Genomic DNA, 57046 nt, shown 5'->3' with positions numbered 1-57046 from the left:
GGTTTAACCTCCGTTCTGATATGCAAATAAAATCTTTAGGGATTCACGAAATGTTGATAGAACGAACTTCTTATGGCGTAACGCCGATGCTAAACTGAACTCAAGGTTTGATTTGTATGTGTATGTTCAGGGGAAAATAGATGGCTAACGGTAAGGTTCTCAGACAGCTTATAAAAGCTGGAGCGACAGGTGATGTCGCGGCCTTCCGTCGTGTTTCGGAAGTGATCATTGAAGAAGAACGACAAAAACAACATCATCTTCTTGCCAATGACCTTGAACATATTCTTTATGGTGATCACGCGATACAAACCTCTCGAGTGCCCGCTGCACCTCCAGTGCCAGTGGACAAAGAACGAGGCTTGCCCTTGCTAGATATTAGACAGCCAAGTCGTTCTTTAGATGAAATCGTACTACCTGAATCAAGTTCAGATGCTGTCGAAGAGATACTTGAAGAAAATCGTAGGGCTGATGTGTTACGCACTTACGGAATGAAAGCTATCAGCAAAGTTATTTTTTTTGGTCCTCCTGGGTGCGGTAAAACTCTTGCTGCAGAAGTAGTGGCTTGTGAATTGGATATGCCGTTGGCTATCGTCAGGCTTGATACTTTGGTTTCTTCATATCTTGGTGAAACTGCTGCTAACCTACGCCAAATATTTGATTTTATCTCTCAATACCCAATGGTTGTACTCTTCGATGAGTTTGATGCTATAGGTAAAGAACGTGGGGATAGTGGGGATCATGGTGAGTTAAGACGAGTTGTGAATGCTGTTTTACAAATGATGGATGCATACCAAGGAAAAAGCTTAATTCTTGCAGCAACAAACCATGAACATATCCTGGATAGTGCTATTTGGAGGCGTTTTGACGATGCTATCGAGTTTCCACTACCCGATAAACATCAGTTGTCAGAATTGATGAAACTCAAACTTCGTGGTATTCGCCGCCAGTTTGAGCTTGAAGACGATGAGGTTCTCTCACTATTCATTGGAAAAAGTGGTGCTGATTTAGAACGGATTGTAAGACGTGCAATCAAGAGAATGATTTTACGTAGCCAAGAGTTTTTGACTCTCAAAGATCTTAAGAATGCACTTTTACGGGAAAATATAAACAAAACTCGTCAGGGATAATAAATGACGGAACAATATCAACATCTTAGTATTGCTAAAGAATCTCTTCAGAACCCTAGACGCACACGCCAGTTCAAAATTCCGAGAACACAGCGTGCTGACTTGCGCTTACATGGACGCATTTTGTCTGAGCAATTACGAAGCATTACACAATTAGCTAATCCACAAATTCCAGGAAAGGATAATGATGGTCGGTATATGCTGAAGTTACAGTATACCGGGATGTTAGATATTGCTCATATGGATAGGCATGGAATAGAGTTCGTCAGTCAAGAAGATAAAACAATATGTATTGCCTTTGCTGATGAACGAGGAATCGCTCTTTTTGAGGAACACCTTTCACAGCTTGGTCACGCTCATATAACCTACCAGCAAATTTTAACCGCATTGGATAGCGTTGATGTTTGGACTAATGAGGATCGCAAAAGCTGGTCAGTGAAACAGTATGGGTTTCCTGATTCAGATTCCTTTGGTCTAGATGTTGAGCTGTGGCCGGTAGAAACGACACAACATCCTTCTCGAGCTCGGATCTGCGGAGAATTTGAAAACTGGCTCCGTGAAAATATGATTCATCGCTTGGATAGAATTAATCTTGATAGTTTGCTGATGTACCGGGTAAGAGTAAATTTAGAGCAAGCTGAAAAACTGCTTGAGCACCGTGATGTTCGAATGGTGGACCGTCTTCCTGTCAGTGGAATCTCGTATGAGAAACTGAACAAAGATATCAATTTTATCCCCGAATATATCCCATCTCCATTACCTAATGCCGTAAAAGTTTGCATCCTTGATAGTGGAATTAATACCGCACATCCATTATTGCGTAGTGCAATAGCTGAGAGTGCCTGCTTCGTGGATAATGAAGATGAATCTGACCATTTTGGACATGGTACTGCTGTTGCAGGTATTGCCCTATATGGTGATGTTGAGGCTTGCGATGCTAGTAATTTCTGGCAACCGTCAATGTGGTTATATAATGGCAAAATTCTTAATGCCCAAGGGGAATTTGATACTGCTACGATTGAAACAACTTTGACCGAAGCAGTAGAATATTTCGTTGGTCTAGGATGTCGTATTTTTAACTTATCACTTGGCAATGCAAATGCGCCTTACGATGGAAAGCACATCCGAGGTATTGCTTATGTGCTTGATGTGCTGGCGAGGCGTCACAATATTCTTTTCGTAGTTTCCGCAGGTAATTTTAATGGTAGCATTGACCCTGATGTTCCAGTAGAAAGTTGGCGGGCAGAGTATCCCAGCTATTTAATCCACGATAGCTCAGTTATTATTGATCCAGCGCCCGCACTCAATGCTCTAACGGCAGGAAGCTATGCAAGGCATAATGCAACATTTGACGCTCAACGTCGTGCTGATGAAATTAGCCATTTAAGCCCTGCAGGTGAATGTCAACCTTCGCCATTCACGCGGCATGGACCTTCTGTGAAAGGTGCATTTAAACCAGAAATAGTTGCGCACGGTGGAAACTTTGCGGCACCTATGCGTAATGCTGGAGGTCAATGGCGACAACATGCCAGAGGACTTGGTGTGCTAAGCTGCCACCATCAATTCCAAGGAAGTACACTTTTCTCTGAACAAAGTGGAACTAGTTTTTCTGCTCCTTATATCACGCACCTCGCTGCACGTTTACTCAATGAATATCCAGATATGTCTGCTAATATGTTGCGAGCTATGCTTGTCAATCACGCAGCGCTGACACCGCAGATGGAGAATACGTTCTCAGAAGAGGTTACAGAACATTATAAATCTGAACCTTCAACCCGAAATCGTAGTGTTATTCGAGATGTCGTTGGATATGGAATTGTTGAGGAAGATGGTTTATATCGCTCGTCCGAGGAAGTAGTTGTTATGATGTGTGAAGAGCAAATCTCTGATGACACTCATCAATTCTTTGAGCTTCCATTACCTACATCTTTTTTAAGAACTCAGCGAGCAGTAAGAGAACTGCACATTACTTTAGCGTATTCACCAGCAGTCAGGACAACGCGATTAGATTATACAGCAACACAAATATCTTACAGGCTTGTTAAAGGTTCTTCGTTGCAAGATGTTCAGCAATACTTTAATCATGATATACAAGATGGTACTGATTCTAGGAATGACGATGCGGTAAGCAATCGTTCTATTACTGCACAACAACGTGATCATGGTACAGTACAATCCTCTAGTTGGACTTTTAAGCAAAGGTCTCCAGATGAAAAGTGGTTTGTGGTTGTAACTAGAAATGATCGTGAGTGGGGCACCCCACTTAATAGCCAACATGAACCTTATGCATTAGTTGTTACTGCAACGGACAGAGAAAACGCTGAAGCTAATCTTTATGCCGAAATTGAGGCACGAATTCGTGAGCAGGAGCGTTCCAGGGCTCGGGTAAGTTAAATATAAAGTATTTAGCTTTTAAGATAGGTGGAAAAAAAGATTCTCAATCTCTATTATAAGAATGCTAATAGGGGTTGAGAATCTTTATACTGCTGAATTTTCACACACCTCGAGAGGCTAATCTTTCTACATAATCTGCATACTTCTGCATCATTTCTCTCCGCCCCTCCAAATACTGTGCATGGTTGTAAGTCCCACGTATCGCGTTCTTATCCACATGTGCTAGCTGCGTTTCTATCCACGCTGAGTTAAAACCTTCTTCATGGAGGATGGTACTCATCGTGTGGCGGAAACCATGTCCTGTCAGCCTTCCTTTATATCCCAATAACTCAATAACCTGATTAACGCTTTCCTTTGAGATCGGCTTCGTTCGATCGTTGCGTCCGACGAATACCAGTGGGTATAGCCCGGTAATAGGTTTAAGTGACTCAAAGAGCTCGACAACCTGACCCGACATCGGAACGATGTGTGGTCGTTTCATCTTCATCACTTCAGCAGGGATCTCCCAAAGCCGCTTTTCAAAATTGATATCCTCCCAGCGGGCAAAACGTAATTCCTGAGTTCGTACCCCTGTAAGCATGATGATTTGAGTCGCAGTCTTGGTAATAACGCTACCGGTGTAACCGGCAAGATCCCTAAGAAAGTGAGGGAGTTCTTCGGCTGTCAGGAATGGAAAATGTGTTTTCTTTGGTGTTGCGAGGGCTGTGGCGAGATCGGGTGCTGGATTGTATTCAGCGCGTCCGGTCACAATCGCATGACGGAATACTTCACCGCAGCGCTGTCTGACTTTGCGCATCTTTTCTAATGCACCACGCTTTTCCATACGACGAAGGGTTTCCAGCAATTCCATGGGCTTAATTTCAGCTATAGGGCGCTTACCGATGTAGGGGAAAATATCCTTTTCAAAGGTATCAATAATTTCATCTCGATAGCGTAATGACCAACGATCCGCTCTCAACTGATGCCATTCACGGGCAATAGCTTCGAAGGTATTTTCATAGTTAAGCTTTTGGGCAATTTTCTCTGCTTTCTTTACTTCACCGGGATCGCTTCCAGCAGACAGCAGCTTTTTCGCAGCATCACGCTTTTCGCGTGCTTGAGCGAGAGAAACCTCGGGATAAACGCCGAAAGCAAGACGCTTTTCTTTACCTGCGTAGCGATACTTTAAACGCCAGTAACGTGAGCCGTTGGTAGTTACTTCAAGGTAGAGGCCTCCACCATCAGATAGCTTATACGGCTTCTCTTTAGGCTTGGCTGTGTCGATTTGTCTGACTGTTAGCTTCATTGGGGGCATCTCAAAATGGGGCTATAAATCATGCCCCCCATTATGCCCCCAGAATGCACTTGATTCTGGTAGAGACAGTAGACCTCGGGAGAACATAATCAGCTTTAATTGCGGGTATTATAGGGGATTTACTTGAGACAGTGGAGTTCAGTAGAGGCTAATTGGCGGAAGATCACAGGAGTCGAACCTGCCCGGGACCGCTGGCGGCCCCAACTGGATTTGAAGTCCAGCCACCTCACCGGAGATGACGATCTTCCGCGCCTCGATTGCTACATGGAGGCGGGGCGCATTATAGCTACTTTCAGGCATTTACCACATCTTTTAATGCACCTTTTTTGGATTCATTTGGTACATATCACGCGTGTGAATGTCCCTCTCAGAACAAAACCCCATAAAATCCGCAAGTTACACTTCGACACACTCTCCAGTCCTACCGCGATCACAGAAATTAAGAAACGTAATTTGATAACGAGATATCGGAATTCATCTTAGCGGTCGGATGGTTTACAAAAACCGTAACCGGTACCAGCGTGGCGTCGGCTCAAGAAGGGATTTCGACATGAAGAGCGAAGTTTTATCCGTCAAAGAGAAGATTGGCTATGGTATGGGCGACGCCGCCAGCCATATCATTTTTGATAACGTCATGTTGTACATGATGTTTTTTTACACCGATATTTTCGGTATTCCTGCCGGTTTTGTCGGCACCATGTTCCTGCTGGCGCGCGCGCTGGATGCCATTTCTGACCCCTGCATGGGCCTGCTGGCTGACCGTACCCGCAGTCGCTGGGGGAAGTTCCGCCCTTGGGTGCTGTTTGGCGCGCTGCCGTTTGGTGTGGTGTGTGTGCTGGCTTACAGCACGCCAGATCTCAGCCTTAACGGCAAAATGATTTACGCCGCAGTAACTTACACGCTGCTGACCCTGCTCTATACCGTGGTGAATATTCCTTACTGTGCGCTGGGCGGCGTAATCACTAACGACCCAACGCAGCGTATCTCGCTGCAATCCTGGCGCTTCGTGCTGGCGACGGCGGGCGGCATGCTCTCTACCGTACTGATGATGCCGCTGGTGAATTTAATCGGCGGCGAGGATAAAGCGTTCGGCTTCCAGGGCGGGATTGCTGTGCTGTCGGTAGTTGCGTTCCTGATGCTGGCGTTCTGTTTCTTCACCACCAAAGAACGTATTCAGGTGCCGCCAAGCACCACCGGTATGCGTGAAGATCTGCGCGATATCTGGCAGAACGATCAGTGGCGAATTGTCGGCTTGCTCACCATTCTGAATATTCTTGCCGTCTGCGTGCGCGGTGGCGCGATGATGTATTACGTCACCTGGATTATGGGCTCCCCGGCGCTGTTTACCGTATTCCTGACCACCTATTGCGTCGGCAACCTGATTGGCTCCGCGATGGCCAAACCGCTCACCGACTGGAAATGCAAAGTAAGTGTCTTCTGGTGGACCAATGCCATTCTGGCGGTGTTGAGCCTGGCGATGTTCTTTGTACCGATGAATGCCAACGTGCTGATGTTCGGCTTTATTTTCGTGATTGGTGTGCTGCACCAACTGGTGACGCCGATTCAGTGGGTAATGATGTCCGACACCGTCGATTACGGCGAGTGGTGTAACGGTAAACGTCTTACCGGCATCAGTTTCGCAGGCACGCTGTTCGTGCTGAAGCTGGGCCTGGCGCTGGGCGGGGCGATGATTGGCTGGATGCTGGCGGGCGGGGGCTACGATGCGGCCGCGAAAGCGCAGAACAGCACGACCATCAGCATCATTATCGCTCTTTTCACTATCGTACCCGCCGTTTGTTATCTGCTGAGCGCCATCATTGCGAAGCGCTACTACACCCTGAAAACGCCGTTCTTGCTGAAAATTATGGGCGAACTGGCGCAGGGCGCACGTCGCAATCAACAAGAATTTGAACACGTATCCGAATCCAAATCATTACAGAGTTAAGAGGACGAACTATGAAAATCAGTGATGGAAACTGGCTGATCCAACCGGGTCTCAATCTTATCCACCCCATCCAGGTGTTCGATGTCGAGCAACAGGGTAATGAGATGGTGGTTTATGCCGCGCCGCGCGATGTGCGTGAGCGTACCTGGCAGTTGGATACGCCAATGTTTACGCTGCGTTTTTTCGCCCCGCAGGAAGGGGTGGTCGGCGTACGTATCGAACACTTCCAGGGCGCGTTAAATAAAGGCCCGCACTATCCGCTGAATGTCCTGAAAGACGTAAAAGTTGAAATGCAGAGCACCGCTGAATTTGCCGAGCTGAAAAGCGGCAACCTGAGCGTGCGGGTTACTAAAGGTGAATTCTGGTCGCTCGATTTCCTGCGCAACGGCGTGCGTATTACCGGTTCTCAGGTGAAAAACAACGGCTACGTGCAGGACGGCAACACCGGTAAAAACTACCTGTTTGAGCGCCTGGATCTCGGCGTGGGTGAAACGGTTTACGGCCTGGGCGAGCGCTTTACCGCGCTGGTGCGTAACGGCCAGACGGTTGAAACCTGGAACCGTGACGGCGGCACCAGCACTGAACAGTCCTACAAAAACATTCCGTTCTACATTACCAACCGCGGTTACGGTGTGCTGGTAAATCACCCGGAAAACGTCTCGTTTGAGATTGGTTCTGAGAAAGTCTCGAAAGTGCAGTTCAGCGTGGAAGGTGAATATCTGGAATATTTCGTCATCGACGGCCCGACACCAAAAGAGGTGCTCAACCGCTACACGCAATTTACCGGCCGCCCGGCACTGCCGCCAGCGTGGTCCTTCGGCCTGTGGCTTACCACCTCGTTCACTACCAACTACGATGAAGCGACCGTAAATAGCTTTATCGACGGTATGGCAGAGCGCAACCTGCCGCTGCACGTTTTCCACTTCGACTGCTTCTGGATGAAAGCCTTCCAGTGGTGTGATTTCGAGTGGGACCCGGTGACCTTCCCTGACCCGAAAGGCATGATTCAGCGCCTGAAAGAGAAAGGGCTAAAAGTATGCGTATGGATCAACCCGTACATCGGCCAAAAATCACCGATCTTCCAGGAACTGAAAGAGAAGGGCTATCTGCTTAAACGCCCGGACGGTTCTCTCTGGCAGTGGGATAAATGGCAGCCAGGACTAGCGATTTACGACTTCACCAACCCGGATGCATGCCAGTGGTACGCCGACAAGCTGAAAGGCCTGGTGGATATCGGCGTCGATTGCTTCAAAACCGACTTCGGCGAACGTATTCCGACGGACGTTCAGTGGTTCGACGGTTCCGATCCGCAGAAAATGCACAACCACTATGCCTTTATCTACAACGAGCTGGTGTGGAATGTGCTGAAAGAAACGGTGGGTGAGGAAGAGGCGGTGCTGTTTGCCCGTTCCGCGTCTGTCGGTGCGCAACAGTTCCCGGTTCACTGGGGCGGTGACTGCTATGCCAACTACGAATCAATGGCGGAAAGCCTGCGCGGCGGCCTGTCGATTGGACTCTCCGGCTTCGGCTTCTGGAGTCACGATATTGGCGGCTTCGAAAACACGGCCCCGGCGGATGTCTACAAACGCTGGTGCGCATTCGGCCTCTTCTCCAGCCATAGCCGCCTGCACGGCAGCAAATCCTACCGTGTGCCATGGGCGTACGACGAAGAGTCCTGCGACGTGGTGCGCTTCTTCACGGAAATGAAGTGCCGCATGATGCCGTACCTCTATCGCCAGGCTGCGCTGGCGCATGAGGAGGGCACACCGATGCTGCGCGCGATGATGCTGGAGTTCCCGAACGACCCGGCATGCGACTACCTCGATCGCCAGTATATGTTGGGCGATTCCGTGATGGTGGCGCCGGTGTTCTCGGAAGTGGGCGATGTGCAGTTCTACCTGCCGGAAGGCCGCTGGACACACCTCTGGCACAACGATGAAGTACAGGGCAGCCGCTGGCATAAACAGCAGCACGACTCCCTGAGCCTGCCGGTGTATGTCCGCGACAACACCCTGCTGGCACTGGGCAACAACAATCAGAAGCCGAACTATGCGTGGCATGAAGGCACCGAATTCCAGCTTTTCTGTCTGGATGATGGCCGCGAAGCTCTCTGCACCGTTCCGGCGACGGATGGTTCAGCTGCGTTTACGTTGAAAGCGGTACGCGCGGGCAACACGATTACGGTGACCGGCGAAGGCAACGCGCGCGACTGGACACTGTGCCTGCGTAATGTGCAGCAGATTAGCGGCATTAAGGGCGGCGCACATGCGGGAAGTGAGCTGGGCGTGGTGGTGAAAGCGCAGAGTAATACGCTGACGATCACACTTTAATTCACGCCTTATGCGTTAATCTGGCCCTCTTTGCTTTGCAAAGGGGGCTTTTTTTTATGTGTTCTCAACTCAGGGAGGAGTCATGGATCCGCAAATCATTTTCCGTGATGCAAAGCTAAGCAAAATCGATATCACCGTATTGCGCTGTATTCAGGACGATCCCGAACGTTGTTTGCGAGAGGGAATTCGTTCCGTGGCAACGCGCTGCTATAGCAACCCTTCGTCGCTGGTGCGTCTGGCAAAAAAGCTTAACTTTAGCGGCTGGCTGGAGCTGGTCTATTTTATAAAATTCAATATCACGATGCCGAAGCTGGATGTGACGAATGATATTGATTTTATGAACATTCAGCCTGCGGAAGGCCTGTCATCTCTGCTAGAGCGGCTGAGGCATGAGCGCGTGTTAATCCACGGCAGCGGGTTTTCGCAGCTTATTGCGCAATATATTTATAATAAATTTCTGGTGACCGGCGTGAATGCCAGCCTCGCGCTTTGGCCGGACTACGAAATCCTTGAACAGAAATCGGCGTTGAAATTTGACTCTATCTGGATTGTGTCAAAATCCGGGCGCAGCAGTTCTGCACTGAATTGGGTCAATGCCATTAAGGGAAAGGGAATGAATCTGGTTTGCTTTACCGGCGATTATCAGAGCCCGCTTGCTCAGGCTGCGGATACGGCGTTTATCATTCATGACCCGCAAAAATTTGATGATGATATTTACTGGAGCAACCCGTTTTTTGGCTACTGTATTCTCGGCTTTGAACATGTGCTCAAGCTGTGGTTTATGCAAAATAACGGGGCGCGATGAGCGCCCCCTGGGAATGTTATTTCCAGTCAGAAAAATGCGCGTCGCTGAGATACTCGCTCGCCAGTTTCGTGGCCAGAGAAAAAGAACCCACTAACGGATGCGCCATCATGGCGCGGATAGCGAGCGCGCGATCTTTCTTGATAATGGCTTCTACCGCCAGCCTTTCATACTCTTTCACGCAGGAAATCATATTCTTTTGCGCGTCCGGAACATGTATCGGCGTAATCGGTTTTAAGCCGTCCTTGCTGAGATCGCAGCTGATCTCAATTACATCATCCGGGCGCAGAAAATCGAGTGTTTGGTTGTTCTGCAAGGAAACCACAATGCGCTTGGTTGTGGTGCTGTTTACCGCTTCGAGAATATCCAGCGCAACGCCTGCGTAACCACCGGTATCGGGTTCTTCAATAAACTGACGTAGCGTGATTGCCGTACGAGGATTGAATTTCTCCTGCTGGGATTCACTCTGCATATAGCTGTTTTCGCGACGCAGATAATGTTTCATCCAGACATCGAATGCGACTTCAGGGTGCGCTTTTACATCAATGTGCTGGAGCTCATCACGCATCTCCTTGTTGATTCGCGCAATTTGCTCCCCGCGGGTCTCCGGAGCCTCGAGAATCGCATTTAACGCTTCGTCACGATAGTAGTAGTAATAGAGATATTCGTTCAGCAGTTGTTTATCGCAAAGCTGCACCAGCTCTGGCGAGAAGTATTGCATCGCGGTTTTGCTGTACAGGTCCGGATGGGTGACTAATTTGTCGGTAACATCTTCACCGCGCACGGTGAAATGGGTAAACCACGAGAAATGGTTGAGCCCATAACATTCGACGCTCAGATCGTCGCTGGTGCATTTCAGGATTGCGGGTAATTCGCGAATGAGCTCCGACGGCGCGTCGCAAATACCGTAAACCCGGCGTTTAAAGCCTGACTTGATAATGGCCTCGGTAACGAGCCCCGATGGGTTCGTAAAGTTGAACAGAATGGCGTCTTCTGCGGCATGTTTTTCAATTAACTGGCAATACTCCAGAATAGCCGGAATCGAGCGCATGGCCATGGCAAAGCCGCCAACCCCGGTAGTTTCCTGCCCAAGCGTATGGTGGTTAAGCGCAATGCGTTCGTCACGTACGCGGCTTTCGTCACCGCCCACACGTAGCGTGGTAATGACGTAATTGGTTTTTTCCAGTGCCGCAACCGGGTCGGTTGTCAGTGTAAATGTAATATCCGGGCGAATGGTATTGAAAATATAGCGCGCGATTTCGCCAAATAGAGACAGATTTTTCTCTGAGCTGTCCTGGAAGACAACTTCCTGTAAATTAATGCGGTGGGCATTATAGGCCAGTGATTTTGCCAGGAATGCAGAGCGAACGCCGCCCCCGCCTAATACGGTTAATTTCATGTTTGTTACTCCCGTTAATGAGTGGTCAGCCAGCTATCCACTTTTGAGCGAATTTGCCCGACTTTGACACCATAAATGACCTGAACTTCATGTTGATTCCTGACGATACCGTTAGCCCCCGTACTTTTTAAAAGGGCATCGTTCACTTTTTCCATATCGTGAACCGCTACGCGTAAACGGGTGAAACAGTTGTCGACGGAAATAATGTTTTCTCGTCCACCGAGCCCGGTAATAATGTCGTCAGTGATATCCTGTTTTTTATCGGTTTTCTGCCGATAGTCTTCTTTGCTATACAAACGAACGCCTTCGTCATCTTCCCGACCTGGCGTTTTAAGATTAAGTTTCACAACCAGCGTGCGGAATATTAAGTAATACGCGGCAAACTGACCGATACCAATAAGCACATAGCCCGGCCAGCGCGTCAGTGAAGCGGGAAGGGGCAGGTTGTAAATCAGAAATTCAATCAAGCCTGACGCTCCCCACGGACGGACGGTGAAGATATCGCAAAGCGCCTGTGAAGCAGCCGTCAGGGTCGCATGAATGAACCACAGCAGCGGTGAAATAAATAAAAAGGTAAATTCAATAGGCTCGGTGATCCCGGTCAGAATAGAGGTGATAATCGCGGGAAGCAGAATCGCTTTTGCCAGCGTTTTCTTTTCGGGCGTAGCCGTGTGATAGAACGCCAGCGCCGCGCCTGACAAGCCGAACATGGTTGTCATCCCTTGCTGCGCGAATCTTAGCGCCTCGTTCATCACGGGGGTGAGATCAGGGTGACGCATATAAGCCAGGAAAATAGCCTGTGTACCAGACACGACCTGACCATCGACGCTGATGGTGCCGCCAATTTGTGTCAACTGGAACGGAGACCAGACGAAATGATGCAAACCGGTTGGGATCAGGAATTTTTCAAAGAAACCATAAACAAAGACGCCTGCGATACCGGCATTTTTCATAAACCCGGTTAACGCTGAGATGCCATGGGTCATGAACGGCCAAATCCAGGTGAAAGCGATAGCGTATAAAATGATAACCGGCGTCATGGCGATAAGCGTAAGCTTCGCGCCGCCATACATAGATAACGCACCCGGTAATTCGATTTCTGAAACTTTATTATGCCCCCAGGCAATGGTACAGCCCAGAATAATACCCAGGAATACACCCATATCGACGACGACAAAACCTAATATCTGCGTCTGACCGGTACCATAGTATTCACCGTTAATTTTCTCGGCGATGGTGTTGGTATATTCAAGCCAGGAATGGTTGGCACCCAGGAACATAATAAAACACATTACGGAAACCAGCGCGACTTCCGTTTTTTTATCGCGGGCTAAACCGTAGCTTATCCCCACGCAAAATAACAGGCCGAGATTACCAAATAGCGGCCAAAAGGTATCGCCGAGAAGTTGCCCCAGTTGATGTAAGAAACCTGTTTCAGAAACAATATTCGGATTGGTAAGGACAGAGCTTAGAGCAAGGATTAAGCCGATGACAGGCAAGAACAATACTGCGCCAATCATCGCTCTGGAGAACTTTTGCATATTCTCCAGCATACGTTGACGTATTGCAGACATAAATATTCCTTGAAGTTCTATTCACTAATTAGAAGGTGAGTTTTTATTATAAAAATAACTTCCAGCGAAATAGTTATATCAGTCTTATTAATTGTGTGAAACCTGTTGCAGGAAATAGGTACAAAGCATCACAAAATGCACACAGGTTTCAGAATGGAAACGCCCCGAACAATAGCGTTCGGGGCGGAATTTTATTGGGCTATCTCACCATTGCGCAGGGTCTGTGTCACCTGCTCCTTCGCCATATTCACCGCGCTCAGTTGCCCATTTACCGTTGGCTTGAGCGGCGTGTCAGCCTGCACCGAGCCAGTGGCGGTGAGCTGAAGGTTACCGTCGCCACTGATGGGGAGCGCAGGCCATCCCCAGGCCTGCAACGTGTTCAGCGGCACGCCGCGTGCGTCGAGGCTGACGTTCACCTGCCGTTGCGGCAACTGAGATACCGTGGCGGTGGCTTTGAGCATGCCTTTCTCTGTGTACGCCGCAAGTTCGCTGATATTGACCGTCGAGGCGTTTGCTGACAGCGCGAGGCTCGGTCGATTAACGTCTACGCGATTAAACGTCGCCGCCGCCGCATTGAGTTGCGCATTTCCGCCCCATACGCCCCACAGGCGATTCTTCACCAGTTGCAGATTGGTGGCGCTGCCTTCCAGCGCAGTGATCTGCCACGGGAAAGCCGGGTCGATATCGATAACCAGATTGCGGCTGGCGGTAAATTTCTTCAGGGTGACGCTGTTGAGCCACTCCGGCAACGCGTCCATCCACAACTGTTTCCAGTTATTGGGTAACGTGTATTCAAGGCCCACAATCGACGCATCATCCAGCGTCAGCGCCTGTCCGTTGCGCAACCAGAAACCGGACGTTCTAACCGTGCTGCCTTCCCAACGGGTAGTAAACTGGCGCAGGGCGATGCCCTGGTCTGAGAGCTCGCCGTTGAAAATGGGGTCCAGCAGATGTAACGAGCCGTAGATAAACTCACTGGCGTTCAGAGTGATTTTGCCGTCCGTACTTTGCCATCCGCCCTGTGTTAGGGTCAGGTTGCGCACATTCATATCGAGATCGGTTACCGCCCAGTCCGGGCCCTGTAAACGGGCATCCACGACCTCAAGGCGGCCAATTTGCAGCGACGGAACGGTGCTGAGTGGGGCGAAGAAATCGATCAACGTTTTGTCGCTTTGCAGACGTATATCGTTCAGGCGCAGATTATCCACCACCCAACTTCCGTCGGCGTTGCGGCGGGCATTTCCGGCCAGCGAGCCGCGCGCGACCTCCGCGCCAAGTCTGGTGAGCGTCACAATACCGTTATCAATATCCCCTTCAATCACCGCGTTGCTGGTGGGTACGCCATTGAGCGTCAGGGAACCGGCATTCACCTGCAAATGCGTTTTCTTCCCCAGCACGTTACCTGCTTGCGGGGTCCATGGCGCAATGCTGCCGTTAACCCGTTGCGCACTCAATTCCCAGCCGGTTTCCGGGCTGTTGAAAGCCATATTGCTGAGCTGCAGCCGATCGGCGGCAAAGGGAAGCGGCGCGTTAGACGGCGAGAGATTTAACGTACCGTCTTGCAGCAGGATAGTGTCAACGTGCAGCGGGTCGGTCACCTGGCGGGTGCTCAGGCCGATGTCGACAGCTTTAGCGACCAGCGTCGCGGGTTTACCATCGCGCCCGAAGGTCACATTCCTGAACAAGATATGGGAAGGTGATGAGAAACGGTGATCCATCGCATCGAACGTCACCTGATAATCGGTGTTTTCCGTTAGCCACTGACTGACTTCGCGCGCCCCCCAGCGGGTTTGCAGCAGGAAGTAGAAGGCGAGAATAACCAGCAGCAGTGCGACGAGGAGCCAGAGAATCAGCTTTCCAATAAATTTCATGATCTTCCATCCTGAGAAGGGCACATAAGGCAGTTATGCACGAATTATGCGCAATGCTCAAGGCGAGAAGGGTGAAATTCGGTGTCAGCGTGCGGGGATGATGCCGGATGACGTCGCCGCCATCCGGCAAGGCGGATTACTCTTTCTCTGGCGGGAAGACCAGATTCAGAACAATCGCGGTGATACCGCCAGCAGCGATACCGGATGAGAGCAGGTTTTTCAGCCAGTCCGGCGCGAACTGGAGGATCTGCGGCTGCTGGGAAACACCGAGGCCGATAGCCAGTGAAAGGGCGATAATCAGGATTGCGCGGCGGTTCAGCGGTTCCCGGGAGACAATACGCACGCCGGACGCGGCGATGGTGCCGAACATCACCAGCGTTGCGCCACCCAGAACCGGCTCAGGGATGTGTTGTACAAAACCACTTACCGCCGGGAACAGACCAAGGACGATCAGCATCAATGCCACCACAAAACCAACGTAACGGCTGGCAACGCCGGTGAGCTGAATTACACCGTTGTTCTGGCCGAAGCAGGAGTTCGGGAAGGTGTTGAATACCGCAGAGACAAACGAGTTCAGGCCGTTGGCCAGCACGCCGCCTTTCAAACGTTTCATGTAAACCGGGCCGGAAACCGGTTGTTCAGAGACGTCAGATGTTGCCGTAATATCACCAATCGTTTCCAGTGAGGTGATCATAAACACCAGCATCAGCGGCAGCAGCAGGTTCCAGTCGATGCCCAGACCATAGTACAGCGGGGTTGGGATCATCAGCAGGTCGGTGTTGGTTGGCGCGGTGTTTTCCGGCAGCATACCGAGGAACCAGGCCATCAGATATCCCGCCGCCATGGCGATCACCAACGATGCAATGCGCAGGTACGGGTTGCGCTGGCGGTTAAGCAGGATAATCAGGACCAGCACGATCCCCGCCAGCAGCAGATTTTTCGGCGCGCCGAAGGTGTTGTTGCTCATTGCCGCATAACCACCGCCAATAGATGTCAGGCCAACCTGAATCAACGACAACCCGATTATCATCACCACCACACCGGAAACCAGCGGGGTGATAATGCGCCGCGCCAGGTGCAACACGCGCGACAGGACCATCTCTGTACAACTCGCCAGCATCAGCGTGCCAAACAGCGCCGCCATCATCGTCGGCACATCGGCACCACCGGTTTTCAGCGCGGTGCCGCCCATAATCAGCGGTGCCACAAAGTTGAAGCTGGTGCCCTGAATCGACAGCAATCCGGAACCCACCGGGCCCCAGGCTTTAATCTGGATAATGGACGCCACACCGGATGCGAACAGCGACATGCTGATAATGTGCTGAGTATCGGCCGCCGGCAGACCCAGTGCCTGACAAATCAGCAGGGCTGGGGTGATCACGGCGACAAACATAGCCAGCAGGTGTTGCAGGGCGGCAAAAAGCGTTTGTGGCAGCGGCGGACGGTCTTCTAAGCGGTAAATCAATTCGCTGTTTTGAGTATGCGCAACCGGTTGCGCATTGTCTGACTCAAGGGTGTTGGCGGACATCAGAGGCAATCTCATGGTGGAAAAGTGGCGATTTTATCGGACTGGCGAGCAAAAGCAAACGGTTGCTTTGTGATGGCGTTAAAAATTTCCCGGACTTTAATTTTTATCAATTATTAAGCATATAAATGGTTTGTCACAGTGATTACGCTTTTACTGTTATTTTTGCGCATTTATTGATTACAATCTGTTCCCTGATCTTACGATGAGATCTCAACGACACAGGAAATACGTCGCGTATGAATGAATCATGCGTCTGGTAAGGAGCTTTAAATATGTTTCATCTCGATACGTTATCTACGCTGGTCGCGGCGACAATGGTGCTGCTGTTGGGGCGCAAACTGGTTCACTCTGTTCCCTTCTTTAAAAAATATACCATTCCCGAACCGGTCGCCGGTGGGCTGCTGGTGGCGCTGGCATTGTTGGTGCTGAAAAAAAGCATGGGTTGGGAAATTGACTTCGATATGAGTCTGAAAGACCCGCTGATGCTGGCCTTCTTCGCCACGATTGGTTTGAACGCCAACCTCGCCAGTCTGCGCGCGGGCGGCAAAGTATTAGGTACCTTTCTGATTGTCGTCGTGGGGTTGTTGCTGGTGCAGAACGCCATTGGCATTGGCATGGCAAAAATGCTGGGGCTGGACCCATTAATGGGCCTGCTGGCAGGTTCGATTACCCTCTCTGGCGGCCACGGCACCGGGGCGGCGTGGGGCAAACTCTTTACCGAACGCTACGGTTTTACCAGCGCAACGGAAGTTGCAATGGCCTGCGCAACGTTTGGCCTGGTGCTGGGCGGCCTGATTGGCGGACCAGTAGCGCGTTATCTGGTCAAACACTCCTCCTCACCGGACGGTACGCCGGACGATCAGGAAGTGCCGACGGCGTTTGAAAAACCGGATGTTGGGCGTGTCATCACTTCTTTGGTGTTAATCGAATCGATTGCTCTTATTGCTATCTGCTTAACGGTAGGGAAGGCGGTTGCGCAACTTCTGTTGGGCACAATGTTTGAATTGCCGACCTTTGTCTGCGTACTGTTTATTGGCGTACTTCTTAGCAATGGCCTGGCGTTAATCGGTTTTTATCGCGTATTTGACAGGGCAGTATCCATTCTCGGCAACGTATGTCTGTCGTTATTCCTGGCAATGGCGTTAATGAGTCTTAAGCTTTGGGAACTGGCGTCTTTAGCCTTACCGATGCTGGCAATTCTGGGTGTGCAGGCTATCTCTATGGCGTTGTACGCCATTTTCGTCACGTACCGAATGATGGGCAAAAACTACGATGCGGCGGTGCTGGCGGCGGGCCACTGCGGGTTTGGCCTTGGTGCGACCCCTACGGCGATTGCGAATATGCAGGCGATTACCGAGCGTTTCGGTCCATCGCATACGGCGTTTCTGGTGGTGCCGATGGTGGGCGCGTTCTTCCTCGATATCGTTAATGCGCTGGTGATTAAGCTCTATTTGATGTTACCGATGTTTGGCTAATCAGTGTGAGGAATGTGGCGGGGGCGCTTCGCTTGCCCGCCCTACAAAGAATTGCGATCGATGTAGGGCGGGCAAGCGAAGCGCCCCCGCCAACGTTTTTTACTCTCCGTGATCTTCCCACGCCAGCGCGCGTTTCACCGCTTTTTTCCAGCCGCTGTAACGATAATTACGTTCGGTTGTTTCGATCCCCGGACGAAATTCACGTTCAATCACCGCTTTCTCCTGCAATTCATCCAGATTCTGCCAGAAGCCTACCGCCAGGCCTGCAAGATACGCAGCACCTAACGCGGTCACTTCACGGACTTCCGGGCGCTCTACGCGGGTACCCAGAATGTCTGACTGGAACTGCATCAGGAAGTTATTGGCAACGGCGCCGCCATCCACGCGCAGGGCGTGCAGACGAATGCCGGAGTCAGCCTGCATCGCTTCCAGCACGTCGCGAGTTTGATAAGCGATGGATTCCAGCGTGGCGCGAATAATGTGGTTCGAGTTGACGCCGCGCGTCAGGCCGAAAATCGCGCCGCGCGCATACGGGTCCCAGTAGGGCGCGCCGAGGCCGGTAAACGCCGGAACCACATACACCCCGTTGGTATCTTTCACTTTGGTAGCAAAATACTCAGAGTCGAATGCATCGCTGATGAGTTTCATCTCATCGCGCAGCCACTGAATAGAGGCGCCAGCCATAAACACCGCGCCTTCCAGCGCATAGTTCACTTCGCCGCGTGGGCCGCAGGCAATGGTGGTCAGCAGGCCATGCTCAGATTTCACCGCTTTTTCGCCGGTGTTCATTAGCATAAAGCAGCCGGTCCCGTAGGTATTTTTCGCCATCCCTTCCTTCACACACAGCTGGCCAAACAGCGCAGCCTGCTGATCGCCTGCGATCCCGGCGATCGGAATACGCGTGCCGCCTTTCCCGCCGATGTTGGTCTGGCCATACACCTCAGAAGATTTGCGCACTTCGGGCAGCATGGCGCGCGGGATGTCGAGCGCATCGAGCATTTTGTCATCCCAGTCCAGCTCGTTGATGTTGAACAGCATGGTACGTGAGGCGTTAGTGTAGTCGGTGACGTGCACGCGTCCCTGGGTCATTTTCCAGATAAGCCAGGTATCGACGGTACCGAACAGCAGTTCGCCGCGCTTCGCGCGTTCGCGGGAGCCTTCAACGTGGTCCAGGATCCATTTCACTTTGGTGCCGGAGAAGTACGGGTCTACCACCAGACCCGTCGCGCTGCGCACGTACTCTTCCATGCCGTCGCGTTTCAGCTGCTCACAAATATCAGCGGTACGGCGGCACTGCCAGACAATCGCGTTATAAATCGGTTTCCCGGTTTCGCGCTCCCACACGACGGTCGTTTCGCGCTGGTTGGTAATACCAATCGCGGCAATCTGATCGGAATTGATATCGGCTTTTGCCAGCACTTCAACCAGCGTGGAGCTCTGGGTCGCCCAGATTTCCATCGGATCGTGCTCAACCCAGCCTGGCTTAGGATAAATTTGTTCAAACTCGCGCTGTGAAACACTGATGATATTGGCATCGTGATCCATCACCACGGCGCGGGAACTGGTGGTGCCCTGGTCGAGCGCAACGATATATTTTTTGTCAGTCATAATGCGTGTTCCATAGTCAGATTACAGCGAAGCATTGTGTTGAGCGCTACCGGAGGTGGTTTCTTTCTCTTCAACCACACAGGTATCACACGGCAAATGGCGGCCAATCAGTTTGCGATAGCTGAATGCACCCAGCGCCGCGCCCACCACGGGTGCGAACATCGGCACCACGAAATAAGGAATGTCTTTGCCACCGGTGAAGGCGACGTCGCCCCAGCCTGCCAGCCAGGCGAAGGTTTTTGGTCCAATATCACGCGCTGGGTTCATCGCAAAGCCAGTCAGCGGCCCCATCGATGCGCCGATAACCGCGATTAGCAGGCCAATCAGCAGCGGTGCCAGTGGCCCGCGTGGAATGCCGTTGCCATCGTCGCCCAGCGCCATGATCACGCCCATCAGAATAGCGGTTATCACCATTTCTACCGCGAAGGCCTGCACAAAATTGATATGTGGGTTCGGGTAAGTGGAGAATATTCCAGCAAGATCAAGACTTTCTACGCTACCACGCACCATATGATGGGTTAATTCGTAGTCGTAGAAAAGATTGTAGTAAAGCCCGTAAACCAACGCCGCTGCGCAAAACGCGCCGGCAAACTGAGAAAGAATGAAAGGGACCACTTTACGGCGATCGAAACAGGCGAACAGCCACAGCGCAACGGTGACAGCCGGGTTAAGATGTGCGCCGGAAACCCCTGCGGTCAGGTAGATGGCCATCGCCACGCCCAGACCCCAGATGATGCTGATTTCCCACTGGCCAAAGCTGGCCCCTGCGACTTTTAATGCCGCAACACATCCCACGCCGAAAAAGATCAACAGCCCGGTACCAAGAAACTCTGCAATGCACTGGCCTTTTAGGGTTGAAGTTTGGCTCATAATCGGTTCCTGAAGACAGTTTGCTAGTTATAGTGTCGTGGTGGTCGAAGACACCCACGCTGCCATGTAGGCATAGTGTTAATTTATCGTTAACGAACATAAACGAGAAATATCGAAATCGAAATGTGTGTACTGCGTCATAAAATGAGCGATTTCGCGCCACATTGTGTGTCTTTACGGAACTAAAAAAAGAGAGCTGAATCATTTCATGAACCTTCCGTGTTAACAAATAAGGGGTAAATGCGCCGAAAGCTCCAGGTCTAGACTGAAAATTGTTGCAAACCGCAATCTACGTGCCCTGGCGCTGGACAGGGGGAGCGGGGCTCCATACAATCGAAGGTCAGAAGTGCGCTTATTTTCGTTAAGGCGTCGCCGGGTTCCCGGGACGATATCAACGCCTTGCAAGATCAGGAGAGGTATGACGATGTCATTAGAAGTATTTGAGAAACTGGAAGCAAAAGTTCAGCAGGCGATTGATACCATCACCCTGTTGCAGATGGAAATCGAAGAACTGAAAGAGAAGAACAACGCGCTGGCGCAGGACGTTCAGTCTGCACAGCACAGCCGTGAAGAGCTGGAACGCGAAAACAACCAGCTGAAAGAACAGCAGAACGGCTGGCAGGATCGTCTGCAAGCGCTGCTGGGCCGTATGGAAGAAGTCTAATCTTCCAGTAAGTTTGCTGCCTTCATCGGGCGTTATGCCAGGAAGGCAGCGACTTCTCTCCGCATTATTTCCCCGCTGTATATTTCAAAATCACATAATCAATCTGTTTTTATTCTTTAATGTTCGATTTGCTTTCTGGCACGCTAGCCTCATCAACGACACAACATAAGAGAGCGGGCGATGAACAAGTGGGGCGTGGGTTTAACGCTTTTGCTGGCTTCCACCAGCGTACTGGCTAAGGATATTCAATTACTTAACGTTTCTTACGATCCGACGCGCGAGCTGTACGATCAGTACAATAAAGCTTTCAGCGCGCACTGGAAAAAAGAGACGGGTGATAACGTGGTGATTCGTCAGTCGCATGGCGGCTCCGGTAAACAAGCGACGTCGGTGATAAACGGTATTGAGGCCGATGTGGTGACGCTGGCGCTGGCCTATGACGTTGATGCGATTGCCGAGCGCGGGCGCATTGATAAAAACTGGATTAAACGTCTGCCGGATAACTCCGCGCCGTACACGTCGACCATCGTTTTCCTGGTGCGTAAAGGCAACCCAAAACAGATTCATGACTGGAACGACCTGGTAAAACCGGGTGTGTCTGTTATCACGCCTAACCCGAAAAGCTCCGGCGGCGCTCGCTGGAACTACCTTGCCGCATGGGGATACGCACTACACCATAACAATGGTGACCAGGCTAAAGCGCAGGAATTCGTTAAATCACTGTTTAATAACGTTGAAGTGCTCGATTCCGGCGCGCGTGGCGCAACCAATACTTTCGTTGAACGCGGCATTGGCGATGTGCTGATTGCCTGGGAGAACGAAGCGCTGCTGGCGACGCATGAACTGGATAAAGACAAATTCGAAATCGTTACCCCAAGCGAGTCGATTCTAGCGGAGCCGACCGTTTCAGTGGTCGACAAAGTGGTTGATAAGAAAGGCACTCAGGCCGTTGCGGAAGCTTATCTGAAATATCTCTACTCGCCAGAAGGCCAGGAGATTGCGGCGAAGAACTTCTATCGCCCACGTGACCCGGAAGTGGCGAAGAAGTACGAAAGCGCGTTCCCGAAACTGAAACTGTTCACTATCGATGAAGAGTTTGGCGGTTGGGCGAAAGCGCAGCAGACGCACTTCTCTAACGGCGGTACGTTCGATCAAATCAGCAAACGTTAATCACGCATGAACCACGTAGCCCGGTAATGTTACCGGGCTTTTTTATTTGTCATGATTATGCGGTACCCTTGCCAGTCATCGAATTACAGGGAACGCACAATGAAAAAAGCTGGCTATCTTATTCTGGCGATTATCGTCATGGCTCTCGCGGCGGGCGTAGGCTACTGGAAGTGGGCCGGAAACCCGAACGCGCTGCGCACCATCGTCTTCGAACAGTGCCTTCCAAATCAACTGCAACACCAGAATCCCGCGCCATGCGCCGATGTGAAACCGGATGCCGGATACGTGGTTTTCAAGGACCGTAACGGCCCGCTGCAATATCTTCTGATGCCCACTTTTCGTATCAACGGTACTGAAAGCCCGATGCTGCTGGAGCCTTATACGCCGAATTTCTTCTGGCTGGCCTGGCAGGCGCGCAGCTTTATGAGCCAGAAATATGGCAAAGAGATCCCGGATAGCGCCGTGTCGCTGGCGATCAATTCACGCACTGGGCGTACGCAAAATCACTTCCACATTCACATCTCCTGCCTGCGCACAGACGTGCGCCATCAACTGGATACGAATATGGCAAAAATCAGCACCCGCTGGTTGCCGCTGCCGGGTGGTTTGAGGGGGAATGAGTATCTGGCGCGCCGTGTCACTGAAAGTGAAATGGTGAAAAGCAGCCCGTTTATGATGCTGGCGGAAGAGGTACCTGACGCGCGCGACCATATGGGAAGCTACGCGCTGGCGATGGTTCGCTTAAGCGATGAAAGCTTTGTCCTGCTGGCAACGCAGCGTAATTTACTGGCGCTGAACCGCGCGTCGGCTGAGGAAATTCAGGATCATCAATGTGATATTCTGAAGTAACCCTACCCGTTCTGGCGTTTACCTGACTTGTCTGCCGTCGTATTCTTGCTGAAAAAAACGACAGGAGTCAGGTATGTCGCTCTGGTTTTCCCATCCTCTGTTCCTTCCATCACTGGTTGTTGGCATCACCATCATCCTCTGGGCGACTTCGCTGTTGCCTGAATTTATCACCGCGCTTTTATTCTTCACCGTTGCGATGGCGGCGAAAATCGCTCCGCCGGAGGTCATTTTCGGCGGCTTTGCTTCATCGGCCTTCTGGCTGGTGTTTAGCGGGTTTGTGCTCGGCGTAGCGATTCGCAAAACGGGGCTTGCCGACCGGGCGGCGAGGGCGCTGTCGGCAAGGCTGACTGATTCGTGGCTGCGCATGGTGGCGAGCGTGGTCTTGCTGAGTTATGCGCTGGCGTTTGTGATGCCCTCAAACATGGGGCGAATCGCGCTACTGATGCCGATTGTCGCGGCGATGGCGTCTCGTGCGGGCATTAAAGAGGGCACGCGACCATGGTACGGGCTGGCGCTGGCGGTGGGATTCGGCACGTTCCAGCTTTCCGCTACCATCCTGCCCGCCAACGTACCCAACCTGGTGATGAGCGGTGCGGCGGAGGGGGCGTGGGGTATTCATCTGAACTATCTGCCCTATCTGTTGCTGCATACACCGGTGCTCGGCTGGTTGAAAGGCGCGCTGCTTATCGGGCTGATTTGCTGGCTCTTCCCCGGCAAACCGCAGCCGCCGAAATCGGTACAGGCGGCGCCGCCTATGAGCGCGGCAGAGAAGCGCCTGGCCTGGTTGCTGGCAATAGTGTTAACCCTGTGGGTGACGGAAAGCTGGCACGGCATCGGCCCGGCGTGGACGGGGCTGGCGGCGGCATGTGTCACGCTGCTACCGCGTGTTGGGTTTATCAGCGGCGAGGAGTTCTCGGCGGGTGTGAACATTCGCACCTGTATTTACGTCGCCGGGATTCTGGGGCTGGCTATTACCGTTACCCAGACGGGGATTGGCGATGCGGTAGGCGAAGCGCTGCTGCGCGTGATGCCGCTCGACCCGGAACGCCCGTTCACCAGCTTTGTTGCGCTGACCGGGATCACGACCGCGCTCAACTTCATTATGACCGCCAACGGCGTGCCTGCGCTCTACACCACCTTTGCGCAAAGTTTTGCTGAGGCGACAAACTTCCCGCTGTTGAGCGTGATTATGATTCAGGTATTAGGCTATTCCACGCCGCTTCTGCCGTATCAGGCGTCGCCGATTGTGGTGGCGATGGCGTTAGGGAAAGTGCCTGCAAGGGCGGGGATGATGCTGTGCCTTGCGCTGGCGGCGGCAAGTTATCTGCTGCTGTTGCCGCTGGATTATCTTTGGTATCAGGTGTTGGGAAAGTTGTGAGTTTTTGCCCCCTCACCCTGCCCTCTCCCCAGGGGAGAGGGTGAAAACCGCACCGTGCGGTTCCCTCTCCCTGCGGGAGAGGGTTAGGGTGAGGGGATTACAACATTAAGCCTGTTTAGCCGCTTCTGCTGCTTTAACGATCACCGCGAAAGCGTCTGCTTTCAGGGATGCGCCGCCAACCAGCGCGCCGTCGATGTCCGGCTGAGTGAACAGCTCTGCTGCGTTGCCCGCGTTTACGGAACCGCCGTACTGGATGATAACCTGTTCAGCGATTTTCGCGTCAGCTTTAGCAATGTGGTCACGGATGAATTTGTGAACCGCCTGAGCCTGAGCCGGGGTCGCAGATTTGCCAGTACCGATTGCCCACACTGGTTCGTAAGCGATAACCACGCCTTCGAATGCCGCCGCGCCCTGGGTTTTCAGGACAGCGTCGATCTGACGTGCGCAAACTTCTTCAGTTTTGCCAGCTTCGTTTTCCGCTTCGGTTTCACCGATGCACAGAACCGGAGTCAGACCCTGCTCTTTCAGCACAGCGAATTTTTTCGCGATCAGTTCGTCAGACTCTTTGTGGTAAGTACGACGCTCAGAGTGACCGATAATGATGTACTGCGCACCGACATCTTTCAGCATTTCTGCGGAGGTTTCACCGGTGAATGCGCCAGACAGGTTCAGATCAACGTTCTGCGCGCCCAGAGCAATGTGGCTACCGGCTGCGGCGTGTTTCGCCATGTCGATGTACATTTCCGGCGGCGCGATCGCGACGTCACAGCCTGCAACGCCAGCCAGCTCTTTACGCAGGTTAGCAACCAGCTCGTTCACCATGTGGCGGCTGCCGTTCAGTTTCCAGTTACCCATCACTAAAGGATGTCGCATTTTAATTCTCCACGCTTGTTAGCGAATTAAGGAATATGGCCGCCCGTAAGGGCAGCATGGTCTGTGAATCAGTATAGAGAGTGTTCATGCTGAAGGCTTTGCTTTTTATCATTTATTCGCCTCCTTCAAGATTTTCAGATAGCGCCAGCTTAATCGGTTCAACAGCGAAGGTCAGCCCTTTTTCGCCATTATCGGCGACAACATAACGAATTGCGCCCTCGCTGGTGGTGAAGTAGTGCTTTCCTTTGCCCTGTGCCAGCAGTTTTTGCAGTTTCTGCTGGCTCTGCGCTTTGGTGAGCGTGGGGGTGAACAGACGCAGCACTGCGGTCATGTACTCCAGTGCTTTGGCTTTCGCCGCTTTTTGCTCAGGGCCGGGGATCGGCAGCCAGGTTATCTGCATCGACTTGATTTTCAGTGTTCCGCGTTCGAGCGCGGTGGACGCATACAGATTCTCGTTAATTTTGCTCGCTGCGCGCGTCAGATTCAGCTTGTCGCGGCTGGATGAAATTGAGCGAAACTCGCTGAGGGGCAGTGACGGATTATCAATATTAAACCGCTCGCGAAACTGACTGATGGAGAGATCGAACGTGGGCGCGCCGGAAAGCAAATAGGGCGCGGTGGTATCCGGAGACTCAACGGCAAACGCGAAGCGGCCAGCGCTCAGGGCGATGACGCCTGCAAGACACACAGCGATCCACTTCTTCATGTTTGTCGTCCTCATATTCTCCAGCAGACGATTAAAACGGGAACGGCCTCGCTTGTCAAAAAGAGAGCGTTTCAGGGTACACTACGCCGCATGATGAGAATAAGGAATCAGACATGACCTTACAGCAATGGTTGTTTTCAATTAAGGGCCGCATTGGTCGCCGCGACTTCTGGATCTGGATGGGTATCTGGCTGCTGGCGATGGTAATACTGTTTACGCTGGCCGGCGGTGAGATGCTCAGCATTCAGACCGCAGCGTTTATCCTGGTTTGCCTGCTGTGGCCTACGGCGGCGGTCACGGTGAAACGTCTGCACGATCGCGGTAAATCAGGCATCTGGGCCTTGCTGATGGTGCTGGCGTGGATGCTGCTGGCCGGTAACTGGGTGATGCTGCCGGGTGTCTGGCAGTGGGGCGTGGGGCGATTCATTCCGACGCTGATTATCGTGATGATGCTGATTGACCTGGGCGCGTTTGTCGGCACCCAGGGGGAAAACAAGTACGGTAAAGACACGCAGGACGTGAAATACCGCTGATTACCAGTAATGCTCCGCCGTCATATGGCCTGGGCGGCGGCGCAGATGTTTGGTCATCTGGCGGGTATCTTTCAGTAATTGCTGGGTATCTCGCACCATCTGCGGGTTACCACACAGCATCACGTGGCTGGTTTCGGCGTTCATAGGCAGGCCAACGGCCTCTTCCAGTGCACCGCTTTCGATCAGTGCGGGTACGCGTCCGGTCAGGGAATCCGCTACCGTTTCGCGGCTGACGACGGTTTTAATGCGCAACTTCCCTTCGTAGCGTTTCTCCAGTTCCTGCATCAACGGCAGGTAGCTTAAGTCGGCAGCAAAGCGCGCGGCGTGAACCAGTACGATATTCTTAAAGCGCGCTAAATCTTTCCCTTCCTGCAGAATCGACAGATACGGGCCAATTGCCGTGCCGGTCGCCAGCATCCACAGGGTTTCGCAGTCAGGCACTTCATCCAGCACAAAGAAGCCCGCGGCTTCGCTGACAATTTGTACATCATCACCCGGCTTCAGCGCGGCAAGGCGCGGGCTCAGTTTTCCCTCTGGTACGGTGACCAGATAGAACTCAAGATCGGGATTGCTGGGTGCGTTAACGTAGGAGTACGCGCGCTGCACGCGCTCGCCGTCAACATCCAGACCCAGCTTGGCAAACTGCCCGGCGGTGAAAGGATTAACGGGGGCGTGAACGGTGAGGCTAAACAGTGCATCGGTCCAGAAATGCACCTTTGTGACTTTACCTGTTACCCAATCGGCCATGATCGTCTCCTCTGCGCGTTGTTATCCTATCTTCGCTGTGTCAGGAGAAGATTTCCAGCCCTGTGGGGCTGGAAAGCTCAATTGAACAAATGATTTACAGGATGTGATTCTGGATCTCAGGGTCTTTGCGATCGAGATAATGAATCGACTGAATGCGGCGAATAGTGCGCGATTTACCGCGAATCAGCAGCGTCTCGGTGGTGGCGATATTGCCTTTGCGGCTGATGCCGTCCAGCAGGTCGCCTTTGGTGATCCCGGTTGCGGAGAAGATAACGTTGTCGCTACGCGCCATATCATCCAGCGTCAGCACTTTCCCGGCTTCGATACCCATCTCATGACAACGGCGCAGTTCGTCTTCGCCAATGCGGCGGTTCTCTTCGCTGTCGCCTTTCACGTGATGACGCGCCAGCAGACGGCCATGCATATCGCCATCCAGCGCGCGGATCACTGCCGCCGAGACCACGCCTTCCGGCGCGCCGCCGATACCGTAAAGCACATCAACTTCGCTGTCCGGCATGCAGGTCAGAATGGACGCCGCGACATCACCATCAGGAATGGCGAACACGCGCACGCCCAGTTTCTGCAACCCGGCTATCACCGCATCGTGGCGCGGTTTCGCCAGAATAGTGACCGTCAGCTCTTCAAACGGTTTATTCAGTGCGCTTGCGATATTACGCAGGTTTTCTTCCAGCGGCTTGTTGAGGTCGATAACACCTTTCGCGCCCGGCCCGACAATCAGCTTCTCCATGTACATATCCGGCGCGTTCAGGAAGCAGCCTTTATCGCCCACCGCCAGCACCGCCAGCGCATTCGCCTGGCCCATCGCAGTCATGCGGGTACCTTCAATCGGATCGACGGCAATATCTACCGCATCGCCTTTTCCGGTCCCGACGCTTTCGCCAATGTAGAGCATTGGCGCTTCATCAATTTCGCCTTCGCCAATCACGATGGTGCCATCAATGTTGACCTTGTTGAGCATGATGCGCATCGCATTTACCGCCGCGCCGTCAGCGACATTTTTATCGCCCCGGCCCAACCATTTGTAACCTGCCAGCGCCGCCGCTTCCGTGACGCGCGAAAATTCGATAGCCAGTTCTCGTCTCATAGCAAACTCGTTTCAGAAGAAAAATTGCGCGAAGTTTAGCACAGCACCGAGAGGGCTGAAGGCTGCACTACGCGTTGGAATAACGTTCGGTTTCCGGCATCCAGCGCTCAATCAGCGCGGTGGCCTGCTGCGGATATCGTTCATGAACGTGGCGGGCGATGCGCTGAACTTCGGGGATCATCGCCTGATCGCGCAGTAAGTCCGCGACTTTGAACTCAGCGTTGCCCGTCTGACGTGTACCAAGCAGCTCGCCAGGGCCGCGAATTTCGAGATCTTTTTGCGCAATCACAAAGCCGTCGTTACTGTCGCGCAGCACCTGCAGGCGCATTTGCGCGGTTTTCGACAGCGGCGATTTGTAGAGCAGCACACAGTGCGAGGCCACCGCGCCACGACCCACGCGGCCACGCAGCTGGTGGAGTTGCGCAAGGCCCAGACGCTCCGGGTTTTCGATAATCATCAGGCTGGCGTTGGGCACATCGACACCTACTTCAATCACCGTGGTGGCAATCAGCAGATGCAGCTCACCCTGCTTGAAGGATTGCATTACCGCCTGCTTTTCGGCAGGTTTCATACGCCCGTGAACGAGGCCGACGTTGAGTTCCGGCAGCGCCAGCTTTAACTCTTCCCACGTAGCTTCTGCCGCCTGCGCTTCCAGCAGCTCTGACTCTTCAATCAGCGTACAAACCCAATACGCCTGACGCCCCTCTTCGGTACAAGCGTGACGCACGCGATTGATGATGTCGCTGCGACGCGTGTCCGGGATCGCGACGGTGGTGACCGGCGTTCGGCCCGGCGGCAGTTCGTCAATCACCGAGGTATCGAGATCGGCATAGGCAGTCATTGCCAGGGTTCGCGGAATGGGTGTCGCGGTCATAATCAGCTGATGCGGATGGAAGCCCTGCTGCTGGCCCTTCTCCCACAGCGCCAGACGCTGGTGGACGCCAAAGCGGTGTTGTTCATCGATAATCACCAGCGCGAGGCCGTTAAACTGCACCTGTTCCTGGAAAATGGCGTGGGTGCCGACAATCATCTGCACCTGGCCGCTGGCGATGGCTTCCTGCTGCGCCTGACGCGCTTTCCCTTTTTGCTTCCCGGCGAGCCAGCCCACTTCGATACCAAGCGGCTCAAACCAGTTGCGGAAGTTATTGGCGTGCTGCTCGGCAAGCAGTTCGGTTGGCGCCATCAGCGCTACCTGCTTGCCGTGGGCAATCGCTCTTAGTGCTGCCAGTGCGGCGACAAGCGTTTTACCGGAGCCCACATCGCCCTGTACCAGACGCATCATCGGCACGTCGAGCGCCATATCGCGTTCAATTTCAGCCACCACGCGGGTTTGCGCCCCGGTAGGTTTAAACGGCAGTGAATTGAGGAACTGATTTTTCAGTTCGCCCAGTTCATTGAGCGGCAGGGCATGATAGCGCTGAGCCCCGGCGCGGAGCGCCAGCATGCTCAGGTTATGGGCGAGTAACTCTTCCAGAATTAAGCGCCGCTGGGCCGGATGCTTGCCGGTTTCCAGGTCGCTGAGCTGCAATGATGGCGGCGGGCGGTGCAGGGTGCGCAGCGCTTCCGGCAGGCTCATCATGCCGGAAGCCAGCTCTGGCGGCAGTAGCTCAGCAATGGCGCAAGTATCGAGGAGATCCAGCGCCTGATCGGTCAGCTTGCGAAGCGTCGCCTGCTTGATGCCTTCGGTGGTCGGATAAACAGGCGTGAGCGTTTCCTGCAATTCCGGCGTGCTCAAATCGCCCTGCACGCGATATTCCGGATGGATCATCTCCGCGCCAAATTTGCCGCGCTTCGCTTCGCCGTAGGCCAGCACGCGACGTCCGGCCGCAAGGCTGTTTTTCATCGCCGCGTTGAAGTTGAAAAAGCGCATGGTGAGGATGCCCGTGCCGTCGCTAATCTGACAGGTCATCATTCGCCGTCCGCCGAACGTAATGTTTGAATTGAGAACTTCGCCTTCTACCGTGGCATAGATACCGGGCAGTAGTTCGCCAATGGGATAGAGGTGAGTACGGTCTTCGTAGCGCAACGGCAGGTGAAGCAGTAAGTCCTGCACCGTGTGCAGGCCAATTTTGGCGAGCTTCTGACTTTGCGCTGCGCCAACACCCGTTAGCGAACTGAGCGGAACAGCATCTAACAGGCGACTTTGCATGGATTACCTCGTGGCCTGCATGGTGGCCCACCAGGTCGCGTCGGCTTCAATCTCGCCGCGATCGTTGACGTGCGGATAGGGAAGGCCTTTGCGTTTCGCGACGTTTGCCAGCACCGGATAACCGCCTTCAAACAGCAGGCGCTGTTGTTCGTCGTCCGGCAGCATACTGTTTTCACGCTGATACATACCGGCGTTCTGCCGCTGGCGCTGTGCTTCATAGAGGATCAGCGCGGAGGCTACGGAGACGTTGAGTGACTGCACCATGCCGATCATCGGAATAATGATGTCCTGGTCTGCGAGTGCTAACGCTTCCTGAGTGATACCGGTTTTCTCCTGCCCCATTAAAATACAGGTCGGGCGGGTATAATCGATTTCGCGAAAATCTACGGCTTTATCAGAGAGATTGGTCGCCAGCACTTGCATACCGCGCCCTTTCAGGTGCGAAACTGCCTCGCCAATCGTCGGATGCGTTTTAACCGAAACCCAGCTGTTGCTGCCTGCTGCCGTTGAAGCCATGGTACGCATGCGGCTGCCCGGCCAGACGGCGTGAACCTCGTGTACGCCCACGGCGTCAGCGGTGCGCACAATCGCCGAAACGTTATGAGGTTTGTGGACCTGCTCCATGCAGACGGTCAGGTCAGGCTGTCGCCTGGCGAGCATCTCGCGGATACGCGCATAACGTTTAGGATTCATAAAACTAGTTTCGGTTACGTGTGACTTTAATGACGTCCGGCATTACGCGGATTTTGCGCATGATATTCGCCAGATGCACGCGGTCGCGCGCCGTCAGGCGAATAAAGGCGCTGTAAACACGGCCATCTTTCTCTTCAGTATTCAGGCTCTGAATGTTGGACGTCGCTGTATTGATTGCCGCCGTGAGGTTGGCCAGCGCCCCCTGATGATTGAACATATCAACCTTAATCTCGGTGATAAATTCCTGCTCAGTCTCTTTATCCCACTCAACCGCCATAAACTTCTCAGGCTCTTTCTGATAGCCACGGATGTTACGGCAGGATTCATGGTGGATAACCAGGCCTTTGCCTGGGCTGACGTGAGCAATAATCGGGTCGCCGGGGATCGGGCGGCAGCATTTTGCGAAGGTGATCAGCACGCCATCTGCGCCTTTGATAGGCAGATGCGCATGGCCGGAGGCACCCGGTGCGGAAGGTGTGGCTTCGCCCTGTTGCAGGTTTTTCGCCACCACCACGCTCATCGCGTTGCCGAGGCCGATTTCAGCCAGCAGATCGTCAAGCGAGGTGAGTTTCATACGCTCAAGTTCACGCTGGATATGCTCTGGCGGGATTTCCGCGAGCTTACGGCTACCACCCAACGCATGGTTGAGCAGACGACGGCCCAGGCTTACTGAATCATCACGCTTGAGATTTTTCAGCAACTGACGAATTTTGGCGCGCGCTTTCGAGCTGACGACAAAGTTCAGCCACGCGGCGTTCGGGCGAGCACCCGGTGCGGTAATGATTTCAACGGTTTGACCGCTGGTAAGCGGCTGCGACAGCGGGTAAGGCTGGCGGTCGACGCGTGCGCCCACGCAGGCATGACCGATATCGGTATGCACCGCATAAGCGAAGTCGACGGGCGTTGCACCGGCAGGCAGCTCGACAATGCGCCCTTCCGGTGTGAAAACGTAAATCTCATCCGGGAAGAGATCGGATTTAACGCTCTCGATAAATTCAAACGAACTACCGGCACTCTGTTGTAGCTCCAGCAGGCTTTGCATCCAGCGCTGGGCGCGGATTTGTGCAGTCGTGCTGGTTTCGCCGTGCTCTTTATAAGCCCAGTGCGCGGCAACACCCATCTCCGCCATTTGATCCATATCTTCGGTACGGATCTGGACTTCAACCGGCACGCCGTGCGGGCCGATCATCGAGGTGTGCAAAGATTGATAGCCGTTCGCTTTTGGAATGGCGATGTAGTCTTTCACGCGACCCGGACGCGGCTTATACAGGCTGTGCATCTGGCCGAGCACGCGATAACAGGTGTCGGAATCATTGACGATCACGCGGAAGGCGTAGATGTCCATGATTGAGTGAAAACGCTGCTCTTTGAGCACCATTTTGCAGTAGATCGAATAAAGATGCTTCTCGCGACCACTGACGCGGCACGGTATTCCCGCTTCCTGCAAACGCCCTTCGATTTCTGAGAGGATTTTTTGGATCATCTCTTTACGGTTGCCACGCGCGGCTTTCACCACTTCTTTAATGACGCGGTAACGGTTGGGATACAGCGCTTCAAAACCCAGCTCTTCGAGTTCGGTTTTAATGTGGTGGATACCTAAACGGTGTGCCAGCGGGCTGTAAATTTCGAGTGTTTCACGGGCGATGCGGCGACGTTTGTCCGGGCGAAGTGAGCCCAGCGTGCGCATATTGTGGGTACGGTCAGCAAGTTTGATGAGAATGACGCGGATATCCTGCACCATCGCCATAATCATCTTGCGAAAGTTTTCGGCCTGCGCCTCTTTCTTATCGCGGAACTTGAGTTTATCAAGCTTTGATACCCCCTCTACCAGTTCGGCGACGCTTTTACCAAAAAGCTGTTCCATATCCTGGTAGGTGGCAGGGGTATCTTCAATCACGTCATGCAGCAGCGCCGCCATTAGCGTTTCATAGTCGAGTTTCATCTCGGCCAGAATGCAGGCAACCGCTACCGGGTGCGTGATATAGGGTTCACCGCTTGAACGTGTCTGGCCCTCGTGAGCGTCACGTGCAACGAGGTACGCCTGCCGCAGACGTTTGATTTGATCTTCCGGCAGGTAGTTTTGAATCAGCTGATTCAGGCTTTCAAACAGATACAAGGGCGACCCGCTCTGTAATTAACGACGACCTTCAGCAATAGCGGTAACGGCCTGTAATTCAGCGGCTTCCTGCTCTTGCTGTTCCTGGCGCTCGCGCACGTCGAGGATCTGGTTGTTGATCAGACCTTCTTCGATTTCACGCAGTGCGATGACTGTGGTTTTATCGTTTTCTTCCGGTACCAGCGGATCCTTTCCGCCTACCTGCATCTGACGAGCGCGACGCGCGGCGACCAGTACCAGGTCAAAACGGTTACCAATTTTCTCTACAGCGTCCTGAACAGTTACGCGTGCCATACTTTAATGCTCCACAGGTGAAGAAATGACTGGGCATGATACTGAAAGTGGGTTCAGTCTGCCAATAGTTTGCTGATTAAAGCGTCATGTCGCTGCTTTTGGCGGCTCATGCGCAGACGTTCAGCACGGATAATCGTTTTCAGATCGCCCAAAGCGGTATCGAAATCGTCGTTCACGATCAGGTAATCATATTCCGCGTAATGGCTCATTTCTGCAACTGCCTGCGCCATTCGTTTGGTGATCACCTCTTCGCTGTCCTGACCGCGGCCACGCAGGCGGCGATCCAGTTCAATTTTGGACGGCGGCAGGATAAAAATACTGCGCGCATGCGGCATTTTGGTGCGAATTTGCTGCGCGCCCTGCCAGTCGATATCAAGGAAAACATCGACGCCCGTTGCCAGCACTTGCTCAATGGTTTCACGCGAGGTGCCGTAGTAATTACCGAACACTTCCGCATGTTCAAGAAACGCGTCTCTGCCAATCATGGTTTTGAATTCGTCATGATTCACAAAGTAATAATGTTCACCGTGCACTTCACCCGGACGCGGCGCGCGCGTGGTATGCGAAACAGAAACCTGAGTGTCGTATAACGGTTGGGTTTTCAATAAAGCCTGAATCAGGCTGGATTTACCTGCGCCACTGGGGGCAGAAACAATATAAAGCGTGCCTTGAGCCATGAGTATTTGTGTATGTTGCCAGCAATGAAGTTCTACATACGGGCTTATTATACACGTCGGCGCATCGTGACGTAGTCTTTGTCACACTTTTTGCGCTGGTTTCTTTCATTTTGCGTGCCAGTTTCCTGATTTCCTTACCTGTTGCTGCAACAAATCAATTTCCCTGGAAGCCTCCTCGGGGATTTCGCAACAGGCGTTCGCAATCTTTTTCGCCGGGCGGTAAAACACCGCTACAGCGCAAATGGAGGGGCGAAAGTGAAAAGGATACTACTGCTGTTCATCGCGAGCGTAACGGGGGCTCAGGCAACTTGCCCTGCCTGGGCTCCCGCACGAGCGGAACGGGAAATTACGCAGCTTACGACGCAAATCGCACGCTGGAATGACGAATACTGGCGGCAGGGCGTGAGCGAAGTCAACGATGGTGTTTACGATCAGCTCTCGGCGCGGCTGGCACAGTGGCAGCGTTGCTTTGGTTATGCCGAGGGCGGCGAGGGTGTGCCGCCGCGCCAGGAGTCCGGCGTCATGCATCCGGTTGCCCATACGGGCGTACAGAAGCTGGCAGATGTGCGTGCGGTGAGTCAGTGGATGGCGGGCAAACGTCATCTCTGGGTGCAGCCTAAGGTGGATGGCGTCGCGGTGACGCTGGTTTATCACCAGGGGCGCTTGCAACAGGCCATCAGTCGTGGCGATGGCCTGAAAGGGGAAGACTGGACCGAGAAAGCGCGGCACATTCCGGCAATTCCTAAAACGGTAACGGGCAGGCTGGCGGAAAGCGTGTTGCAGGGGGAAATATTCCTGCAGCGCAGCGACCATATTCAAAAGCAGATGGGTGGCATGAACGCCCGCGCTAAAGTTGCCGGCGCTCTGATGCAGCAGGGTGAAAGCAAAACGCTGGCAAACCTTGGTGTGTTTATCTGGGCGTGGCCGGATGGGCCGCAACTTATGGAAGAGCGGCTAACCTTGCTGAGCCAGGCCGGTTTTTCGCTGGCGCAGCGTTACTCGCAACCGGTGACACGGGTTGATGATATCGCGGGCTGGCGCGACCGCTGGTTTACCTTGCCGCTGCCGTTTGTGACCGATGGCATAGTGATTCGCTCAGCCGATGAGCCCGAAGGAAAACACTGGCTGCCTACGCAGGGGAGCTGGGTTGCCGCCTGGAAATATGTTCCGGCTGCACAGGTGGCTGAGGTAAAAACCGTAAGCTTCACGGTGGGGCGCACAGGAAAGATTGCCGTCGTCGCGCAGCTTTTTCCGGTGAAGCTGGATGATAAACAGGTTCAGCGGGTCAATATCGGTTCAGTCGCCCGCTGGCAAACGCTGGATATTGCCGAGGGTGACCAGGTGTTGGTCAGCCTGGCCGGGCAGGGGATCCCACGCATTGATAGCGTGGTCTGGCGCAGTACGCAGCGCATCAAGCCCACGCCGCCTGCGCAGAAATACAATGCACTCACCTGCTTTTATGCCACACCCGGCTGCGAAGAACAGTTTATGGCGCGGCTGGAATGGCTGAGTTCAAAGGCGGTTTTTGACATTGATGGCCTGGGCCGCGCGGGTTGGCAGACGCTGCATCAGGCACAGCCTTTTGAGCATCTCTTCTCGTGGCTTGCGTTGACACCGGAGCAGCTACGTGGCACGCCAGGGTTCACGCCATCTCGCGCGACGCAGTTGTGGCATCAGTTTAACCTGGTGCGCCAGCAGCCGTTTAAGCGTTGGGTGACGGCGTTCGGTTTACCGCTGAGCAGAGCGGCGCTGGATGCGCTGGCGGATAACCACTGGGAGACCTTGGTGTCGAGAAGTGCTCAGGACTGGCAACGCCTGCCGGGGATGGGAAACCAGCGTGCGCAACGGATGGTGGAGGCGGTGCATCATCCGGACATTTCCCGGCTGGCGCAGTGGCTCGCCAGCCAGAAAATCCCCGGGTTTTAATCTCAGTGCGCGTTGTGCTTGTAATAAAACACTGGCAGACCCAGCTTCAGACGCAGTGCCAGCAGGCGGGCCGTGAAGCCAAACAGCAGGGTGGCGATCACCACGATATCCTGGTTGCTGACATAGTGCTGTAGCGCAACATAGAGCACGGCGGCGGAAAACGACACGCCTGCATAAAGCTCTTTCTGGAATACCAGTGGAATGCGTTTACAGAACATATCGCGCAGCACGCCGCCAAATACGCCGGTGACGACAGCAGCAATGGTCGCGATAACCGGGCCTTCGCCCATATCCAGCGCGATTTGTGCACCGATAATAGAAAACACCACCAGGCCGAGCGCATCCAGCACCAGAAACAGTTTACGCAAATAGGGCATTACCGGGGCCACAATGGTAGTCAAAACTGCCGCTGTCGCCACGATAATCACGTATTCCGGGTGCTTTACCCAGCCCAGTGGATAATGACCTAACAGGATATCGCGCACTGAACCGCCGCCCAGCGCGGTGGCTGTCGCGATAATAATGACGCCAAAGGTATCCATGCGTCGACGCCCGGCGGCCAGCGCGCCGGTCATGGCTTCGGCGGTAATGCCGATAAGGTAAAGAACGTGCAGTAACATATGAGCCCCCGAAATCGATGGCGGAAGGGTAGCGATTTGTGCGCGACGTCACGATTGAGATTTTCTAAGGTGAAGGGTTTTGGCTTAGAAAAAATAATGACAGAGCTTGATAAGGCTGAGGTTTGATAGGGGTAAATTGTTTCGATGAAGAAATAATGGCTTAGAAAAACTAAAGTGGCCCACCTCTCAGTGGGCCGACTGAAAGACTGTTACTCGATATTGAATCTGTTTGTTGAGTAGGCGACTTAAAGCTGCTTGGTTACTGGCTTTTTGGTAATTATTTTTTTCATTAGGTACACCCTTGTGTACACATGAAATCAATGTGTTTGTTTTTTAACCATGCCTTTGAGCGTTAAACTCCATTACAGCTATGGCGATATTCAGCTTGGTTGTTTCAAGTAGTTCTTCGCACAAGATCAGATCATGGACGATGTTTTTGAGCAATTCCTTTTCTATCGCCCCATCAGCCACCCAAACAGCGATGTTTTCCATTTCGCGCACAAAAAGCTGCACACAATGGCCGAAACCATTTATCTCAAGAAAGTATGTTGAAAGGGCGATGCCTGACCTTTTGTTTCCGTCAGTAAAAGCGTGAAATTTATTTATTGCAAAGAATAAGTGACTTAGCTTATCCACGAACTCGGGGTAATACCAATCGTTTTGGATATGCTCAAGGGCACTTTCAAGTACCCCTTGGTCTCTGATTCCGTGTAAGCCGCCTGTTTTATCAATGATCCAATCATGAACTCGAATAGCGTGATGAATGTCAAAATAATTGAATGTTATATCGTCCATTGATACCCCTAGCGATCTTTCAGTCTTTTAAACACTTCTAGGGTTTCAGGGTCATTCAGCCTTTCCTCTAATGACTTGCTTTTTTCTCCAAGAAAACGCTCAAAATCGCCTTCAGGTACAGCTCTTACGTATGCCTCAAGCTTTTCATGCAGCGCGTCTCTAAAACAGAGATCCCTACTTGCCATTTTGGTTCTAGCATCCAGCATCATAGGTTTAAACAATGGATGGGATTCGAATTGTTTAAAAAGAGCTTCGGCTTCCGGTTGTGTAAGCTTTCGGCCTAAACGAGAGAATTCTTGTTTTAATTCATGTGCAATACCAGATTCGAAACCAGCAATAAGAGTTAGGACTTCGGAATACATGGTATCCCGTATCTTTTCTTTTTGCGCAAGATTCAATACTTTACGGTACTCTGCTGCGTCTTCGTGAAAGATGCTTTGATATACAAGGTTGGTAAACTTTGCATACTTCCAATTGTTCCCCTCAACGCATTCATCTAGAGCATCAGTGAATTGCTTGCGATAGCTTTCTTCTTGAAAAGAAGCCAATAAGTAATTCTCATCGCGTTGGTTGATGTACTTGGTATGCCCACCAGCCCTTTCAGCTAAAGTATCAATGACAATATCAAGCAGGCGTGTACGTATAATCTTGGCTTGCTCACTTTCGACCAGCAGCATGGCAAAGTTCAGAACAGCTCGGTAATTAAACACCCCAATAGTAGGTGCCTTGTTACCCTCATTGATGAAGGAGACATGGTCTAACCCCTTGAATTCTTTAAGCTCTCTTCCTTTTATGAGTCGATAGCCATTGTTTTTGAGTTCATTGCTATGATTTGCGATATATCGTTCTACTGTGGCATCACTGATACCAAAAATCTCCATTAGCTGACTTTTTGTAAAAAGCCGTTCGCCATTGAACTCAATCCCACCTAAGGCCATATGTTTTTCAGCATGAGTTAGTGCATAGGCGTTATTAAGTATGTTCTGTCGGTCGTGTGCGGAGGTAGTAAGATCTTTAGCCATATCCATCGCCTTAAGAGGGAGCGTGAAGCATCACAAGGTAACATTATACTGCAAATATTTTTACCCCTCCTCCTGATAGTCTACGTGATCACCGCCCTAAAATGTGGCGTCATGGTGATTGCCCCTGTCTGGTTGTATCCGCTCTTTGTATTAGCAGTTCGGCGAATTACTACCGCACACGCCCGGTGATCTTGTCCACAACCGGACTGAACGCCCGCCAGTATGCAGCCTCATACATTATAAGCCTGCCTAACTTCCGCTCGAACGTCTCCCATCGCATACCCTTTGGCTTAGGAAAAGTGTTCGGGTGGTTAAACAGATTACGAAACTGCTCGCCGTCTCCCCAAATGGCGTACCGCTGGCGGCGTATGCTCATACGCATCCGATCTAATTTATCTCCGCTTTGGCTTTTGTAGTGGAGTTTCCAGCATTCCCGGCAGCCTACATCCTTCGAGCCGATATACAGCTTCGCTACCCGTTTCACGCAATGGGGGCAAACGTACCATTGCCGAACGCCGTAGCCAGCCTGTGTGGTCGTGATTCTGATTGCCCGTGTAACGCCGTTGATTGTCATGGCGTAGCCGTCTGCCTGTCGGAAGATATACAGGGTTCCGCACTCTGTCTGGCAGGAAAGCTGTGTACCGGGTACTGCGTCCACCAAGTTGCTGCGGATGTGCGCGAGGAATTTCAGACCAATGCGGGGTAAGTCCGTGGTATAGCTGCGCGTTCTGTCTCTCACTGGCTGGCCTCCTGCGAATTACTGCGCATTAACTGCGAACGGTGCGCAAATTGAATACGAAATAATATGCGTATTTTACTGTAAATTGCGCACCAATTTTGCAATTTCACATCAATAAAGCCAGTAACCGCACGGGGTTGAGGATGGTTTGCGCATTGGTATCCGTTTCGTTTTGCGCAGATTTTTTGTGAACTGCGCAATTCGCAATTTACTGCGCCCAAAACCTTATCAAAACTTAGCATATCCGTGGCGCTACCAACTGCGAATGGACTAACCTGCGCCAGTAATATCAGTCCTCTCAGCTATTTTGCGAATTCGCATTTCGTTGTGCGCAATTTACTACGCATTCGCAATGCCGCCGTTAGAATTCGTCAGATGGTACGCACGCTGAATGCGCAGTTTTGCTGCGTACCTGACTGCGTACTGCGAACCAGTGGCGCGAACCAGAATATTTTGGACAACCTAAATCACGTTCTGGCTTCCAGCCCACGACTGGCGCGGGTTTAGCGCTACGAGTGTTTAAAATCTGTCAAGAACAGTCCAGAATTTACAGCCGTTTTGGTGCGAACCTTACTGCGAACCATCACCCCCGCTGGTGGCCTGTCGTTGCCTCTTACCGCCATTTAACCGGAAGGCGTTACCGTTCGGTTGCGCTATCCCCATGCGGTGTTGCGTTTCGGTGACAGCTTTATGCAGATCTCCATAATCATCGGTTTTCACTGGCGGGCGCTTCACGTTCGTCAGACACATATCACGGCGCTGCTTTACCCATTCCCGATCATCGTCCTCAGCACAAAGCATCATGACTTCCTGCCAGCGCGTCGCAGCCCTACGATACAGCCCCTTTGCTTCCAGAGCCTCTGCTTTACTATCGTTGACCATGCTTATCTCCCTCAGAATGGCGTTTCATCGTCGAATGGTGGGCGCTGGTCGTATTCATCACGGGATGGCTGCTGCGCACGTCTCAGCGCGTCCGTTGCCTGTCCCTGCTGTCCTGCCTTCCCGCCGGGGCGTACCGTTCTGGCGCTGATCACACTGTCTGCAATCACCTGATACCCGGTCTGTATGCCACCGTCCTGCCCTGTCCACTGGTTAACCTGCATATTGCCCGCCACGCTAACAAGGTCGCCTTTCTGGTGCTTCGCCAGCGCATCGGCCTGCTTTCCAAAAGCAATAACGCCCAGCCAGAAGGTTGACTCTCCCGCCTCTGCCGCATTACAGGGGAGCGACACCGCCAGCCGCGCCATAGCCATGTTGTTACCGTTCGTTGTGGTGCGGGTCTGGGGATCTGCCACCAGCCGCCCGTATGCTGAAATTTGTGCTGTCATTTTGCGAACACCTCTGATTATTAGTTTTGCTAATGAACGCCGCCCGGCACTGCCTTATTGTGGGACACCTTCACCAGTTTTTTTTCATATATACAGAAATAACGTTGGTTCAGTTGGTTCAGTTGGTTCACTGCCCGCCAGCCCGCGCCATTACTGGATTTGGCTGAACCAACATTTGCGTTTTTGTGTTGGTTCAGCGGGTTGTTTTGTTGGTTCACTGCCAGCCAGTGAAAAAGTCCCGTTTCCCTGTGTTGGTTCAAAAGTGGTATTTGTTGGTTCACTGTTGGTTCAAAATTAAAAATAAAATCCTTATATAACAACGATCTTTACAAATTGAACCAACTGAACTAACTGAACCAACATCAAAACTACGCACATGAAGAAAATTATTCTTCTGGCTGGCTGTAGTCCTCCGGCTGATAACTCAACACGTAAACATTAAATTGCCGCCCCTGAATGCGTGGAGACTTACGCTGATACCCGCGCCCACTGTTCGGCGGCGTAAGCATCCCCGCCATTTTTAACGCTTCTGCGAATTGCTTTGGGTTAAAACCGTTGGCAATTTCTTTTTCAAACGCTGCCGGAAACGTATAAAAAATGTTCGGGCTATCGTCATGCTCTCCGCGCTGTCGGTATCCGGCAAGGTCTTTTATGGGTAGATCCGCCGGGCTGTAAGGGAAGGGCGCAAATCTGCTCAATCCATATGCGTTAAGAAACGCCTCGCACTGCTCGATGATCTGCTGGTGCTCTTTGTTACCTGTGCCGAACTCCCGCAGCCATGCGTTATAGCTGTGCTGTATCGCATCCCTGCACGTCTGCGCATCCCATCCGGTGACAACCTCGCCCAGCAGCAAAGCAGCCTCCAGAATGGCAAAGCGTGCAGCTACGCGGTGTACCTGCTCGCCATAGTCAGCAGGAATAAGGCTGCGCCAGCGGGCTTCGCACTCCCGGACAGCCTCTGTAGCCTCCTGCTGGTGGTCTGCCAGCCACTTGATCCACTCCCGCCCGGCAGCGCCATGATGGTGCTGGTAAGCGTCTTTCAGTGCGTCGGCGTGCTGCTTGCCGTTCTGGTGGTCATGAAAGCGCACGGCTTTACTCAGCGGGATATTGAGCAAGCGCACCAGTTGCCCCGCCTTTGCCTTGCGTCCGGCGGAAGCAATGAACGTTTCTAAATCCATTTCCCCGGTACTGATTGCCACGGTACGCCAGCGCTTTAAATCCCGGTTCCCGCCTTCTTTCGCTCCCTGCAATTTCCCCACGCCGTTAAACAGTGCATAGGCAGACTGCGACACGCTTACCGGGTCAGCGCCTTGCCCCACTTCATCCAGTGGCATCAGGCCGTCATTGTGGGCGGCGGCCTCGTTAGCCAGCCCCAGCGCCGTTCCGTACCACGTCAGGCGGAGTAAATCAGGGTTGCCGTATAAGCTGCTGGCAACGTTTGCCGTGGTGGTTTTGCCTGCGCTCGACTGCTCGTAGAAATGAATGCCGAAACCGTCAGCGCCCACCAGCCCGATTATCGGGGCAGCCAGTGCCGCGCCGATCCCGGTCATCATGGCGTAATTACCGTAGGCCAGACGTGCAACGCTGCTTTTCCAGCTTTCCGCGCTTCCTGCGGTGGTATACCCGGCGGCGGCTGAACTTCGCCCGCTGAACAGTACAGGATTTTCAGGCGTGCCGATGATTTCCCCGTCTGGCATGATGTACGCCCCGCACTGCCAGCCAGTCGCATGAGCAACGCGCCACAATTCACGCGAACCGCTGCGCTGTAGCCAGTCGGCAAGGATCGCCCGCAGGCTGCTTTTTGTGGTGACGTTAACGCCGCCCGCTTTCAGGGTGCGCCATCCCTCGCGCTCGCCAATGTCAGCCAGTGGAATAGCTGCTGTTGTTGCGGCATCTGCGCCAAAGGCCGCCCACCTGATTATCAAATACTGGTCTTTGTCGTCGCGCCCGGTTCCGATAACGTCCATTGGTGAGGCCAGCCAGCTTTCATGATTGATAATCTCTCCGCTGTCCTTGTCCACTTTTGGCGATACCCAGAAAACGCCGTCTTTTCGGCTTTCTATGCGTGGTTTTAGCGGGTCGCTATCCGTTGCCGTAATTTTGCCGCCCTCAATCGCTTTCAGTTGCACGCTCACGCCTTCCCCCTGTGGCTGGTACGTCGAATCGGTAAATGCCGCTGTAGCGGCTTCCAGCCCGTTCTGCTGGTGGTAGTCGTTCCAGTCGGCTTTATAGTCAGTCGGTGGAAGTGATACCCAGCCAGCCACGGATAAGGCGGCTTTCTCTGCCGCTGTCTTCCCGGTGTTCGGCTGGTCGTCGTGGTGGTCGTTATCGGCGGCAACAATGATCTGCGCGTCCGGGTGCTTCCGGCGCATCACCTCCGCCACGGGCAGCAGGTTGCCCGCGTCGATTGCTGCCACTGTCAGCGCGTCAGGACGAATTAAGTGACACGTTAGGGCGGTAGCCAGCCCCTCAGCAATTAACACGCTCTGAGGCGCTTCTGGCTCATGTACGGCGTGATATGCCCCGCGCTTTGCCGAACCTGTCAGAAGTCGCTTTTCCCCCTGTGGGTTAATAGTCTGCGCGGCGGTGACTGCGCCGGACTCGTCCACCAGCGCCAGTAATAGCGAACCATCGGGCAGAATGGGGTAATTAAACCCGGTCAGCCCTTTTGATTTCAGGTATTCAGATTCGCCATGCGTGACGCTCTGGCGCATTTCACCATACAGACGGGCAAACGTAGCCCGGCGGTGCTCTGCGTCCTCTGCCGCCCGCTGCTGGCGTTCCTGCTCACGCTGCTGGCGGTCAGCTTCCATCTGCTCCCTTCTCTGGCTCGCTGCCGTCGGGTCGGTTTGCGCTGCCCGGTAATCAATACCCAGCACATCAGCGGCAAGCTGTGCCGCCTCTGTAGTGTCGCAGTTGTTCACCTTCTTAATCAGGTCTAAGCCGTCGCCCGCGCCGCATTGGTTACAGATAAAGCTACCGCGACCGTTGTCGTCGAACCGGAAGCGATCCGTACCGCCACATGCAGGGCAGGGGGCATGACGGCGTGATGAATCAGGCACGTCGATAGACAGGCCAGCCAGCACATAAGGCCAGTTACCAGCAGCGGCGGTGGTCACTTCGCGGATAAGGTCGATATTACGCATGGTTGCCTCCTGCCACGGTCGCGCCCATATCATTAATCATGCTTTGCCATATCTCGCGCCCGGTATCAGTCAGGCCACCAGCATTAACGCATTTCTCCAGCATGGTGATCCCGATGCTTTCCCACTGAGGGTATGCCTCTTTGAGTGCTTCGAGCGCGTAACCATCAATAAGCTGGCGTGTGCCACTGATGCCGCCCACCAGTTCCACACGGATTTGCTGGCCTGCCGCGTCAACCATGAAGTAATTGCCACCATTGATAGCCGTGATGTGGTTGTAAAGTGCCGCCGCGTACTGGTTCGCCAGCGCATTCAGTCGGAAGTTTTTGGTAATCATCTCGCCCCCTCAGTGCGCCGCTGGCATTTCAGGCCAGCCGTTTTTATCCAGATCAGCAATAAAGTGATCGTGTAGCTCTGCCAGCGTTTCACGTCCGAACGGGGTCAGCTCGCCGCGCTCCGCATCCAGCATGGCGCGGTAGAACACAATGGCGTTCTCCGTCCCCTGCTCAATGCCGTAGCGCTCAATCATGGCTCCCTCGATGTTGTTTGCCATCGCCAGCCGTTCAGCAAACGGGTAAACCACCATGCCCGCATCACCATTGGAGTAAATCGCTACCTGCGATGATGTGCCGTCAGGTTCAGTAACCGTGATGGTGCCGTTCTCGCGCTTCATCTCAGAAACGAACGTCGCAGCAATCAGCCAGCGCCACATAGTGACGTTATGCTGCGCGGTGAAGTCGAACCAGCCACGCGCCCCGCCGTCAGCCACTGCAAAATGCAGGGCAAATCCTTCACAGGGCTTATTGTCATACTCACCCGCATCCAGACGTACTACAGCTTTTCCGTAGTTGATAAGAGCAACATGCTCATACATCCCGGCATCGTTGCGGGTCATGATATTGACGCCGTGCGGTGTGGCTTCGGCGTGGAATAAGTCGGGATTTCCCGATTTAAAGGTCAGTACGTTGCTCATGCTTTATCCCGCGCTTTTAAGTCCATGCCAGCCAATTCATCCTCTGCTGAATCCATCAATTCGGGGATACCATCCAGAAGGGAAATGATTGCGCCAATTAAGTTAGCTGTGCCGCTATCGTTTTTATTCGTCGCTTCAAGCCAGAGAGACAGGACTTCCTGCGCCTGTTGGATACGGCAGGTTGAATCGGCCAGGGATACTTTGCTCATGCTGCCACCTCCAGACGGATACGGCCTGCAAAGAAACAGACGTGATCCCGCGCCAGAGTGCGGCGGGCTTCGCGCTCAGTTTCAGCAGCAATGTGATGGATTTTGGCGGTAATTGTCGGCATATCGCGGCGAACGGCTGCGATTAACCAGATGAATCGCGGATTTTGGGTAGGGGTAGTAGCCAGCATAGCGGCAGCCTCCTTGATCAGTGGAATATATCCACCACCGAAGAGACCAATCTTGTTGGTGGTGGACTGCGCAGAGTTGGTCTTACCGGTGATCAAGGAACCCGGCGCTTCCGAAGAAGCCCCCGCGCAGCCCACCATAATTTTGTGAGCGACACGGATTATACCCGCATCGTTGAAAAAGAGGTGTACTGAGCTAACGACACAAAAAAAGACGCTAGGCGCGTCGTGTATCGCCTTAATCATTTCCGGGAGACCAATCCCGGCACCAGATTTTGCTGGTGCGCTATAACCATAAACCGGGTTGGCGATAGTCGGCAAGCCCTTTTTTATGGACTCCAGAAACTCACCTTCGCGCACGCGCGTACTGGTCTCGAAACTCTCCTCGTCACCACGACGAGAAAATGAGGAGCTGGCATTAGCTGGCACTGTTATGCCAGCTTTACCCTCATGTGCGTACGCGATCCCGCGCAAGGCATACATCAGGCCAGCCAGGGGAAAGGCTCTTTTCTGGACGGCGGGCATTAGTGAACCTCCGGCAATTGAGGCTGATATTTGCGCCATAGCTCAGCTTCTTCGGCGATTAGGCGGGATTTCTCACCTTTGCAGGCTTGCAGGTCTTTACCGCGCTTGCTGGCCTTCTTGTCGTAAGCTGCTTTGCGTTTGCTGTGGTCGTTCAGGAAGGCGAACGGCACACCATAGGAGCCAGTTTTACGAATAGACGGGATAACCTCGCGGAATACCCAGTTAGTGAAACGATGTGCGAACGTTCCGGCGGTGCTGGCCTTCCGGCTGCGGGCGATCAATTTGTAAAAGCCCGATTCGCAGACGGTACGCATAACCTGCCAACCACCGGGGGTGGGTGTTAAACACTCCCCCTTTTCATCGGCATCTAATCGCCGTAATGCGACTTTGTGATCGGCTATTTCTAGTGCCTCACAAACGTCTTTGGCAATAAACCACGGATCGCCGTCCATATTGACGATGCGAACTTTGATGCCCTCAAACCGAATAACGGAAATATCTCCCTCGACTGCATGAGGAATAATTTTCTGGGTAACGCAGGATTGTGGGGCGGCCTCCGAATTGAATCGGTTTTTTTCGATTTTCATTTGTCAGGCTCCGTTATGCGGCGTTAAACGCGTCCGGGTAGAGGTTCAGAATGTCGGTAATATCCTGCTGAGATAACCCGTGATGTTCATTAATGGCTGCGTTATGGTTCACAAGCTGGATGACCTTGAGAACGTCGCCACGGCAGGAAAAACGGTAGCGCAGGTGTGCGCCGATACCATCCGGGTTTTTCTCATCGATACGCTCCAGTTGAATATCAAGCTGGCGCTCCAGTTCAGACGCATAATTACGCCCGGATGAGAGACGGCAGTAGCGTAGGATGTCATTTTCTGTCCATCCCTCTACTCCAGTACGCAGCATATAGACGCGGGCGCGGTGTTTCTTTGGGGTACGCTTAGGTACTTGTACCGGGCTGGTGGTCGGCGTAATATCAGACGTGCGAATATCTGAGTTAGCCGCCTGCTGTCCGGGGCGGTTTTTCTTTTCCATTACGCCACCTTTCCCCGGCGCTCAGCCAGCCAGTTATTAATCTCTACCGCATCAAAGGCGGTCACGTTATCGGTGAGTTTTACCGGGCGCGGCAGCGTGCCGTTCTTAACCCAGCGGTCAATGGTTGGCATGGATACACCCAGCATTTCTGGAAGGCGGAAACGACGGATGTACCCTGTGGTTGGAATAGCGGAGATTGCCGCTTGATGTGCTGTCATATGTCCTGTAACTCCTGTGATAGCTGTTGAAGTTACGGTAATAATGTGATCTGGGGGATTCGATGTCATCGCAACGAAAAATGGATTTTCGCTGCGAAATTAACTTTATGATTTAAAAGATTTGTTAGCCGATGAGAAATATTCATCCAGTAAGCGGGAGCTTAATTTTAAACCCCTATCCAGCATTTCTGCTTTGAGTGCTTCTTGTGTCCACCTTTTAGAGGTTGGTTCGGCTTTTTTTAAAGCGCTGAGCACCGCGCCAAGCAATAAAAGGCTTTCATCGAGGTTCAGGAGACTGTTGTTATCACTAAGTGTTTTCTTTTCAAATTCTTCAATATTTTCTTTTCTGAATACGAATTCGACATTACCCAGCCCATCAGCAGGATAGAAAAAGGGATGATAACCATCGAGGCTAAAGTCAACAAACCTCTGTGATTCTTTGTCGTACAGTTTAGGTTTTCCATTTTCATCTGACTTGATGGCATATTCATTGAACGCGTTCAGAATATTCACCAGACCAAATTCTGTTAAGAGGAAAGCACCTTCCATGTTGTGAAATTCACGGGGAACCTTGTCGCGTGAAAGGTCAAACTCGTGCATAACATCTAAAGATTCTGCCCCAACCATCGGTAGATCGTATATGCCATGATTTATACGAAAAACATCACTGACTCTTTCTATATCTTCGTATTCATAATCTAGTTGCTCGTTAGAATAGAACTCATCACCAGCAATGGTTCTAATTATTGCGCCGTCGCTATTGGCTTCAATAATCCATTTTTCACAAACCTTTCGTTGTGATGTTTTGATGACCTGTGATGCGATAGCGTAACGGCCTTCATCCAGCATTGCTGAAATTGTAATGTGGCCTTCTACAGCCAATTGTAGACAATCGGCTACAGATACCTTTTCACCGAGTGTTGTGGTTAACCTGTTTGCGGTTTCCTCGATGGTCAACCAACTTTTTAACTGGAACAGTTTGCTCATAGCGTAACCTTTCACGCAATGCCTAAAATAGGATTGAGTCAGGCGGTAAGGCTATCCGCTTTTCGTCCCGTCGAACTAGGCTCAATCTGTTCTTACGATAGCTTATGCGCCTTTATGATAGGCGTCACGTTGTAATCTTCACCGCGTTCCAGTGCCACCAGCAAATCACACCACAACATAAGTGCGGCTTTGCGCTCCTCAAAATATTGGTAGCGGTTATAAATCCCTTCAACACCCTTAATTCTGTGGTTAAGGCAGCGTTCGGCCACCACTGGATCAACGCCCAGCGCAGCAAGATGGGTACGGGCAGTACGCCGGAAATCATGAATGGTGTAGTTGGGTACATCGGGCATTTCAGCGCGAACCTTTGTCAGCGCAACGGGCAGGGTGCTTTCCTGAATATGGGGGATCATGCGGTTTTGCATCTTTCTGGCAGGTAATACCCATTTGCTATTGCACGAAAAGGTGCGCAGTTCTCGCAGCCACTCTACTGCTGGTGACGGCAACGGTATGTCAATGGCATCGCCGTTTTTACTTCGTTCTTCTGGCAGATGCCAGATTGCCCCCTCAAGATCGAATTCTTCCCAGCGGGCGGCACATAGTTCCATTTTACGTACGCATAAGGTTAGCAGGAGCTTGAATGTAAGCTCATTCTGGCGGCTAAACCCTTTAGCCTGTCGCATGGCTTGAAACAGTCTGATTAACTCGTCACGGGTTAGCCATCGTTCACGGGCAACCTCTTTCCCGCCAGCGTCCGAAACCTCAAAGGCTGAGCACGGATTTATCTCCAGCGCGTGCCGTTTAATTCCGTAATCAAATATGCGGCGCGTCCAGCGCAGAACGTCCGTCGCTATGGTTGGCGCTCCTCGGTCAACAATGCCTTTTAGCATGTCGTCAATGTGGCGTGGTTTCACGTCCTCCACCCTCATTTGACCAATACAGGGGTTTATATCTTTGTCGATGCGGCGACGGAGAATGTCAGGGTGCTTCCAGCGCGGCAGGATCTGACGCTCGAAATATTCTGCGGCAAGCTGAGAAACACGCATGGCGTTTTTTTCATCTTCAATTTTTGCCAGTGCTTTGGCTTTACGTTCCTGTTTCTCCCCGGCAACGTCGTAGCCTAAAGATACGCGGGCGGATAGCTCTTTGGCGGTTTCTCTGGCTTTGGCTAGTGACAGTTCAGCATAAGAGCCAATTAGCATCGCTCGTGACTTCCCGGCAAGCTTATATCTGAATCTCCATGTGGGGGTCTTATCAGCTTCACGGTAGCGGAGATATAATCCGTTCCCGTCAGCCCGTCCCTCGAATCGCTCCCCGGCCTTAATCCATGCGCGGATCTGCATATCAGTCAGTTTTGGCATTTTGCGAATATCCAAACTTTGAATGGGGGTGTACCCAAAGCGATGTACACAAACCTCATTGGGTACACCTTTGTGTACACCCTAATCATGCGCTTTGTTGCGTCGTTATGATAGCCCATGACAACAAAAAAGCCCGCTAGATTGCGGGCTTGATGTGATTGATGCGTCTTTGTGAATCTTGCTGATAGCTTACTCGATATTCTGAATCTGCTCGCGCATCTGCTCGATCAGAACTTTAAGCTCAATCGCAGAATTGGTGACATCCGCATTGATGGATTTGGACGCCAGGGTATTCGACTCGCGATTAAATTCCTGCATCATAAAGTCGAGACGACGGCCCACGGCCTCTTTCTTCTTCAGGATGTTATAGGTTTCTTTAACGTGCGCTTCCAGGCGGTCGAGCTCTTCGGCGACGTCGATGCGCTGCGCCATCAGCACCAGTTCTTGCTCGAGGCGGTTATTTTCCAGCTGAACTTCGGCATCTTCCAGTTTGGCGACCAGGCGTTCACGCTGCCATTGCAGAATTTCCGGCATGTGGGCGCGCACTTTGGCGACTTCATTGCTGACGCCTTCCAGGCGCTGCTCGATCAGCGCTTTCAGCGCCTGACCTTCCGTTTCACGGGCAATAATGAAAGCATCCAGGGCTTTATCCAGCGCCGACAGAATTTCAGCGGTAATGGCGTCCAGATCCTGTTCCTGTGCCGCCATCACGCCTGGCCAGCGCAGAATATCGACCGGGTTAATCTCGCCTTCATCGCTCTGCATTTTGACCCAGTTTGCCGCGTTAACCAGTTGTTTAGCCAGCTTCTCATTGAGGATCAGCTCGCCTTGCGCGCTGGCGTCAGGCTCAAAACGCAGAGTGCATTCGACTTTACCGCGCGTCAGACGCGTGCGCAGACGCTCGCGGACCACCGGCTCCAGGCTGCGGAACTGTTCTGGCAGGCGGAAATAAGTTTCAAGATAACGCTGGTTCACTGAGCGCAGTTCCCAGGCGGCGCTGCCCCACTGGCCCTTGATTTCATGGCGGGCGTAGGCGGTCATACTGCGGATCATAGACGTTCCTGTTTTTAAAGGAGTGATGGAGGGATTATAGCTATCCCTCACCTGCCAGGATAGGAATAACCGCCGGAAGTCCGTATAATGCGCAGCCACATTCGTTTCAAGCCGGAGATTTTATCATGCGTCCAGCAGGCCGTAGCGCTAACCAGGTGCGTCCCGTCACCCTGACCCGTAATTACACAAAACACGCTGAAGGCTCCGTGCTCGTCGAATTCGGTGAAACCAAAGTCCTGTGCACCGCGTCTGTTGAAGAGAGCGTGCCACGTTTCCTGAAAGGCCAGGGCCAGGGTTGGATCACCGCAGAATATGGCATGCTGCCGCGCGCCACGCACACCCGTAACGCGCGTGAAGCGGCGAAGGGCAAGCAGGGCGGTCGCACCATGGAAATTCAGCGTCTGATCGCGCGTGCGCTGCGTGCGGCGGTTGATTTGAAAGCGCTGGGCGAGTTCACCATCACTCTTGACTGCGATGTAATCCAGGCCGATGGCGGCACCCGTACTGCGTCTATCACCGGCGCTTGTGTTGCGCTGGCCGATGCGCTGAACAAGCTGGTCGCCGCCGGTAAACTGAAAGCCAACCCAATGAAAGGGATGGTGGCCGCGGTTTCCGTCGGAATTGTGGGCGGTGAAGCAGTATGCGACCTTGAGTATGTTGAAGACTCGGCAGCAGAAACCGACATGAACGTGGTAATGATGGAAGATGGCCGCATGATTGAGGTGCAGGGCACCGCAGAAGGCGAGCCGTTCAGCCACGAAGAGCTACTTACCTTGTTGGCGTTGGCCCGAGGGGGTATCGAATCCATTGTAGCGACGCAGAAGGCGGCGCTGGAAAATTGATTATTAAGGCGACTGAGAAGTCGCCTTTTTTTTGTCCGTAGAAAAGTAAGTAAGGAGCGAATCCATGAAACCGTATCAGCGCCAGTTTATTGAATTTGCGCTTAGCAAGCAGGTACTGAAGTTTGGCGAATTTACGCTGAAATCCGGGCGCAAGAGCCCCTATTTCTTCAACGCCGGGCTGTTTAATACCGGGCGCGATCTGGCGTTGTTAGGCCGCTTCTATGCCGAAGCGCTGGTCGATTCCGCGATTGATTTCGACCTGCTGTTTGGCCCGGCCTACAAAGGTATTCCAATTGCCACCACCACCGCGGTTGCGCTGGCGGAGCATCACGACCGCGATCTGCCCTACTGCTTTAACCGCAAAGAAGCGAAAGATCACGGCGAGGGCGGCAGCCTGGTGGGTAGCCCGCTTCAGGGGCGCGTAATGCTGGTGGATGATGTTATCACCGCTGGTACGGCGATCCGTGAATCAATGGAAATCATTCAGGCCAACGGCGCTACGCTTGCTGGGGTGTTGATCTCTCTCGATCGTCAGGAGCGTGGCCGTGGCGAGATTTCGGCGATTCAGGAAGTGGAGCGCGACTACGGTTGCAAAGTTATCTCCATCATCACCCTGAAAGACCTGATTGCGTATCTGGAAGAAAAACCCGACATGGCGGAGCATTTGGCCGCTGTTCGCGCCTATCGCGAAGCGTACGGCGTCTGATCCATCACGCTGCGGGTATCCGCCCGCAGCGTGATGTGCCGAGTGGTTTTCCCCGCAATGCCCATGCTATGCTTTCTGTGCCAGCAGTGGCGATAGCGTTTCTGGAGTTATCCAGAAGGGTCGGCGAGTCGCCGACTTAACGCCCGCAGTTCACTCATATACCCAAAGTCGTTCCATTGTATCTCGGCACGTTTCACGTGCGCGCGCTGTCGCGCGAAGTACATTTCCACGCCTTCGGGATGGTTTTCGAGTATCGCCGCTGTTGGCACCCACTTTTCTCAGCGATGTGGAGCGTTGAATGGATGCGACCCGGGTTTGCCTTCTGGCGCTGGACTTATTTAGCTCTCCGGGCTGGAGCGCGAACGAAGAGATACGCAGGCTGTATGCACTCAGCAACAGCACGTCGAAGCATTACCGGGCTATCATGTTGTCGAAGCGCGACGGAGGCGAGCGGCAGATCCTGGCACCCGATTATTTGTTGAAAACGGTGCAGCGCAATATCCTAAAGAACGTCCTCTCGCATTTCCCTGTTTCACCCTTTGCAACGGCCTATCGCCCCGGCAGTACTGTGGCGCACAACGCGCGGCCTCATCTTTCTCAACCGCAGATCCTGAAGCTTGATATTGAAGGCTTTTTTGACAATATCAGTGGGCTACAGGTGTGGCGGGTTTTCCGGCAGACCACATTACCCAACGCTGTGGTGACGATGCTGACCCACCTTTGTTGTTATCGCGATGCGTTACCGCAGGGGGCGGTCACCTCGCCGGCGATCTCGAACCTGGTCATGCGGAGTTTTGATGAACGGATGGGCCGCTGGTGTCAGGAGCGCCATATTGCCTACACGCGTTACTGCGACGATATGACCTTTTCCGGCGAGTTTTCCGCCCGGCAGGTGCGCATTAAAGTCGCTGCGCTGCTGGCTGAAAGGGGGTTACGGCTGAATAAACGCAAAACAGCGCAGATACCCGCGCATAAACAACAGACGGTGACGGGTATCGTGGTGAACGAAAAGCTGCAACTTTCCCGCGAACAGCGGCGATTGTTGCGTCAGGAAGTGCATTTCTGCCGGAAATTTGGTGTTGCGTCGCACCTTAGCCACAGCGGACAGCCGACAGAATCGGCTCTGCGTTATCTTCAACGTTTGCAGGGGAAAATAGCCTGGCTGCTACAGGTTAACCCGGACGATCAGGGGTTCAGACAGGCGCTGCATGATGTGCAGCAAATGATAAGGCAGATTGCTCTGCCTGAGACACGTTAGCGAAGCTGCGTGGCCATGAGCGGCCAGCGGGCGTCAAAATCGTCGGTGGGGCGATATTTGAATTCGCTGCGGACAAAGCGAGAGAGCATTCCTTCACAGAAGGCGAGCAGCTGGCTTGCCAGCAGGGTTTCATCCGTCTCGTAGCCTTCACCTTCACGCATTTTTCGCTCGCGCAACACCTGACGCAGCTGGGCTTCAATGCGTTCAAAAAGCTGATTGATACGCCCCTGCAGGCGGTCCTGCTCGAACATCAACGCGTGGCCGGTGAGAATACGCGTCAGGCCAGGATTACGCTCACCAAACCCGAGGATCAGCAGAACAATCAGGCGCAGACGCGCGGTGGTGTCCTTTTCATCTTTTAAAATCAGGTTGATGCGGGTAATCAGGCTATCTTCGATAAACTCGATAAGGCTATCGAACATGCGTGTTTTGCTGGGAAAGTGACGATAGAGCGCCGCTTCGGAAACGCCAACTGAAGCCGCCAGTTTTGCTGTGGTAATGCGTTGGCTACCATCACTGGATTCAAGCATCAGCGCCAGAGATTGAAGTATTTCTTCGCGACGATTCCGTTTCGCAGTTTGCTTTTCTGCCATGTTCTAAAATACCCCTGAAAATAAATGCTCGTCAGGCAGACATCCACACAGTGACCGCAAATCCGAATTTGCAGTGATGTTATTGCATTATGACGCTGTGGGATGCGTTCAAATGTCTCCACCCTGCATGAAGCCGGGCAGAGACAGGACCGGTTACTGACGCCCGGAGTGGCCGAAGCCGCCCTCGCCACGTTCGGTGGCATCGAAATCTTCTACCAGATTAAACTCGGCCTGCACGACCGGGACAATAATCATTTGTGCGACGCGTTCACCAGGTTCGATGGTGAAGGTGGTTTGCCCACGGTTCCAGATTGAGACCATCAGTTGCCCCTGATAATCAGAATCGATAAGGCCCACCAGGTTACCCAGAACGATACCGTGTTTATGGCCCAGACCCGAGCGCGGCAGCATCATCGCCGCCAGAGAAGGATCGGTGATGTGAATCGCCAGACCGGTCGGCAGCAGCGTCGTTTGACCCGGCTCCAGTACGATTGCGCTATCAAGGCAGGCGCGCAGATCAAGCCCTGCAGAGCCAGGCGTTGCATAGGTAGGCAGCGGGAATTCCTGACCAATACGCGGGTCCAGAATCTTAACGTCGATTTTTTTCATCATAACGGGTAACGATCTCGTTCAGTAAAAGTTGGCCCAGCAGCGCTTTGCTGCTTAACGGTAAGCGCTTATCGCCGTCCTGCCAGAAAAGGTGTAATGCATTGTTATCGCTATTAAAGCCTTGATTTGCCTGTGATACATCGTTAGCGCAGATCAGATCGAGGTTTTTGCGGGCGCGTTTTTGCCGCGCATATTCTTCCACATTATTCGTTTCGGCGGCAAATCCGACAACATAAGGACGGTGCGTTTTTAGGGCTGCAACGCCTGCCACGATGTCCGGGTTTTTCACCATTTTAATAATGAATTCATCGCCCTGCGTGTCCTGCTTTTTAATTTTTTCATCGGCAATGACGGCCGCTCGATAATCAGCGACGGCGGCACAGCCAATGAAAATATGCTGCTTTTGCGCGCCAGCCTGCACGGCTGCATCCATTTCCTGCGCGGTTGTCACGTCAATGCGCTGCACAAAGGCAGGCGTCGCGAGCGACACCGGGCCGCTCACCAGAGTGACATTTGCGCCGCGCTGAGCGGCAGCCTCCGCAATAGCAAAGCCCATCTTGCCGGAGCTGTGATTGCTGATATAGCGAACGGGATCTAACGGTTCGCGGGTTGGGCCCGCCGTAATCATGATGTTCAGATGTTGCAGATCTTTGACAGGCGAAAAATGCGCCGCAGCCATATCGACGATGGTTAACGGGTCGAGCATGCGGCCCGGTCCGATATCACCGCAGGCCTGGCTTCCGCTATCCGGGCCCCAGATAAGCAGGTCGCGAGATGCCAGAACGGACAGATTATGCTGCGTGGCTGACGCACGATACATCTGTTGATTCATCGCCGGCACGACGGCAACCGGTGATGGTGTCGCCAGACAGATGGTGGAAACCAGGTCGTTGGCCATACCAGCCGCTACGCGAGCAATAAGGTCAGCCGTGGCGGGGGCGAGAATCACGAGATCCGCCCATTTTCCCAGCTCGATGTGGCCCATTGCCGCTTCTGCCGCCGGGTCTAGCAGGCTGTCGGAAACCGGATAACCGGAGACGGCTTGCAGGCTCAGCGGGGTGATGAAAGCTTTCGCCGCCTCGGTCATGGCAACGCGTACTTCGGCGCCACGGTCGCGCAGACGGCGCACCAGTTCGGGGGCTTTATAGGCCGCGATACCGCCGCTCACGCCGAGAACAATTTTTTTTCCGGCCAGGCTCATCATGATTCTTTCCTGTCGAGTTCATCTGAAAGTGGGATTTTATCACAATATTTTCGGGGTCGTGCGGTTAGGGAGTATCCACTTTGCGAGGGGCTACGCAAGAGTAAAAAGTGACCCGCGCAGGTCGCACGTTGCTGTGGCAGGATGGCGAACATTGTCAGGGAGGAGCCGATATGGATAGCTCAGATGCGCTGATGCCGCGCGAAAAAATGCAGAAAATGGGCATCGAATCACTGTCCGATGTGGAGCTGCTGGCGCTGTTTTTACGCACCGGCACGCGGGACAAAGACGTTATGACCTGGTCGCGTGATTTACTGCATCATTTTGGCTCACTGTATGAGCTGCTTTCGGCGTCGGAACAGGAAATCACCGAACAATACGGCATGGGGCTGGCGAAGTACGCGCAATTAAAAGGCATCGCTGAACTGGCGCGACGCTATTTTAGCCTGCGGGTGTTGGCTCGAAACGCGCTACTGAGCCCGGAGATGACGCGTGAATTTTTGCAAAGTCAGCTCAGCGACGAAATGCGTGAGATCTTTATCGTGATCTTTCTCGACAACCAGAATCGGGTACTAAAACACAGCCGACTTTTTGCCGGCACATTAAGCCACGTGGAGGTGCATCCGCGCGAGATTGTACGAGAAGCCATCAAAGTGAACGCGGCTGCGGTGATCCTTGCGCATAATCATCCTTCAGGGAGTGCTGAACCCAGTAAATCAGACAGACTTATCACCGAAAGGGTGGTAAAATCATGCCAATTCATGGATATACGCGTCCTTGACCACCTCGTTATTGGGCGTGGTGAGTATGTCTCTTTTGCCGAACGCGGCTGGATTTAGCCGATTATTACGCGATCCACCGGGATCTTTGTCTGTTCGGGACTTGAGCATAACGCCGGGTCAGCGTATACTACGCCACCTTTGAGAATCTCGGGTTTGGCATTTGGGCCTGGCAATCGAGAGTTCACTTAGAACTATGCGATGACCGGGCTGTAAAGCCTGACGAGGCGCCGATACCCCATACGAAGCTCGAGCTAATTTGATTTTTGGAGAATAGACATGTCCCGAGTCTGCCAAGTTACTGGCAAGCGTCCGGTGACCGGTAACAACCGTTCCCACGCACTGAACGCGACTAAACGCCGTTTCCTGCCGAACCTGCACTCTCACCGTTTCTGGGTTGAGAGCGAGAAGCGTTTTGTCACCCTGCGCGTATCTGCTAAAGGTATGCGTGTAATCGATAAAAAAGGCATTGATACAGTTCTTTCTGAACTGCGTGCCCGTGGCGAAAAGTACTAAGTACTTAGAGGAAATAAATCATGGCTAAAGGTATTCGTGAGAAAATCAAGCTGGTTTCTTCTGCTGGTACTGGTCACTTCTATACCACCACGAAGAACAAACGTACTAAACCGGAAAAACTGGAACTGAAAAAATTCGATCCAGTTGTCCGTCAGCACGTTCTGTACAAAGAAGCTAAAATCAAATAATTTTAGATTCGATGTCACGAAAAACCTCGCCTCGGCGGGGTTTTTTGTTTTCTGGCCGTCCCCA

Annotated in this window: 54 protein-coding genes and 1 tRNA gene; 18 read left to right on the top strand and 37 right to left on the bottom strand. The window is 52.9% G+C overall.

Going from position 1 to position 57046, the window contains the following annotated elements:
- Nucleotides 1-140: 140 nt before the first annotated feature.
- Together F0Q32_RS15175 and F0Q32_RS15170 are read left to right on the top strand one after the other, a co-directional pair.
- Nucleotides 141-1127, top strand: a complete 987-nt coding sequence (locus tag F0Q32_RS15175; RefSeq protein ID WP_032294507.1) for an AAA family ATPase — start codon at nt 141-143, stop codon at nt 1125-1127.
- Nucleotides 1128-1130: 3 nt separating this feature from the next.
- Nucleotides 1131-3521 (top strand): S8 family peptidase, encoded by a 2391-nt coding sequence (locus tag F0Q32_RS15170; RefSeq protein ID WP_149463741.1) that lies wholly within the window; start codon nt 1131-1133, stop codon nt 3519-3521.
- A 100-nt stretch (nt 3522-3621) separates the two neighbouring features.
- On the opposite strand, the gene F0Q32_RS15165 is transcribed toward F0Q32_RS15170, so the two are convergent.
- Nucleotides 3622-4806, bottom strand: a complete 1185-nt coding sequence (locus F0Q32_RS15165; RefSeq protein ID WP_096080152.1) for an integrase arm-type DNA-binding domain-containing protein — start codon at nt 4804-4806, stop codon at nt 3622-3624.
- A gap of 162 nt (nt 4807-4968) precedes the next feature.
- Nucleotides 4969-5063: transfer RNA gene (locus tag F0Q32_RS15160), tRNA-Sec, on the bottom strand.
- A gap of 302 nt (nt 5064-5365) precedes the next feature.
- Here F0Q32_RS15160 and F0Q32_RS15155 point away from each other — a divergent pair.
- From F0Q32_RS15155 to F0Q32_RS15145, 3 genes are all read left to right on the top strand, one after another.
- Nucleotides 5366-6760: a glycoside-pentoside-hexuronide family transporter gene (locus F0Q32_RS15155; RefSeq protein WP_149463740.1), complete on the top strand. Its 1395-nt coding sequence runs from the start codon at nt 5366-5368 to the stop codon at nt 6758-6760.
- An 11-nt stretch (nt 6761-6771) separates the two neighbouring features.
- A complete protein-coding gene (gene yicI, locus F0Q32_RS15150) occupies nt 6772-9090 on the top strand; it encodes an alpha-xylosidase (RefSeq protein ID WP_149463739.1) in 2319 nt (772 codons plus the stop codon).
- Nucleotides 9091-9172: 82 nt separating this feature from the next.
- A complete protein-coding gene (locus F0Q32_RS15145; protein ID WP_149463738.1) occupies nt 9173-9895 on the top strand; it encodes a MurR/RpiR family transcriptional regulator in 723 nt (240 codons plus the stop codon).
- Between the two features lie 16 nt (nt 9896-9911).
- Here F0Q32_RS15145 and F0Q32_RS15140 read toward each other — a convergent pair whose 3' ends face one another.
- From F0Q32_RS15140 to F0Q32_RS15125, 4 genes are all read right to left on the bottom strand, one after another.
- Nucleotides 9912-11291 carry a glycoside hydrolase gene (locus F0Q32_RS15140; RefSeq protein ID WP_149463737.1) on the bottom strand — a complete coding sequence of 460 codons (1380 nt, stop codon included), beginning with the start codon at nt 11289-11291 and terminating at the stop codon, nt 9912-9914.
- Between the two features lie 14 nt (nt 11292-11305).
- Nucleotides 11306-12865 (bottom strand): PTS transporter subunit EIIC, encoded by a 1560-nt coding sequence (locus tag F0Q32_RS15135; RefSeq protein ID WP_149463736.1) that lies wholly within the window; start codon nt 12863-12865, stop codon nt 11306-11308.
- Nucleotides 12866-13056: 191 nt separating this feature from the next.
- Nucleotides 13057-14736 carry an AsmA family protein gene (locus F0Q32_RS15130; RefSeq protein ID WP_149463735.1) on the bottom strand — a complete coding sequence of 560 codons (1680 nt, stop codon included), beginning with the start codon at nt 14734-14736 and terminating at the stop codon, nt 13057-13059.
- Between the two features lie 136 nt (nt 14737-14872).
- Nucleotides 14873-16264 carry an NCS2 family protein gene (locus F0Q32_RS15125; RefSeq protein WP_149463734.1) on the bottom strand — a complete coding sequence of 464 codons (1392 nt, stop codon included), beginning with the start codon at nt 16262-16264 and terminating at the stop codon, nt 14873-14875.
- Between the two features lie 272 nt (nt 16265-16536).
- Between F0Q32_RS15125 and gltS the strand changes: the two genes are divergently transcribed.
- Entirely contained in the window at nt 16537-17739 is a 1203-nt protein-coding gene (gene gltS / locus F0Q32_RS15120) for a sodium/glutamate symporter (RefSeq protein WP_149463733.1), read from the top strand.
- 99 nt (nt 17740-17838) lie between these two features.
- Here gltS and glpK read toward each other — a convergent pair whose 3' ends face one another.
- A complete protein-coding gene (gene glpK, locus F0Q32_RS15115) occupies nt 17839-19347 on the bottom strand; it encodes a glycerol kinase GlpK (RefSeq protein ID WP_149463732.1) in 1509 nt (502 codons plus the stop codon).
- A 21-nt stretch (nt 19348-19368) separates the two neighbouring features.
- Entirely contained in the window at nt 19369-20217 is an 849-nt protein-coding gene (locus tag F0Q32_RS15110) for an MIP/aquaporin family protein (protein WP_149463731.1), read from the bottom strand.
- A 418-nt stretch (nt 20218-20635) separates the two neighbouring features.
- Here F0Q32_RS15110 and zapB point away from each other — a divergent pair, with 418 nt between their 5' ends.
- The 4 genes from zapB to F0Q32_RS15090 all read left to right on the top strand — a co-directional run bounded on the left by zapB (nt 20636) and on the right by F0Q32_RS15090 (nt 24278).
- The gene (gene zapB, locus F0Q32_RS15105) at nt 20636-20881 is read left to right on the top strand and encodes a septal ring assembly protein ZapB (protein WP_108476554.1); all 246 of its coding nucleotides are present in this window, start codon (nt 20636-20638) and stop codon (nt 20879-20881) included.
- A gap of 180 nt (nt 20882-21061) precedes the next feature.
- Complete coding sequence (locus F0Q32_RS15100) at nt 21062-22051, top strand: sulfate ABC transporter substrate-binding protein (RefSeq protein ID WP_149463730.1); 990 nt, start codon at nt 21062-21064, stop codon at nt 22049-22051.
- A 99-nt stretch (nt 22052-22150) separates the two neighbouring features.
- Nucleotides 22151-22900: a CDP-diacylglycerol diphosphatase gene (locus tag F0Q32_RS15095; protein WP_149463729.1), complete on the top strand. Its 750-nt coding sequence runs from the start codon at nt 22151-22153 to the stop codon at nt 22898-22900.
- 73 nt (nt 22901-22973) lie between these two features.
- Nucleotides 22974-24278 (top strand): SLC13 family permease, encoded by a 1305-nt coding sequence (locus F0Q32_RS15090; protein ID WP_149463728.1) that lies wholly within the window; start codon nt 22974-22976, stop codon nt 24276-24278.
- Between the two features lie 105 nt (nt 24279-24383).
- Here F0Q32_RS15090 and tpiA read toward each other — a convergent pair whose 3' ends face one another.
- Nucleotides 24384-25151, bottom strand: a complete 768-nt coding sequence (gene tpiA, locus F0Q32_RS15085) for a triose-phosphate isomerase (protein ID WP_149463727.1) — start codon at nt 25149-25151, stop codon at nt 24384-24386.
- Nucleotides 25152-25263: 112 nt separating this feature from the next.
- Complete coding sequence (locus F0Q32_RS15080; RefSeq protein WP_149463726.1) at nt 25264-25857, bottom strand: YiiQ family protein; 594 nt, start codon at nt 25855-25857, stop codon at nt 25264-25266.
- A gap of 113 nt (nt 25858-25970) precedes the next feature.
- On the opposite strand from F0Q32_RS15080, the gene F0Q32_RS15075 reads away from it, so the two are divergent.
- The gene (locus tag F0Q32_RS15075) at nt 25971-26390 is read left to right on the top strand and encodes a DUF805 domain-containing protein (RefSeq protein WP_149463725.1); all 420 of its coding nucleotides are present in this window, start codon (nt 25971-25973) and stop codon (nt 26388-26390) included.
- Here the strand turns inward: F0Q32_RS15075 and fpr are convergent, their stop codons facing one another.
- The 7 genes from fpr to gmk all read right to left on the bottom strand — a co-directional run bounded on the left by fpr (nt 26391) and on the right by gmk (nt 34171).
- On the bottom strand, nt 26391-27137 hold the full coding sequence (gene fpr / locus F0Q32_RS15070; RefSeq protein WP_149463724.1) for a ferredoxin--NADP(+) reductase: 747 nt from the start codon (nt 27135-27137) through the stop codon (nt 26391-26393).
- Nucleotides 27138-27231: 94 nt separating this feature from the next.
- Nucleotides 27232-28242, bottom strand: a complete 1011-nt coding sequence (glpX, locus tag F0Q32_RS15065; RefSeq protein WP_149463723.1) for a class II fructose-bisphosphatase — start codon at nt 28240-28242, stop codon at nt 27232-27234.
- A gap of 67 nt (nt 28243-28309) precedes the next feature.
- Nucleotides 28310-30391: an ATP-dependent DNA helicase RecG gene (recG, locus tag F0Q32_RS15060; RefSeq protein ID WP_149463722.1), complete on the bottom strand. Its 2082-nt coding sequence runs from the start codon at nt 30389-30391 to the stop codon at nt 28310-28312.
- A gap of 3 nt (nt 30392-30394) precedes the next feature.
- Entirely contained in the window at nt 30395-31084 is a 690-nt protein-coding gene (gene trmH, locus F0Q32_RS15055; RefSeq protein WP_149463721.1) for a tRNA (guanosine(18)-2'-O)-methyltransferase TrmH, read from the bottom strand.
- Between the two features lie 4 nt (nt 31085-31088).
- A complete protein-coding gene (spoT, locus tag F0Q32_RS15050; RefSeq protein ID WP_149463720.1) occupies nt 31089-33200 on the bottom strand; it encodes a bifunctional GTP diphosphokinase/guanosine-3',5'-bis pyrophosphate 3'-pyrophosphohydrolase in 2112 nt (703 codons plus the stop codon).
- Nucleotides 33201-33218: 18 nt separating this feature from the next.
- Complete coding sequence (gene rpoZ / locus F0Q32_RS15045; RefSeq protein ID WP_000135058.1) at nt 33219-33494, bottom strand: DNA-directed RNA polymerase subunit omega; 276 nt, start codon at nt 33492-33494, stop codon at nt 33219-33221.
- 53 nt (nt 33495-33547) lie between these two features.
- Nucleotides 33548-34171: a guanylate kinase gene (gene gmk / locus F0Q32_RS15040; protein WP_015962457.1), complete on the bottom strand. Its 624-nt coding sequence runs from the start codon at nt 34169-34171 to the stop codon at nt 33548-33550.
- Nucleotides 34172-34426: 255 nt separating this feature from the next.
- On the opposite strand from gmk, the gene ligB reads away from it, so the two are divergent.
- A complete protein-coding gene (gene ligB, locus F0Q32_RS15035; RefSeq protein WP_149463719.1) occupies nt 34427-36097 on the top strand; it encodes an NAD-dependent DNA ligase LigB in 1671 nt (556 codons plus the stop codon).
- Between the two features lie 2 nt (nt 36098-36099).
- Here ligB and F0Q32_RS15030 read toward each other — a convergent pair whose 3' ends face one another.
- The 17 genes from F0Q32_RS15030 to F0Q32_RS14950 form a co-directional block, all read right to left on the bottom strand.
- A complete protein-coding gene (locus F0Q32_RS15030; RefSeq protein ID WP_015962459.1) occupies nt 36100-36717 on the bottom strand; it encodes a trimeric intracellular cation channel family protein in 618 nt (205 codons plus the stop codon).
- 333 nt (nt 36718-37050) lie between these two features.
- Nucleotides 37051-37512, bottom strand: a complete 462-nt coding sequence (locus tag F0Q32_RS15025) for a type II toxin-antitoxin system death-on-curing family toxin (RefSeq protein ID WP_055322293.1) — start codon at nt 37510-37512, stop codon at nt 37051-37053.
- A gap of 8 nt (nt 37513-37520) precedes the next feature.
- Nucleotides 37521-38534: a hypothetical protein gene (locus F0Q32_RS15020; protein WP_055322294.1), complete on the bottom strand. Its 1014-nt coding sequence runs from the start codon at nt 38532-38534 to the stop codon at nt 37521-37523.
- 169 nt (nt 38535-38703) lie between these two features.
- The gene (locus F0Q32_RS26555; RefSeq protein WP_055322295.1) at nt 38704-39273 is read right to left on the bottom strand and encodes a hypothetical protein; all 570 of its coding nucleotides are present in this window, start codon (nt 39271-39273) and stop codon (nt 38704-38706) included.
- 570 nt (nt 39274-39843) lie between these two features.
- Nucleotides 39844-40155: a PerC family transcriptional regulator gene (locus F0Q32_RS15010; RefSeq protein ID WP_055322296.1), complete on the bottom strand. Its 312-nt coding sequence runs from the start codon at nt 40153-40155 to the stop codon at nt 39844-39846.
- Between the two features lie 11 nt (nt 40156-40166).
- Nucleotides 40167-40601, bottom strand: coding sequence for a single-stranded DNA-binding protein (locus tag F0Q32_RS15005; protein WP_000126715.1), 435 nt, complete (start codon nt 40599-40601; stop codon nt 40167-40169).
- Nucleotides 40602-40987: 386 nt separating this feature from the next.
- Nucleotides 40988-43747, bottom strand: a complete 2760-nt coding sequence (locus F0Q32_RS15000; RefSeq protein WP_149463718.1) for a TOPRIM and DUF927 domain-containing protein — start codon at nt 43745-43747, stop codon at nt 40988-40990.
- Entirely contained in the window at nt 43740-44081 is a 342-nt protein-coding gene (locus F0Q32_RS14995; RefSeq protein WP_149463717.1) for a hypothetical protein, read from the bottom strand. Before F0Q32_RS14995 ends, F0Q32_RS15000 begins: the two co-directional genes overlap by 8 nt.
- A 9-nt stretch (nt 44082-44090) precedes the next feature.
- Nucleotides 44091-44717: a hypothetical protein gene (locus F0Q32_RS14990; RefSeq protein ID WP_149463716.1), complete on the bottom strand. Its 627-nt coding sequence runs from the start codon at nt 44715-44717 to the stop codon at nt 44091-44093.
- A complete protein-coding gene (locus tag F0Q32_RS14985; protein ID WP_033144715.1) occupies nt 44714-44926 on the bottom strand; it encodes a hypothetical protein in 213 nt (70 codons plus the stop codon). Before F0Q32_RS14985 ends, F0Q32_RS14990 begins: the two co-directional genes overlap by 4 nt.
- On the bottom strand, nt 44923-45675 hold the full coding sequence (locus F0Q32_RS14980) for a host cell division inhibitor Icd-like protein (protein ID WP_255475356.1): 753 nt from the start codon (nt 45673-45675) through the stop codon (nt 44923-44925). Before F0Q32_RS14980 ends, F0Q32_RS14985 begins: the two co-directional genes overlap by 4 nt.
- Nucleotides 45636-46223 carry a BRO family protein gene (locus F0Q32_RS14975; protein ID WP_149463715.1) on the bottom strand — a complete coding sequence of 196 codons (588 nt, stop codon included), beginning with the start codon at nt 46221-46223 and terminating at the stop codon, nt 45636-45638. Before F0Q32_RS14975 ends, F0Q32_RS14980 begins: the two co-directional genes overlap by 40 nt.
- 13 nt (nt 46224-46236) lie before the next feature.
- Nucleotides 46237-46671, bottom strand: a complete 435-nt coding sequence (locus F0Q32_RS14970; RefSeq protein ID WP_055322429.1) for a hypothetical protein — start codon at nt 46669-46671, stop codon at nt 46237-46239.
- Nucleotides 46671-46889, bottom strand: coding sequence for an AlpA family transcriptional regulator (locus F0Q32_RS14965; RefSeq protein WP_055322430.1), 219 nt, complete (start codon nt 46887-46889; stop codon nt 46671-46673). The genes F0Q32_RS14970 and F0Q32_RS14965 overlap by 1 nt, the downstream gene beginning before the upstream one ends.
- A 105-nt stretch (nt 46890-46994) precedes the next feature.
- Entirely contained in the window at nt 46995-47876 is an 882-nt protein-coding gene (locus F0Q32_RS14960; protein ID WP_087713536.1) for a hypothetical protein, read from the bottom strand.
- Nucleotides 47877-47968: 92 nt separating this feature from the next.
- The gene (locus F0Q32_RS14955; protein ID WP_149463714.1) at nt 47969-49237 is read right to left on the bottom strand and encodes a site-specific integrase; all 1269 of its coding nucleotides are present in this window, start codon (nt 49235-49237) and stop codon (nt 47969-47971) included.
- A 189-nt stretch (nt 49238-49426) separates the two neighbouring features.
- Entirely contained in the window at nt 49427-50290 is an 864-nt protein-coding gene (locus F0Q32_RS14950) for a YicC/YloC family endoribonuclease (protein WP_015962460.1), read from the bottom strand.
- Nucleotides 50291-50415: 125 nt separating this feature from the next.
- Here F0Q32_RS14950 and rph point away from each other — a divergent pair, with 125 nt between their 5' ends.
- From rph to F0Q32_RS14935, 3 genes are all read left to right on the top strand, one after another.
- Nucleotides 50416-51132: a ribonuclease PH gene (gene rph, locus F0Q32_RS14945; RefSeq protein WP_149463713.1), complete on the top strand. Its 717-nt coding sequence runs from the start codon at nt 50416-50418 to the stop codon at nt 51130-51132.
- Nucleotides 51133-51196: 64 nt separating this feature from the next.
- Nucleotides 51197-51838, top strand: coding sequence for an orotate phosphoribosyltransferase (gene pyrE / locus F0Q32_RS14940; RefSeq protein ID WP_149463712.1), 642 nt, complete (start codon nt 51197-51199; stop codon nt 51836-51838).
- Nucleotides 51839-52136: 298 nt separating this feature from the next.
- Nucleotides 52137-53096 carry a reverse transcriptase family protein gene (locus F0Q32_RS14935; protein WP_149463711.1) on the top strand — a complete coding sequence of 320 codons (960 nt, stop codon included), beginning with the start codon at nt 52137-52139 and terminating at the stop codon, nt 53094-53096.
- On the opposite strand, the gene slmA is transcribed toward F0Q32_RS14935, so the two are convergent.
- The 3 genes from slmA to coaBC all read right to left on the bottom strand — a co-directional run bounded on the left by slmA (nt 53093) and on the right by coaBC (nt 55499).
- Nucleotides 53093-53689 (bottom strand): nucleoid occlusion factor SlmA, encoded by a 597-nt coding sequence (slmA, locus tag F0Q32_RS14930; protein ID WP_108476537.1) that lies wholly within the window; start codon nt 53687-53689, stop codon nt 53093-53095. The two genes, F0Q32_RS14935 and slmA, sit on opposite strands and share 4 nt — an antisense overlap.
- A 153-nt stretch (nt 53690-53842) precedes the next feature.
- Nucleotides 53843-54301: a dUTP diphosphatase gene (dut, locus tag F0Q32_RS14925; RefSeq protein WP_149463710.1), complete on the bottom strand. Its 459-nt coding sequence runs from the start codon at nt 54299-54301 to the stop codon at nt 53843-53845.
- A complete protein-coding gene (coaBC, locus tag F0Q32_RS14920) occupies nt 54279-55499 on the bottom strand; it encodes a bifunctional phosphopantothenoylcysteine decarboxylase/phosphopantothenate--cysteine ligase CoaBC (protein WP_149463828.1) in 1221 nt (406 codons plus the stop codon). The genes dut and coaBC overlap by 23 nt, the downstream gene beginning before the upstream one ends.
- A gap of 173 nt (nt 55500-55672) precedes the next feature.
- Here coaBC and radC point away from each other — a divergent pair, with 173 nt between their 5' ends.
- From radC to rpmG, 3 genes are all read left to right on the top strand, one after another.
- Nucleotides 55673-56338 (top strand): DNA repair protein RadC, encoded by a 666-nt coding sequence (radC, locus tag F0Q32_RS14915; protein ID WP_149463827.1) that lies wholly within the window; start codon nt 55673-55675, stop codon nt 56336-56338.
- Between the two features lie 219 nt (nt 56339-56557).
- The gene (gene rpmB, locus F0Q32_RS14910) at nt 56558-56794 is read left to right on the top strand and encodes a 50S ribosomal protein L28 (RefSeq protein WP_002436699.1); all 237 of its coding nucleotides are present in this window, start codon (nt 56558-56560) and stop codon (nt 56792-56794) included.
- 20 nt (nt 56795-56814) lie between these two features.
- The gene (gene rpmG, locus F0Q32_RS14905; RefSeq protein ID WP_003024094.1) at nt 56815-56982 is read left to right on the top strand and encodes a 50S ribosomal protein L33; all 168 of its coding nucleotides are present in this window, start codon (nt 56815-56817) and stop codon (nt 56980-56982) included.
- Nucleotides 56983-57046: the final 64 nt, after the last annotated feature.

Source organism: Pseudocitrobacter sp. 73 (assembly GCF_008369545.1).
Taxonomy (GTDB): domain Bacteria; phylum Pseudomonadota; class Gammaproteobacteria; order Enterobacterales; family Enterobacteriaceae; genus Pseudocitrobacter; species Pseudocitrobacter vendiensis.
Note: the sequence above shows the minus strand (reverse complement) of the source record. Positions and strands in the feature narration are given on the sequence as shown.

Excerpts from the sequence above, each read along its gene's own strand:
- F0Q32_RS15130 (WP_149463735.1), bottom strand. The coding sequence starts at position 14,736 with ATGAAATTTATTGGAAAGCTGATTCTCTGGCTCCTCGTCGCACTGCTG.
- F0Q32_RS14985 (WP_033144715.1), bottom strand. The coding sequence starts at position 44,926 with ATGAGCAAAGTATCCCTGGCCGATTCAACCTGCCGTATCCAACAGGCG.
- pyrE (WP_149463712.1), top strand. The coding sequence starts at position 51,197 with ATGAAACCGTATCAGCGCCAGTTTATTGAATTTGCGCTTAGCAAGCAG.
- zapB (WP_108476554.1), top strand. The coding sequence starts at position 20,636 with ATGACGATGTCATTAGAAGTATTTGAGAAACTGGAAGCAAAAGTTCAG.
- slmA (WP_108476537.1), bottom strand. The coding sequence starts at position 53,689 with ATGGCAGAAAAGCAAACTGCGAAACGGAATCGTCGCGAAGAAATACTT.
- F0Q32_RS15030 (WP_015962459.1), bottom strand. The coding sequence starts at position 36,717 with ATGTTACTGCACGTTCTTTACCTTATCGGCATTACCGCCGAAGCCATG.
- F0Q32_RS15145 (WP_149463738.1), top strand. The coding sequence starts at position 9,173 with ATGGATCCGCAAATCATTTTCCGTGATGCAAAGCTAAGCAAAATCGAT.
- F0Q32_RS14975 (WP_149463715.1), bottom strand. The coding sequence starts at position 46,223 with ATGAAAATCGAAAAAAACCGATTCAATTCGGAGGCCGCCCCACAATCC.
- F0Q32_RS14980 (WP_255475356.1), bottom strand. The coding sequence starts at position 45,675 with ATGGCGCAAATATCAGCCTCAATTGCCGGAGGTTCACTAATGCCCGCC.
- gmk (WP_015962457.1), bottom strand. The coding sequence starts at position 34,171 with ATGGCTCAAGGCACGCTTTATATTGTTTCTGCCCCCAGTGGCGCAGGT.
- F0Q32_RS14970 (WP_055322429.1), bottom strand. The coding sequence starts at position 46,671 with ATGGAAAAGAAAAACCGCCCCGGACAGCAGGCGGCTAACTCAGATATT.
- F0Q32_RS14965 (WP_055322430.1), bottom strand. The coding sequence starts at position 46,889 with ATGACAGCACATCAAGCGGCAATCTCCGCTATTCCAACCACAGGGTAC.
- rpmG (WP_003024094.1), top strand. The coding sequence starts at position 56,815 with ATGGCTAAAGGTATTCGTGAGAAAATCAAGCTGGTTTCTTCTGCTGGT.
- F0Q32_RS14955 (WP_149463714.1), bottom strand. The coding sequence starts at position 49,237 with ATGCCAAAACTGACTGATATGCAGATCCGCGCATGGATTAAGGCCGGG.
- F0Q32_RS15075 (WP_149463725.1), top strand. The coding sequence starts at position 25,971 with ATGACCTTACAGCAATGGTTGTTTTCAATTAAGGGCCGCATTGGTCGC.
- F0Q32_RS15025 (WP_055322293.1), bottom strand. The coding sequence starts at position 37,512 with ATGGACGATATAACATTCAATTATTTTGACATTCATCACGCTATTCGA.
- F0Q32_RS15155 (WP_149463740.1), top strand. The coding sequence starts at position 5,366 with ATGAAGAGCGAAGTTTTATCCGTCAAAGAGAAGATTGGCTATGGTATG.
- F0Q32_RS15005 (WP_000126715.1), bottom strand. The coding sequence starts at position 40,601 with ATGACAGCACAAATTTCAGCATACGGGCGGCTGGTGGCAGATCCCCAG.
- F0Q32_RS15000 (WP_149463718.1), bottom strand. The coding sequence starts at position 43,747 with ATGCGTAATATCGACCTTATCCGCGAAGTGACCACCGCCGCTGCTGGT.
- F0Q32_RS15125 (WP_149463734.1), bottom strand. The coding sequence starts at position 16,264 with ATGTCCGCCAACACCCTTGAGTCAGACAATGCGCAACCGGTTGCGCAT.
- F0Q32_RS15010 (WP_055322296.1), bottom strand. The coding sequence starts at position 40,155 with ATGGTCAACGATAGTAAAGCAGAGGCTCTGGAAGCAAAGGGGCTGTAT.
- yicI (WP_149463739.1), top strand. The coding sequence starts at position 6,772 with ATGAAAATCAGTGATGGAAACTGGCTGATCCAACCGGGTCTCAATCTT.
- radC (WP_149463827.1), top strand. The coding sequence starts at position 55,673 with ATGGATAGCTCAGATGCGCTGATGCCGCGCGAAAAAATGCAGAAAATG.
- trmH (WP_149463721.1), bottom strand. The coding sequence starts at position 31,084 with ATGAATCCTAAACGTTATGCGCGTATCCGCGAGATGCTCGCCAGGCGA.
- F0Q32_RS14995 (WP_149463717.1), bottom strand. The coding sequence starts at position 44,081 with ATGATTACCAAAAACTTCCGACTGAATGCGCTGGCGAACCAGTACGCG.
- F0Q32_RS14960 (WP_087713536.1), bottom strand. The coding sequence starts at position 47,876 with ATGAGCAAACTGTTCCAGTTAAAAAGTTGGTTGACCATCGAGGAAACC.
- F0Q32_RS15095 (WP_149463729.1), top strand. The coding sequence starts at position 22,151 with ATGAAAAAAGCTGGCTATCTTATTCTGGCGATTATCGTCATGGCTCTC.
- F0Q32_RS14990 (WP_149463716.1), bottom strand. The coding sequence starts at position 44,717 with ATGAGCAACGTACTGACCTTTAAATCGGGAAATCCCGACTTATTCCAC.
- coaBC (WP_149463828.1), bottom strand. The coding sequence starts at position 55,499 with ATGAGCCTGGCCGGAAAAAAAATTGTTCTCGGCGTGAGCGGCGGTATC.
- glpK (WP_149463732.1), bottom strand. The coding sequence starts at position 19,347 with ATGACTGACAAAAAATATATCGTTGCGCTCGACCAGGGCACCACCAGT.
- dut (WP_149463710.1), bottom strand. The coding sequence starts at position 54,301 with ATGATGAAAAAAATCGACGTTAAGATTCTGGACCCGCGTATTGGTCAG.
- F0Q32_RS15170 (WP_149463741.1), top strand. The coding sequence starts at position 1,131 with ATGACGGAACAATATCAACATCTTAGTATTGCTAAAGAATCTCTTCAG.
- F0Q32_RS15090 (WP_149463728.1), top strand. The coding sequence starts at position 22,974 with ATGTCGCTCTGGTTTTCCCATCCTCTGTTCCTTCCATCACTGGTTGTT.
- fpr (WP_149463724.1), bottom strand. The coding sequence starts at position 27,137 with ATGGCCGATTGGGTAACAGGTAAAGTCACAAAGGTGCATTTCTGGACC.
- gltS (WP_149463733.1), top strand. The coding sequence starts at position 16,537 with ATGTTTCATCTCGATACGTTATCTACGCTGGTCGCGGCGACAATGGTG.
- tpiA (WP_149463727.1), bottom strand. The coding sequence starts at position 25,151 with ATGCGACATCCTTTAGTGATGGGTAACTGGAAACTGAACGGCAGCCGC.
- rpoZ (WP_000135058.1), bottom strand. The coding sequence starts at position 33,494 with ATGGCACGCGTAACTGTTCAGGACGCTGTAGAGAAAATTGGTAACCGT.
- F0Q32_RS15175 (WP_032294507.1), top strand. The coding sequence starts at position 141 with ATGGCTAACGGTAAGGTTCTCAGACAGCTTATAAAAGCTGGAGCGACA.
- F0Q32_RS15135 (WP_149463736.1), bottom strand. The coding sequence starts at position 12,865 with ATGTCTGCAATACGTCAACGTATGCTGGAGAATATGCAAAAGTTCTCC.
- F0Q32_RS15110 (WP_149463731.1), bottom strand. The coding sequence starts at position 20,217 with ATGAGCCAAACTTCAACCCTAAAAGGCCAGTGCATTGCAGAGTTTCTT.
- F0Q32_RS15080 (WP_149463726.1), bottom strand. The coding sequence starts at position 25,857 with ATGAAGAAGTGGATCGCTGTGTGTCTTGCAGGCGTCATCGCCCTGAGC.
- glpX (WP_149463723.1), bottom strand. The coding sequence starts at position 28,242 with ATGAGACGAGAACTGGCTATCGAATTTTCGCGCGTCACGGAAGCGGCG.
- F0Q32_RS14935 (WP_149463711.1), top strand. The coding sequence starts at position 52,137 with ATGGATGCGACCCGGGTTTGCCTTCTGGCGCTGGACTTATTTAGCTCT.
- rph (WP_149463713.1), top strand. The coding sequence starts at position 50,416 with ATGCGTCCAGCAGGCCGTAGCGCTAACCAGGTGCGTCCCGTCACCCTG.
- F0Q32_RS15100 (WP_149463730.1), top strand. The coding sequence starts at position 21,062 with ATGAACAAGTGGGGCGTGGGTTTAACGCTTTTGCTGGCTTCCACCAGC.
- rpmB (WP_002436699.1), top strand. The coding sequence starts at position 56,558 with ATGTCCCGAGTCTGCCAAGTTACTGGCAAGCGTCCGGTGACCGGTAAC.
- F0Q32_RS15020 (WP_055322294.1), bottom strand. The coding sequence starts at position 38,534 with ATGGCTAAAGATCTTACTACCTCCGCACACGACCGACAGAACATACTT.
- F0Q32_RS14950 (WP_015962460.1), bottom strand. The coding sequence starts at position 50,290 with ATGATCCGCAGTATGACCGCCTACGCCCGCCATGAAATCAAGGGCCAG.
- F0Q32_RS15140 (WP_149463737.1), bottom strand. The coding sequence starts at position 11,291 with ATGAAATTAACCGTATTAGGCGGGGGCGGCGTTCGCTCTGCATTCCTG.
- F0Q32_RS15165 (WP_096080152.1), bottom strand. The coding sequence starts at position 4,806 with ATGAAGCTAACAGTCAGACAAATCGACACAGCCAAGCCTAAAGAGAAG.
- recG (WP_149463722.1), bottom strand. The coding sequence starts at position 30,391 with ATGCAAAGTCGCCTGTTAGATGCTGTTCCGCTCAGTTCGCTAACGGGT.